General features: G+C 30.4%; 62 protein-coding genes (1 of these 62 running past the window's edge). 36 read left to right on the top strand and 26 right to left on the bottom strand.

Annotation, left to right across the window (positions count from 1 at the left end; genetic code table 11):
• From F7018_RS17180 to F7018_RS17140, 9 genes are all read left to right on the top strand, one after another.
• Window positions 1-1,295 carry the 3' portion of a BspA family leucine-rich repeat surface protein gene (locus F7018_RS17180; protein WP_150901337.1) on the top strand. 850 nt of this gene lie to the left of the window's left edge, so the window shows 1,295 of its 2,145 coding nt (coding positions 851-2,145); the start codon falls outside the window, past its left edge; its stop codon occupies window positions 1,293-1,295.
• A gap of 236 nt (window positions 1,296-1,531) precedes the next feature.
• Window positions 1,532-1,828, top strand: coding sequence for a hypothetical protein (locus tag F7018_RS17175; protein WP_150901336.1), 297 nt, complete (start codon window positions 1,532-1,534; stop codon window positions 1,826-1,828).
• Window positions 1,829-1,967: 139 nt separating this feature from the next.
• Complete coding sequence (locus tag F7018_RS17170; RefSeq protein WP_150901335.1) at window positions 1,968-2,417, top strand: hypothetical protein; 450 nt, start codon at window positions 1,968-1,970, stop codon at window positions 2,415-2,417.
• 233 nt (window positions 2,418-2,650) lie between these two features.
• Window positions 2,651-3,283 (top strand): hypothetical protein, encoded by a 633-nt coding sequence (locus F7018_RS17165; RefSeq protein WP_150901334.1) that lies wholly within the window; start codon window positions 2,651-2,653, stop codon window positions 3,281-3,283.
• Window positions 3,284-3,766: 483 nt separating this feature from the next.
• Window positions 3,767-4,324 (top strand): REP-associated tyrosine transposase, encoded by a 558-nt coding sequence (locus F7018_RS17160; protein ID WP_150901342.1) that lies wholly within the window; start codon window positions 3,767-3,769, stop codon window positions 4,322-4,324.
• 72 nt (window positions 4,325-4,396) lie between these two features.
• On the top strand, window positions 4,397-4,843 hold the full coding sequence (locus F7018_RS17155) for a DUF4265 domain-containing protein (RefSeq protein WP_150901333.1): 447 nt from the start codon (window positions 4,397-4,399) through the stop codon (window positions 4,841-4,843).
• Between the two features lie 81 nt (window positions 4,844-4,924).
• Window positions 4,925-5,266 carry a cytochrome c oxidase assembly factor Coa1 family protein gene (locus tag F7018_RS17150; RefSeq protein WP_150901332.1) on the top strand — a complete coding sequence of 114 codons (342 nt, stop codon included), beginning with the start codon at window positions 4,925-4,927 and terminating at the stop codon, window positions 5,264-5,266.
• 474 nt (window positions 5,267-5,740) lie between these two features.
• Window positions 5,741-6,070, top strand: coding sequence for a YegP family protein (locus F7018_RS17145; protein WP_150901331.1), 330 nt, complete (start codon window positions 5,741-5,743; stop codon window positions 6,068-6,070).
• Window positions 6,071-6,292: 222 nt separating this feature from the next.
• Complete coding sequence (locus F7018_RS17140) at window positions 6,293-8,506, top strand: TonB-dependent receptor (RefSeq protein ID WP_150901330.1); 2,214 nt, start codon at window positions 6,293-6,295, stop codon at window positions 8,504-8,506.
• 55 nt (window positions 8,507-8,561) lie between these two features.
• Here the strand turns inward: F7018_RS17140 and F7018_RS17135 are convergent, their stop codons facing one another.
• Window positions 8,562-8,867 (bottom strand): hypothetical protein, encoded by a 306-nt coding sequence (locus F7018_RS17135; RefSeq protein WP_150901329.1) that lies wholly within the window; start codon window positions 8,865-8,867, stop codon window positions 8,562-8,564.
• 355 nt (window positions 8,868-9,222) lie between these two features.
• Here F7018_RS17135 and ruvB point away from each other — a divergent pair, with 355 nt between their 5' ends.
• The 6 genes from ruvB to F7018_RS17105 are packed head-to-tail and all read left to right on the top strand — an operon-like array spanning window position 9,223 to window position 15,368.
• On the top strand, window positions 9,223-10,245 hold the full coding sequence (ruvB, locus tag F7018_RS17130) for a Holliday junction branch migration DNA helicase RuvB (protein ID WP_150901328.1): 1,023 nt from the start codon (window positions 9,223-9,225) through the stop codon (window positions 10,243-10,245).
• 15 nt (window positions 10,246-10,260) lie between these two features.
• A complete protein-coding gene (locus F7018_RS17125) occupies window positions 10,261-11,562 on the top strand; it encodes a hypothetical protein (RefSeq protein ID WP_150901327.1) in 1,302 nt (433 codons plus the stop codon).
• Entirely contained in the window at window positions 11,563-13,293 is a 1,731-nt protein-coding gene (locus F7018_RS17120; RefSeq protein ID WP_150901326.1) for a SulP family inorganic anion transporter, read from the top strand. It abuts the gene before it with no gap.
• Window positions 13,294-13,302: 9 nt separating this feature from the next.
• Complete coding sequence (locus tag F7018_RS17115; RefSeq protein ID WP_150901325.1) at window positions 13,303-14,712, top strand: MBL fold metallo-hydrolase; 1,410 nt, start codon at window positions 13,303-13,305, stop codon at window positions 14,710-14,712.
• A gap of 6 nt (window positions 14,713-14,718) precedes the next feature.
• Window positions 14,719-15,096, top strand: a complete 378-nt coding sequence (locus F7018_RS17110; protein WP_150901324.1) for a rhodanese-like domain-containing protein — start codon at window positions 14,719-14,721, stop codon at window positions 15,094-15,096.
• Window positions 15,097-15,098: 2 nt separating this feature from the next.
• Window positions 15,099-15,368 (top strand): heavy-metal-associated domain-containing protein, encoded by a 270-nt coding sequence (locus F7018_RS17105; RefSeq protein ID WP_150901323.1) that lies wholly within the window; start codon window positions 15,099-15,101, stop codon window positions 15,366-15,368.
• Window positions 15,369-15,386: 18 nt separating this feature from the next.
• Here the strand turns inward: F7018_RS17105 and F7018_RS17100 are convergent, their stop codons facing one another.
• From F7018_RS17100 to F7018_RS17075, 6 genes are read right to left on the bottom strand one after another with little or no spacing between them, the layout of a single operon-like run.
• Complete coding sequence (locus F7018_RS17100) at window positions 15,387-16,010, bottom strand: hypothetical protein (RefSeq protein WP_150901322.1); 624 nt, start codon at window positions 16,008-16,010, stop codon at window positions 15,387-15,389.
• Window positions 15,994-16,341, bottom strand: coding sequence for a hypothetical protein (locus F7018_RS17095; protein ID WP_150901321.1), 348 nt, complete (start codon window positions 16,339-16,341; stop codon window positions 15,994-15,996). Before F7018_RS17095 ends, F7018_RS17100 begins: the two co-directional genes overlap by 17 nt.
• Entirely contained in the window at window positions 16,338-16,832 is a 495-nt protein-coding gene (locus tag F7018_RS17090; RefSeq protein ID WP_150901320.1) for a hypothetical protein, read from the bottom strand. The genes F7018_RS17095 and F7018_RS17090 overlap by 4 nt, the downstream gene beginning before the upstream one ends.
• A gap of 5 nt (window positions 16,833-16,837) precedes the next feature.
• The gene (locus F7018_RS17085; RefSeq protein WP_150901319.1) at window positions 16,838-17,632 is read right to left on the bottom strand and encodes a class I SAM-dependent methyltransferase; all 795 of its coding nucleotides are present in this window, start codon (window positions 17,630-17,632) and stop codon (window positions 16,838-16,840) included.
• 55 nt (window positions 17,633-17,687) lie between these two features.
• A complete protein-coding gene (locus tag F7018_RS17080; RefSeq protein WP_150901318.1) occupies window positions 17,688-18,956 on the bottom strand; it encodes a glycosyltransferase in 1,269 nt (422 codons plus the stop codon).
• Window positions 18,957-18,998: 42 nt separating this feature from the next.
• On the bottom strand, window positions 18,999-20,042 hold the full coding sequence (locus F7018_RS17075) for a DUF6624 domain-containing protein (RefSeq protein WP_150901317.1): 1,044 nt from the start codon (window positions 20,040-20,042) through the stop codon (window positions 18,999-19,001).
• A gap of 344 nt (window positions 20,043-20,386) precedes the next feature.
• Here F7018_RS17075 and F7018_RS17070 point away from each other — a divergent pair, with 344 nt between their 5' ends.
• The 3 genes from F7018_RS17070 (at window position 20,387) to F7018_RS17060 (ending at window position 22,860) form a co-directional block, all read left to right on the top strand.
• Entirely contained in the window at window positions 20,387-21,211 is an 825-nt protein-coding gene (locus tag F7018_RS17070) for an MBL fold metallo-hydrolase (RefSeq protein WP_217701396.1), read from the top strand.
• A 247-nt stretch (window positions 21,212-21,458) separates the two neighbouring features.
• A complete protein-coding gene (locus F7018_RS17065) occupies window positions 21,459-22,331 on the top strand; it encodes a helix-turn-helix domain-containing protein (protein WP_150901316.1) in 873 nt (290 codons plus the stop codon).
• A 73-nt stretch (window positions 22,332-22,404) separates the two neighbouring features.
• A complete protein-coding gene (locus F7018_RS17060; RefSeq protein WP_217701395.1) occupies window positions 22,405-22,860 on the top strand; it encodes a nuclear transport factor 2 family protein in 456 nt (151 codons plus the stop codon).
• A 234-nt stretch (window positions 22,861-23,094) separates the two neighbouring features.
• Here the strand turns inward: F7018_RS17060 and F7018_RS17055 are convergent, their stop codons facing one another.
• The 4 genes from F7018_RS17055 to F7018_RS17040 form a co-directional block, all read right to left on the bottom strand.
• Entirely contained in the window at window positions 23,095-23,796 is a 702-nt protein-coding gene (locus F7018_RS17055; protein WP_150901315.1) for an HU family DNA-binding protein, read from the bottom strand.
• Window positions 23,797-24,008: 212 nt separating this feature from the next.
• Window positions 24,009-24,191 carry a hypothetical protein gene (locus F7018_RS17050; protein ID WP_150901314.1) on the bottom strand — a complete coding sequence of 61 codons (183 nt, stop codon included), beginning with the start codon at window positions 24,189-24,191 and terminating at the stop codon, window positions 24,009-24,011.
• Between the two features lie 61 nt (window positions 24,192-24,252).
• Window positions 24,253-25,176 carry a hypothetical protein gene (locus tag F7018_RS17045; protein WP_150901313.1) on the bottom strand — a complete coding sequence of 308 codons (924 nt, stop codon included), beginning with the start codon at window positions 25,174-25,176 and terminating at the stop codon, window positions 24,253-24,255.
• 20 nt (window positions 25,177-25,196) lie between these two features.
• Window positions 25,197-25,691 (bottom strand): hypothetical protein, encoded by a 495-nt coding sequence (locus tag F7018_RS17040; RefSeq protein ID WP_150901312.1) that lies wholly within the window; start codon window positions 25,689-25,691, stop codon window positions 25,197-25,199.
• Window positions 25,692-25,773: 82 nt separating this feature from the next.
• On the opposite strand from F7018_RS17040, the gene F7018_RS17035 reads away from it, so the two are divergent.
• Entirely contained in the window at window positions 25,774-26,520 is a 747-nt protein-coding gene (locus tag F7018_RS17035; RefSeq protein ID WP_150901311.1) for a hypothetical protein, read from the top strand.
• A gap of 33 nt (window positions 26,521-26,553) precedes the next feature.
• Here the strand turns inward: F7018_RS17035 and F7018_RS17030 are convergent, their stop codons facing one another.
• Both F7018_RS17030 and F7018_RS17025 read right to left on the bottom strand, forming a co-directional pair.
• A complete protein-coding gene (locus F7018_RS17030; protein ID WP_150901310.1) occupies window positions 26,554-27,129 on the bottom strand; it encodes an outer membrane beta-barrel protein in 576 nt (191 codons plus the stop codon).
• A 78-nt stretch (window positions 27,130-27,207) separates the two neighbouring features.
• Window positions 27,208-28,137, bottom strand: a complete 930-nt coding sequence (locus F7018_RS17025) for an MBL fold metallo-hydrolase (RefSeq protein ID WP_150901309.1) — start codon at window positions 28,135-28,137, stop codon at window positions 27,208-27,210.
• A gap of 236 nt (window positions 28,138-28,373) precedes the next feature.
• Here F7018_RS17025 and F7018_RS17020 point away from each other — a divergent pair, with 236 nt between their 5' ends.
• The 10 genes from F7018_RS17020 (at window position 28,374) to F7018_RS16975 (ending at window position 35,799) form a co-directional block, all read left to right on the top strand.
• Entirely contained in the window at window positions 28,374-29,183 is an 810-nt protein-coding gene (locus tag F7018_RS17020) for an SDR family oxidoreductase (protein WP_150901308.1), read from the top strand.
• Window positions 29,184-29,286: 103 nt separating this feature from the next.
• On the top strand, window positions 29,287-30,198 hold the full coding sequence (locus tag F7018_RS17015) for a helix-turn-helix domain-containing protein (protein WP_150901307.1): 912 nt from the start codon (window positions 29,287-29,289) through the stop codon (window positions 30,196-30,198).
• Between the two features lie 71 nt (window positions 30,199-30,269).
• On the top strand, window positions 30,270-31,013 hold the full coding sequence (locus F7018_RS17010; protein WP_175578771.1) for a leucine-rich repeat domain-containing protein: 744 nt from the start codon (window positions 30,270-30,272) through the stop codon (window positions 31,011-31,013).
• A gap of 522 nt (window positions 31,014-31,535) precedes the next feature.
• Window positions 31,536-31,943 carry a hypothetical protein gene (locus tag F7018_RS17005; RefSeq protein WP_150901306.1) on the top strand — a complete coding sequence of 136 codons (408 nt, stop codon included), beginning with the start codon at window positions 31,536-31,538 and terminating at the stop codon, window positions 31,941-31,943.
• Complete coding sequence (locus F7018_RS17000; RefSeq protein ID WP_150901305.1) at window positions 31,915-32,682, top strand: hypothetical protein; 768 nt, start codon at window positions 31,915-31,917, stop codon at window positions 32,680-32,682. Before F7018_RS17005 ends, F7018_RS17000 begins: the two co-directional genes overlap by 29 nt.
• 1 nt (window position 32,683) lies before the next feature.
• Entirely contained in the window at window positions 32,684-33,109 is a 426-nt protein-coding gene (locus tag F7018_RS16995; protein WP_150901304.1) for a hypothetical protein, read from the top strand.
• 47 nt (window positions 33,110-33,156) lie between these two features.
• A complete protein-coding gene (locus tag F7018_RS16990) occupies window positions 33,157-33,663 on the top strand; it encodes a ClbS/DfsB family four-helix bundle protein (RefSeq protein ID WP_150901303.1) in 507 nt (168 codons plus the stop codon).
• A 20-nt stretch (window positions 33,664-33,683) separates the two neighbouring features.
• Window positions 33,684-34,382, top strand: a complete 699-nt coding sequence (locus F7018_RS16985) for an imm11 family protein (RefSeq protein ID WP_150901302.1) — start codon at window positions 33,684-33,686, stop codon at window positions 34,380-34,382.
• 126 nt (window positions 34,383-34,508) lie between these two features.
• Entirely contained in the window at window positions 34,509-35,123 is a 615-nt protein-coding gene (locus F7018_RS16980) for a DUF4261 domain-containing protein (protein ID WP_150901301.1), read from the top strand.
• A 70-nt stretch (window positions 35,124-35,193) separates the two neighbouring features.
• The gene (locus tag F7018_RS16975) at window positions 35,194-35,799 is read left to right on the top strand and encodes a hypothetical protein (RefSeq protein ID WP_150901300.1); all 606 of its coding nucleotides are present in this window, start codon (window positions 35,194-35,196) and stop codon (window positions 35,797-35,799) included.
• Window positions 35,800-36,158: 359 nt separating this feature from the next.
• On the opposite strand, the gene F7018_RS16970 is transcribed toward F7018_RS16975, so the two are convergent.
• On the bottom strand, window positions 36,159-36,863 hold the full coding sequence (locus tag F7018_RS16970; RefSeq protein WP_150901299.1) for a LytR/AlgR family response regulator transcription factor: 705 nt from the start codon (window positions 36,861-36,863) through the stop codon (window positions 36,159-36,161).
• Window positions 36,860-37,666 carry a sensor histidine kinase gene (locus F7018_RS16965; RefSeq protein WP_175578770.1) on the bottom strand — a complete coding sequence of 269 codons (807 nt, stop codon included), beginning with the start codon at window positions 37,664-37,666 and terminating at the stop codon, window positions 36,860-36,862. Before F7018_RS16965 ends, F7018_RS16970 begins: the two co-directional genes overlap by 4 nt.
• 482 nt (window positions 37,667-38,148) lie before the next feature.
• Between F7018_RS16965 and F7018_RS16960 the strand changes: the two genes are divergently transcribed.
• The gene (locus F7018_RS16960; RefSeq protein ID WP_150901297.1) at window positions 38,149-40,323 is read left to right on the top strand and encodes a DUF5916 domain-containing protein; all 2,175 of its coding nucleotides are present in this window, start codon (window positions 38,149-38,151) and stop codon (window positions 40,321-40,323) included.
• 72 nt (window positions 40,324-40,395) lie between these two features.
• Here F7018_RS16960 and F7018_RS16955 read toward each other — a convergent pair whose 3' ends face one another.
• From F7018_RS16955 to F7018_RS16930, 6 genes are all read right to left on the bottom strand, one after another.
• Complete coding sequence (locus F7018_RS16955; protein WP_150901296.1) at window positions 40,396-42,741, bottom strand: TonB-dependent receptor; 2,346 nt, start codon at window positions 42,739-42,741, stop codon at window positions 40,396-40,398.
• Between the two features lie 342 nt (window positions 42,742-43,083).
• Window positions 43,084-43,488, bottom strand: coding sequence for an alternative ribosome rescue aminoacyl-tRNA hydrolase ArfB (gene arfB, locus F7018_RS16950; RefSeq protein WP_150901295.1), 405 nt, complete (start codon window positions 43,486-43,488; stop codon window positions 43,084-43,086).
• 1 nt (window position 43,489) lies between these two features.
• Window positions 43,490-44,143 carry an AAA family ATPase gene (locus F7018_RS16945; RefSeq protein ID WP_150901294.1) on the bottom strand — a complete coding sequence of 218 codons (654 nt, stop codon included), beginning with the start codon at window positions 44,141-44,143 and terminating at the stop codon, window positions 43,490-43,492.
• On the bottom strand, window positions 44,104-44,736 hold the full coding sequence (gene pnuC / locus F7018_RS16940; RefSeq protein WP_150901293.1) for a nicotinamide riboside transporter PnuC: 633 nt from the start codon (window positions 44,734-44,736) through the stop codon (window positions 44,104-44,106). The genes F7018_RS16945 and pnuC overlap by 40 nt, the downstream gene beginning before the upstream one ends.
• Window positions 44,720-44,980: a hypothetical protein gene (locus F7018_RS16935; RefSeq protein ID WP_150901292.1), complete on the bottom strand. Its 261-nt coding sequence runs from the start codon at window positions 44,978-44,980 to the stop codon at window positions 44,720-44,722. Before F7018_RS16935 ends, pnuC begins: the two co-directional genes overlap by 17 nt.
• A gap of 70 nt (window positions 44,981-45,050) precedes the next feature.
• Window positions 45,051-45,677, bottom strand: a complete 627-nt coding sequence (locus tag F7018_RS16930) for a 4'-phosphopantetheinyl transferase family protein (RefSeq protein WP_150901291.1) — start codon at window positions 45,675-45,677, stop codon at window positions 45,051-45,053.
• A 63-nt stretch (window positions 45,678-45,740) separates the two neighbouring features.
• Here F7018_RS16930 and ahcY point away from each other — a divergent pair, with 63 nt between their 5' ends.
• A complete protein-coding gene (ahcY, locus tag F7018_RS16925; RefSeq protein WP_150901290.1) occupies window positions 45,741-47,057 on the top strand; it encodes an adenosylhomocysteinase in 1,317 nt (438 codons plus the stop codon).
• Between the two features lie 53 nt (window positions 47,058-47,110).
• Here ahcY and F7018_RS16920 read toward each other — a convergent pair whose 3' ends face one another.
• From F7018_RS16920 to F7018_RS16900, 5 genes are all read right to left on the bottom strand, one after another.
• Complete coding sequence (locus tag F7018_RS16920) at window positions 47,111-50,476, bottom strand: T9SS type B sorting domain-containing protein (RefSeq protein WP_150901289.1); 3,366 nt, start codon at window positions 50,474-50,476, stop codon at window positions 47,111-47,113.
• Window positions 50,477-50,662: 186 nt separating this feature from the next.
• Window positions 50,663-51,169, bottom strand: coding sequence for a ferritin (locus F7018_RS16915; protein ID WP_150901288.1), 507 nt, complete (start codon window positions 51,167-51,169; stop codon window positions 50,663-50,665).
• 108 nt (window positions 51,170-51,277) lie between these two features.
• Window positions 51,278-51,556: a hypothetical protein gene (locus F7018_RS16910; protein ID WP_150901287.1), complete on the bottom strand. Its 279-nt coding sequence runs from the start codon at window positions 51,554-51,556 to the stop codon at window positions 51,278-51,280.
• Window positions 51,557-51,665: 109 nt separating this feature from the next.
• On the bottom strand, window positions 51,666-52,673 hold the full coding sequence (locus tag F7018_RS16905; protein WP_150901286.1) for a TlpA family protein disulfide reductase: 1,008 nt from the start codon (window positions 52,671-52,673) through the stop codon (window positions 51,666-51,668).
• Between the two features lie 75 nt (window positions 52,674-52,748).
• Entirely contained in the window at window positions 52,749-54,287 is a 1,539-nt protein-coding gene (locus tag F7018_RS16900) for a YifB family Mg chelatase-like AAA ATPase (RefSeq protein WP_150901285.1), read from the bottom strand.
• Window positions 54,288-54,461: 174 nt separating this feature from the next.
• Between F7018_RS16900 and F7018_RS16895 the strand changes: the two genes are divergently transcribed.
• The 5 genes from F7018_RS16895 (at window position 54,462) to F7018_RS18580 (ending at window position 57,571) form a co-directional block, all read left to right on the top strand.
• Window positions 54,462-55,142 carry a response regulator transcription factor gene (locus F7018_RS16895; protein WP_150901284.1) on the top strand — a complete coding sequence of 227 codons (681 nt, stop codon included), beginning with the start codon at window positions 54,462-54,464 and terminating at the stop codon, window positions 55,140-55,142.
• A gap of 114 nt (window positions 55,143-55,256) precedes the next feature.
• On the top strand, window positions 55,257-56,855 hold the full coding sequence (locus tag F7018_RS16890; protein WP_150901283.1) for a vitamin K epoxide reductase family protein: 1,599 nt from the start codon (window positions 55,257-55,259) through the stop codon (window positions 56,853-56,855).
• 131 nt (window positions 56,856-56,986) lie between these two features.
• Window positions 56,987-57,145 carry a hypothetical protein gene (locus F7018_RS18585; RefSeq protein WP_175578769.1) on the top strand — a complete coding sequence of 53 codons (159 nt, stop codon included), beginning with the start codon at window positions 56,987-56,989 and terminating at the stop codon, window positions 57,143-57,145.
• Between the two features lie 2 nt (window positions 57,146-57,147).
• Window positions 57,148-57,366, top strand: a complete 219-nt coding sequence (locus F7018_RS16885; RefSeq protein WP_150901282.1) for a hypothetical protein — start codon at window positions 57,148-57,150, stop codon at window positions 57,364-57,366.
• Window positions 57,367-57,397: 31 nt separating this feature from the next.
• Window positions 57,398-57,571, top strand: coding sequence for a BRCT domain-containing protein (locus F7018_RS18580; RefSeq protein ID WP_175578768.1), 174 nt, complete (start codon window positions 57,398-57,400; stop codon window positions 57,569-57,571).
• Window positions 57,572-57,671: the final 100 nt, after the last annotated feature.

Raw genomic sequence — 57,671 nt, 5'->3', positions numbered from 1 at the left:
TGTCTGATCAAAATGTAACAGGTGATATTACGCATACATATGCTACTGCAGGTACATATAAAGTGGTTATTAAAGGTATATTTCCTGCAATAAATTTATCGGAAGTACCAAGTTATATAAGAGAAAGTTTACAGTCTATTGACCAATGGGGTTCAATTAAATGGAAGACGATGAAACAAGCTTTCAAAGGATGTACATATGTAAAGGAATTAGCTAGTGATGCTCCAGATTTGTCTAATGTAACAGATATGTCTGGGATGTTTCACTCAGCTAGTAACCTTAACCAAGATATAAGTAATTGGGATGTGAGTAATATTACCAATATGAATGCTTTATTTTCTCATGCTACTACTTTTAATCAAGATATAGGTAATTGGAATGTAGAAAATGTTATTACAATGTCTGCAATGTTTCAGTCAGCTTTTAACTTTAACCAAGATATAGGTAGTTGGAAAGTAGGGAAAGTACTTAATATGTTTTTAATGTTCGAGTCAGCTTTTAGTTTTAATCAAGATATTGGTGGTTGGAATGTAAGTAAGGTTACCAATATGCATTCTATGTTTAATAATGCTAAAGCTTTTAACCAAAACATAGGAGGTTGGAGTGTAGGTAACGTGTCTACTATGACTCAAATGTTTAAAAATGCTGAAAGTTTTAATCAAAACATTAATACTTGGAACGTAAGTAATGTTCTTTTAATGATTGAAATGTTTAGTGGAGCAAAAGCATTCAATCAAGATTTACATAAATGGGATGTAAGTAGGGTTTTTTCTATGAGAGGGATGTTTCATGGTGCCAGCTCTTTTAATGGAAAAATTAATACTTGGACTGTAACCAAAGTAAATTCTATGCTTAGAATGTTTACTGATGCAAAAAAGTTTAATCAAGATATTAGTGGTTGGGATGTTAGTAACGTAAAAGATATGGCATGGATGTTTCAAGGTGCATCTTCGTTTAATCAAAATATTAATAAATGGGAGGTAACAACAGTATCAAACATGGCAAATATGTTTGCAGGTGCTGTAGCATTTAATCAAGATTTAAGTAGCTGGAATGTTAGTAATGTAGAGAATATGTTTCGTATGTTTTTTGGGGCATCGGTATTCAATCAAAATATAGGAGGTTGGAACGTAAGTAAAGTAACAGACATGCGTACTATGTTTTATAATGCAACTGTTTTCAATCAGGATTTAACAGGATGGGATGTTACCAAAGTAACAGGATGTCTTAGTTTTGATGTTGGTTCAGCACTTATCACCAATAACCGTCCAAATTTTACAAATTGTTCGCCATAATAATTGTTATATATACTTCCGAACAATAGTATAGTTGAATAAGACTAAGTAATAATATACTATTATACTAAAACTACCTTAATATAAATTAGGGTAGTTTTTTTATTTTAGACAAAAAATTGTAAAATGTTATGAGTTTCACAGAGTTTTATTAAGTAAAAACTAATTGTGTTTACCACTAGTCAGAGACTAGCGGTAGCGTGAGATAAGTACTTATCAATAAATTTAGATAAGAAATGAAAAGATTAGAGATTTTAGGAATAGTAGTTTTACTTGGTTTATACTTTTATTGGAATCACAGGTATGTTCAATTTTTTCCTGTTGAGTTTAATAGTAAAGAATATGTAACAGTAGAAAATTCACCAACTATAGATTTTTACAATAATTTAAAAATTGTTTTAAGTTATTATGAGGTAGAATTTAAGGAAGAAAAGAATACTGTTTGGGTAAAGTATTCTACTTTTAAAGATAAGGAAGTGTGCTACAATTATACTAAAAAAGCAAAAGATTCTATTTGGCTTTCTTCAAGATAATATCCCTCGTTCTTGGAGGATTGTTTATATTAGATAATGTAGTTGTATTTAAGTATTATAAAATAAAATTCCACACGATATAATTTTGGGGTAGCAGTGATACCCGCTAATAAAATACAAATTAAGAAAATAATCAATTATGAAAATCTATAAACTTTTTTTACTCTTATTTTTTTTAATTTCTTGTAAAAATAAAGTTGATGATACGATATTTTTAGAAATAAAAAGCCCTCAAAACTGTATACATCAGATTTATGTTATAAATAAGACTAATGTTAAGATAGATGTAGGAATAGATTTAAGTGTAAATGATACAATTTATAAAAAAGAAACGTTAAAAATTATAGAAACAATTAGGTTTAATATTAATAAAAAAGATGGAGATTCTATTAACTCTTTAGCACAGAAAATTAAGAATTCTAATTTAACTAAGGGTAGTTATTCGTGGGATGCCTTTAAATATAGTTTAAAAATTAATGGTGTATTAATAAAAGAGATCTATAATCATGACAATAATTTATATGAAATAATTGGAATTATCAATGAAAATCTAGATTCAGAATTAGATTACTTTTGTCATAAATATTAGCCCTGCTCCCGCACAATTGCATCGTGTGGTAAAAGGAAATAAGAATTTATATAATAAACTATTTTAAGAAAGTAAAACTACCTTAATATAAATTAGGGTAGTTTTTTTAATTTAGACGAAAATTGTAAAATGCTATGAGTTTCTCAGAGTTTAATTAAATAAAAATTAAATGTGTTTATCACTAGTCAGAGACTAGTGGTAGCGAGAAGAACAAAAACCTGAACAATAAAATAATGACAAACACAGAAATAAAAAGAATATATAAGAATCACTTAAAAGATGTTCTTCCTAGTGGTTTTATATTAAAGGGAGGGATACTTTATAATAAAGATATAAATGAATTATTAGTAGGGTTTTGTTTTGAGAAATCAGGTTTTCACAAAGATGGAGTTTATGTGTGGTCTTTTGTAATGCCTCTGTATGTTGAAAAAGAGGATTTAAGTTTGACTTTTGGAAAAAGGATGGAGATTAAAAAAAATGGAGGAGTGTGGCGCTTGAAAAATAATTCTGATATAGATAAAACAATTTCGGAATTAAAGTCTTTGATGAAAAAAGAATTAAAAGCCTTTTTGTCAAAAATAAAAACTTCAGAAGATTTTTATGATTATTTTAAAAATAAGAAAGTAAAAAATATAAGAATCAAAGAAGCTTTAGTTTATTCAGCAATTCATTCCGATAATAAAAAAGGAAAGAAGCTTATATCAGAATTTATTAAAGAACTTCAAAAAGAAGATTTGGAAATAGGTTGGATTAAAAGTATTTTAGAAGCTATGGTGTATTTAGAGAAAGAATATGAAAATAAGAATGATTTAAATGTTTTTTTTAACAAAAATATAGAACAAACAAAACTTAATTTGAAATTATAAAGGCTTAAATTATTTGGTTCTTGCTCGCTCATGAATCCTTTCTAGTGGCGTGAAAGAATAGATAATTTATTATATATATATTAAAACTACCTTAATATAAATTAGGGTAGTTTTTTTATTTTAGACAAAAAATTGTAAAATGTTATGAGTTTCACAGAGTTTTATTAACACCCGATAGCGCGGATATAGGTACACAAACGTGATAGCGCGGAAATGTTTTCCGTGCCGAGTATGAGTAAGTAAATAGAAATTAAATTTCAAAAATAAATAAAACCCACCACATATGATAGAGCAGATTTGCAATCTGTGTTAATAAAGTAAGTAAGAGTATTAAAAAGTTATGGTTTTTAATAGCAATGGAGCTAAAAATATTTTCGTACTAACTACTGGCTTGTAGTATTATATAAAACGGTTTAATAATATATAAAGACGTTTTTAATTTTATAATGCTTTTTGGTAGATTTAAGAAGAAATATAATGAGTATGTCAACAAAATACAAAGCTTTAGATAATCAGTGCTATTTTATTACAATTACAGTTGTAGGATGGGTAGATGTGTTTACAAGGCTTTCTCAGAAATATGTTATTACAGATGCTTTAAAATATTGCATGAAGAATAAAGGATTAGAGCTATATGGATATTGTTTAATGCATAGCCATATACATTTGCTATGTAGAGCAACAGAAGTTAAGGTTTTATCTGATATTATTCGAGACTTTAAAAAATACACCTCAAAAAAGATTATAACAACAATAAAAGAAGAAGCAGAGAGTAGAAGAGAATGGATGTTGTCTTATTTTAAAGAAGCTTGTAGTCATTTAAAACGTAAACAAGATTACAAAGTTTGGCAAGATGGGTATCATGCCGAGCTTGTTTATTCAAATAGTTTTATAAAACAAAAATTAAATTATATTCATAATAATCCAGTAACTGATAAAATTGTAACGAGTCCAGAAGAATATATTTTTAGTTCAGCCAGAAATTATGCAGATTTAGAAAGTGTAATTGATGTAATAGTTCTAAGAGAGGTGTTACTTTAGTTATAATTAGTATACTATTTTAAAGTTTTTCACGGATTACAAATCCGCGAGATCGGATTAATAAATAAAAATATGAAGAAAATACTTTTTGAATATGAAATATTGGATGAGTTTGGAGTAGAAAGTATTTGGACTACAAGCTTAGGGAATGATGTTTATAGAATAGAAAATATTCCTTTTTATGCTAAAGAATATGCTTACAAAGACCTAGTAAAGGTGAAAAAAATAAATGATAGTCTTTATGTTGATGTCTTATACGAAGAATCAGGAAATAGTGTTATAAGAATATTATTTAATGAGGAAGATTTAGATTTGAAACAAGAAGTAACATCTGAATTAGAAAGATTAGGTTGCGGCTGGGAAGGAAGTAATATAGATAGATTGATATCAATTAATGTTCCTAAAAATATAGATTATTCTGAAGTTGAAGATTTTTTAATTAAAGGAGAATTATTAGAAACTTTTGAATATGAAGAAGCTTGTATTTCAGAAAAGCATCAAGAGGATAATAATGAATAAAGTATATAAGGTTGGTATTACTCCGTTCTCGCACGATTGCACCGTGTGGTAAAAGGAAAATAAAAAAAGAACTAGATTAAAATGAATAAAAAAATAGTAAAAAAACTTATACTTATTATTACTATTATCATTAGTTTGATGATTATAGTTACAGTCGGCAGTGCTATCAAAATAAAAAATTCAGAAGCATATCCTTTTGCTAAGGAGTACATAATTAATGATAAAGAAGTACATGAAAAAACAGGAGACATATTAGCATTTGGTAGCTTTCCTTCTGGTTTAATAAGAGAGGATTATAGAAAGATTAAAGCACAAATAGAAATTGATGTAGAAGGTACAAAGTGGAGCGGAAAAATTATAGTTATAATGGAAAGAAGTAAAGATTCTATTAAATGGAAATATAAAAAAGTACATTATTTATAAAAATAAAATATAGTATAATTATTGTTTCTTTCTATTAATACTGCTCCCGCCAGTTTACAACTAGTGGTATGCAAGAGTAAGTGATTCGTTAATAGATTTTACTAAAAAAACGAATAAAGCTTTTTTTAAAAAATATCATTTAAACAAAATATTAATAATAACTATCATAGGAATTGGTTTCCAATTGTATTTTAAAAGAAGTATCTATCAAGTTATCATGGGAATGATTTCTATTTTAGCTTTTTCAACATTTATTTGCTTTTTGTATTCACAGTTTATGAAACTTAATCAAAAAGATATTTCATTTAAAAATAATTGGTGGAAGTTTTATCTAGCATTAACCATTATACCTATGTTAAACTATTTTCTTAATGGTTAAAAAGAGAGTATAGTTAATTTTAAAACAGTTTTTTCAACAATACGCATGAGAATACACATATTTGTGTATTTTTATTGGTACAAAAATTACATAACATGGGAAAATTCGAAATTAAAACAGATAAATCTGGGCAATTCAGATTTAACTTAAAAGCGGGAAATGGACAAGTAATTCTTTCAAGTGAAGCTTATACTACTAAAGCAGCTTGTAATAACGGAATTGACTCTGTAAAAACGAATTCGCAAAATGATGCTAGATTCGATAGACTAGAAGCAAAAAACGGAAGTCCATACTTTAACTTAAAGGCAGCTAACGGTCAAGTAATTGGAAATAGCGAAATGTATTCAAGTAAAGATGCAATGGAAAACGGAATAGCTTCTGTAAAAAAGAATGCACCAGACGCAACAGTAGAAGATAATTCTTAAATAGAATATATACGTACAATAAGAAAAGATGAACCTAGGTTCATCTTTTTTGTTTTATAAAAGTACCAACGGTTAAACCCAAAAGGAATCGTTAATAACACGTTAAAGTTTCATTAAAAGAAAGAAGCAACACGAATAAAATTTACTTTTGCAACAGAGTTGCTTTAATGCGACTCGGTTGCAAAACAAATTCAAATATTTAAGTAAACACTAGCCGTGAGAATGAAACAACTAATCACAATTTGTTGTGCTTTGCTGGCACAGCAAATTTTTGCACAAACGCTAAAAGGAAAGATCGTTTCACAAGAAAACATTCCAATAACAGAAGCACATATATTAAACCTTAGCGAAAACGAGAAGCATCATACGCATAGTAATGAGCGAGGAGTATTTATATTGCATCATGTAACAGTTGGAGATACCTTAGAAATAAGTCATATAAACTACAAAAGAAAAAAAATAGTAGTCAATGATTTAAAGCCTATCACAATTACTTTAGAAGAGAATTTTGTTTCTCTTGAAGAAGTAACCATAGGTAAAAAGCTAAATGCATTGAATGTACTTACTGCGGTCGATATACAAACCAATCCGGTAAATTCATCGCAAGAAATATTACAAAAGGTACCAGGACTGTTTATAGGACAGCATGCAGGAGGAGGAAAAGCAGAGCAAATCTTTTTAAGAGGATTTGATATTGATCACGGTACTGATATTACCATTACTGCCGATGGAATGCCAGTAAACATGGTGTCGCATGCACACGGACAAGGATATGCCGATTTGCACTTTGTAATTCCAGAAACAGTAGATAAAATAGACTTTGGAAAAGGAGCTTATTATGCAGATAAAGGAAACTTTAATACAGCGGGATATGTAAACTTTAAAACAAAAAACCGATTAGCTTCAAATATCATAAAGTTAGAAGTAGGACAATACAATTCGCAACGATTGTTAGGAATGTTTAGTTTGTTAAACAACAACAAGGAAAGTGCCTACATCGCTTCAGAATATATATTAACAGATGGGTATTTCGACAGCCCACAAAACTTTCACAGGTTAAATGTTTTTGGAAAGTATACCAACAATGTAACCGATACAGATAAGGTAGGATTCACAGTGTCGCACTTTACAAGTAAATGGGATGCATCTGGACAAGTTCCTCAAAGAGCTATTAATAGTGGATTAATTACACGTTTCGGAGCCATAGACGATACCGAAGGAGGAACAACAAGTCGTACCAATCTTTTAGTAACCTATGATAAGGTAATCTCAGAAACATCATCAATTAAAAACAAGTTATTTTACAATAAGTATAATTTTGAACTGTTTTCAAACTTTACCTTTTTCTTAGACGATCCAGTAAACGGAGATCAAATCAAGCAAAAAGAAACACGTAATATCTTTGGTTTTACAAGTGATTATACCCAAGACTTTAATAATATAGATGGTAATTTTACAGCAGGAATTAGCTTGCGAAACGATAGAAGTTTTAACAACGAATTATCGCATACCGCTAACAGAAGTCAAACATTGAATCAAATTCAGTTAGGAGACATTAACGAAACTAATATGGGAGTTTACGCAGGAGCAAACTTTAACTTCGGTAAGTTTACAATTAATCCAGCTTTGCGTTTAGACTATTTCAACTTCGAATACAACGATGCTTTACAAACCAACTACAAAACGCAGTCGGAAACACAAAGTATACTAAGTCCAAAACTTAATATCTTTTATAACTATAATTCAGATTTACAGTTATACTTAAAAACAGGAAAAGGATTCCATTCAAACGATACACGAGTAGTGGTAGCACAAAAAGGAAATACTATTTTACCAGCTTCTTACGGTTTCGATGCAGGATTTATTTGGAAACCAACACCTAAGTTGTTAATCAACATGGCTTATTGGTATTTATTCTTAGAGCAAGAATTTGTTTATGTTGGAGATGCAGGAATAGTAGAGCCTAGTGGAAAAACACAACGACAAGGAGTAGATCTAAGTTTAAGATACGAACCAGTAAACCAGTTGTACTTCAATTTAGATGCAAACTATTCGCATGCAAGAGCAACAGAAGAAGCAAGCGGACAAGATTACATACCGTTAGCACCAGACTTTACATTAACTAGTGGACTAACCTATAAAAGCAAGTCAGGAATATATGGGGGAGTACAACTAAAACATATAAATGACAGACCGGCTAATGAAGATAATTCAATAGTAGCAGAAGGATATACGGTAACCGATTTGAATGTAGGATACCAGTTTAAAAATGTAACCTTAGGATTACAGGTACAAAACTTATTTGATGTTGCTTGGAATGAAGCACAGTTTGCAACAGAATCACGTTTGCAAAATGAGGCGAACCCAGTAGAGGAAATTCACTTTACACCAGGAACACCGTTTTTCTTAAGAGGATCGATAACCGTGAATTTTTAAAAAGAACAATAAAAAAACAAAGCAAAAAGATGAACTTAGGTTCATCTTTTTTGTTTTAGATACCTCTGCCACTGCAAAATGCTTCAATCTCAAAACCGTCTAATGATTGAATGATTATGTTTTTGATATTCTTGACGATAGTCATATCATTAGCTTGTATATCTACCATCCAAGATTTTTCTGACTTTTGAGTAAAATCTAGTTTCCAATCATCTTCATATAATTCATTTAATTTTGTAATTAACTTAGATCTGAAAAACTCATCCCAGTCATAAATTCTGTTTTTGGTTTCATTGTCAAATACATGATTGTTAAAGAAATATTCTACATTAAAGTCGCTTATTGATGTTCTAATCTTCATAGTTATAAAATTATATAAACAAAAATAAGTATAAGTTAAATGCACTCGTTTTTAGGGAAATGAAGTAAGACTTTGAAATCTAAATCAAAAGCTTATGTTGTTTTCAAAACAAGAAAGCGGAGACACTTTTGTTTTTTATTAGAAAAAGATACACTCCTAACGATAAAACAAAACTTTTTTAACCTTCCCAAAAGAATAAATTCAATAGCCTAAGCAACTTAGAAAAAAGCATAGGTTTCAGAGGCTTTTTAGGGCTAAAACATTAAGTACTAATATGTATCTTAGCAGCCATAAAGTGATCAAAGTAACTTTTATTACAAACCTAAAATAATATTTCAAGTATATTTGTGCGTGTATGAATGAAAATCTAAATCCTGAAAATACAAACTTTTCAAATGAAGAATTAGACGTAGAAAAGAAGTTACGTCCGTTGTCATTTGACGATTTTACAGGTCAAGATCAAGCGATTGAGAATTTAAAAATATTTGTAGAGGCAGCCAATCAAAGAGACGAGGCATTAGACCATGCATTGTTCCATGGACCTCCAGGTTTAGGAAAAACAACCCTAGCCAATATTTTAGCAAATGAGTTGGGAGTAGGCATCAAAATAACTTCAGGTCCAGTATTAGATAAGCCAGGAGACTTAGCAGGATTGTTAACCAACTTGGACGAGCGTGATGTATTATTTATAGATGAGATTCACCGATTAAGCCCAATAGTTGAGGAGTACTTATACTCGGCAATGGAAGATTATAAAATAGATATTATGATCGAATCAGGGCCTAATGCACGTACGGTACAAATAAACTTAGAGCCTTTTACATTAGTAGGAGCCACAACGCGTTCGGGATTACTTACTGCTCCAATGAGAGCACGTTTCGGAATCAGCAGTCGCTTACATTATTATTCAACAGAATTACTAACTACCATTATACAGCGTAGTGCGCATATATTAAAAGTACCAATTTCAATGGAAGCAGCTATAGAAATAGCGGGCAGAAGTAGAGGTACACCACGTATAGCCAATGCATTGTTGCGAAGAGTACGAGACTTTGCACAAATAAAAGGCGATGGAACCATAACCATTGAAATAGCAGTATATGCATTAAAAGCATTGAATGTAGATGCCCATGGATTGGACGAAATGGATAATAAAATATTAACAACTATTATCGATAAGTTCAAGGGAGGACCAGTAGGAATTACCACATTGGCAACAGCAGTAGCAGAAAATGCAGAAACCATAGAAGAGGTGTATGAACCATTTTTAATTCAGCAAGGATTTATAATGCGAACACCTCGAGGAAGAGAAGTAACCGATTTAGCCTATAAACATTTAGGCAGAATAAAAGGATCAAGTCAAGGGGAATTGTTTTAAAAAGAAAAGGTACGTATGGGAGAAAATAAGGGAAATAGTAATAATACGTGGTTGCAACGTTTAAAAGACGAAAGTTGGGAGGCAGAACTATTGGTATCGGCCATCGCAATATTTGGTACATTTAAATTGTTCGATATCATATCGTGGGTTACCAATTTCTTTATAGATACCTTACATCCCAGTCAGTACTTTGTAGCATATTTTATAGTCACTTTTGGATTGTTAGCAGTAAGTATACTAGCGGCAATGTTTGTAATCCATTTTGTATTACGAGCTTATTGGATAGGATTGGTCGGATTAAACTCCGTGTTTCCCGATTATAGTATAGAAGACAGTGCCTATTCTAAGATATATACAGAAAAGATACTATCTATATTACCAAAGTTAAAAGACTCCATAAAAAAGGTAGACGAACTGTGTAGTGTAATTTTTTCAGTAGCCTTTACATTTCTACTAATCTATGCTTACTCAGCAATTTTTTCGAGTTTGTATTTGTTGTTGTTCAATTTGTTAGTGCCATATGTAGATGCATTTATATTATTAATTCCAGCAGGAATCATCATCATAGGAGCCATTACGCAAACCATTCTAACATTTTTCTCCAACCTTAAAATGAATAAGGAAAAAGAAGGCTTACAAATTCTAAACTTTAAACTCGTAAAGTTTGTATCCATGATTATGTTTGGACCTTTGTATAAAAACATACTTCAGGTTTCCATGATATTTGGATCTAACTTTAAGAAGAAAAAGAGTATAGTGTATTTAATATTGGTTTTCGCTGTAGCAGGAATATTCATGTTTGCAGTGCAGCTAAAAGATACAAATACGCTTCATTTAATTTCAAAAAATAAAAGATACGATAGTACTAGAACTTATGCTGATTTTTACAAATCGGACAATGAGAAAAACGATTTCTTACTAACACCAGAAATAGAATCGCGCAAGGTAACTTCCAATACATTAGAGCTGTTTATACCCGTGTATGAGTACGAACTAAAAATACGAAAGGAAAATTGTGGAGATTATCAGGAAGACGATAAGAAATCAGACATAGAACAAAAAGAAGCAAGAATACAGCATTTATTAGATTGTTATAAATCATACAACATCGTTTCATTAGATGGAAAGAAACTAGACGTAGAATTTCTACGTTATAATAATCACCCAAGAACCAATCAGTTTGGTTTGGTATGCTATTTAGATTTAAATGAGATATCTAAAGGAATACATAAAATAAAGGTTGAAAAGAAAAGTTATGATAAGAATTATTTAGAATGGACCATTCCGTTTTATTATAATTTTAATGAAAAGAGATAAATGAAGTTATTAAAAAAGCTCATACCAATACTAGAGTGGTTACCCAACTATAGGAAGTCGCAATTAAGAGGCGATGTAGTAGCGGGTATTACGGTGGCTATAGTATTAATTCCGCAAGGAATAGCCTATGCATTAATTGCGGGCTTACCACCTATATACGGATTATACGCAGCTTTGGTACCACAGTTAATGTATGCAGTTTTCGGATCGTCGCGCCAAGTGGCAATAGGACCAGTGGCAATGGACTCGTTAATAGTAGCCACAGGAGTTTCTACTTTAGCCTTAATCGGTTCCGAAAGTTATATAGCCATTGCCATATTACTAGCATTGCTGGTAGGAGGAATACAGTTTTTAATGGGGATTTTCCGTTTAGGGTTTATTGTAAACTTTTTATCAAGACCAGTAATTATCGGGTTTACCTCAGCAGTAGCATTGATAATCGGACTAAATCAGTTTAGAAACTTATTAGGCGTAGAGTTTTTACAAAGCGATCAAATTCACATTTTATTAGAAGATATTATTGCTAGATTCATGTATTTCAATACACCAACAACCATAATTGGTATTATAGCGTGTATCATTATCATGATTTTTAGAAAAATTAATAAAAAAATACCCAATGCCTTAATCGTAGTGGTCTTAGGAATTGTAGCTGTTCGATATTTCGGGAATCACTTTTCAGAAGTAGCCATTGTAAAAGACATTCCTTCAGGATTACCAAAGTTTGTAATGCCCGTAATAGATATTGCTTTAATTAGAGAACTAATGCCTATTGCTGGAACCTTAGTAATGGTAGGATATTTAGAAACAATTTCTATAGGAAAAACCTTAGAAGTAAAGCAAGACGAATATAGAGTACGACCAAATCAGGAATTGGTAGCTTTAGGGTTGAGTAATATTGTAGGATCGTTGTTTCAATCCTATCCATCAACATCAAGTTTTTCGCGTTCGGCAATCAATGAAGAAGCGGGAGGAACAACAGGAGTATCGGCAATAGTATCGGCTATCATTGTAGTGCTTACTTTATTGTTTTTAACACCGGTGTTTTATCACTTACCAAAAACAATCTTAGCTGCTATCATTATTGTAGCGGTATTTAACTTAATTAATGTAAAAGAAGCCAAAAGGTTATGGAAAGCCAACAATTTAGATTTCTGGCTGTTGGTAGCTACGTTCTTTTCAACATTAATCTTTGGTATAGAATATGGTATTGTAATGGGAGTAGGATTGTCATTGATAGTCTTAATATTTAGAACATCAAGACCCTATGTTACTGAATTAGGGAAAGTACCGAACTCAGATTTTTACCGAAACAAAAACAGATTTAACGAAGTAGAAATAGACAAAGAAGTATTGGTATTCCGTTTCGATGCCCAATTGTTTTATGCCAACGCTAGTTACTTTAGAGATACCTTGGAGGAAATGACTGAAGAAAAGGGAGAAGCTTTAAAGTTAATCGTGTTAGATGCAGAAAGCATTAACCGCGTAGATAGTACAGGAATAGAAATGCTTAAAGAACGAATTAAGTATTATAATAAAAGAGGAGTAGAGTTTTATTTAGCAGGAGTTAAAGGACCTGTTAGAGATGCATTCTTTAGAGGAGGTTTATTAGACATTATTAGTATAAACCATCTTTTTATGAGAGTAAATGGAGCTGTAAACTTCTTTAAAACAGGAGATAATCAAAATCAAAAGAAATACGCTCAGTATATCCACCAAGCGTATGAATAATTTAATATTATGAAGATAGAGCAAATTTATACAGGTTGTTTAGCACAAGGAGCATACTACATTGAAAGCAATGGAGAGGCTGCTATTATTGATCCCTTAAGAGAGGTACAACCTTATATAAACAGAGCTGAAAAAGATGAAGCGAAGATTAAGTACATTTTTGAAACTCATTTTCATGCCGATTTCGTGAGTGGTCACGTAACCTTGGCAGAGAAAACAGGAGCTTCCATTGTATTTGGACCTACGGCAAACCCAAAGTTCAACACGCATATTGCAACAGACAACGAGGAGTTTACCATAGGAAATGTAACTATAAAAGCATTGCACACTCCAGGACATACCATGGAGAGTACTACTTATTTATTAATAGATGAGGAAGGAAAAGAGCATGCAATATTTAGTGGAGATACCTTATTCTTAGGAGATGTAGGACGTCCAGACTTAGCACAAAAAGCAGCAAGCTTAACGCAAGAAGAGTTAGCGGGAATGTTGTACGATAGCTTACGAACTAAAGTAATGACTTTAGGAGATGATGTAATAGTATACCCAGGACACGGAGCAGGATCGGCATGTGGAAAGAACCTAAGTAAAGAAACAGTAGGATCGATAGGAGAGCAAAAGAAAACCAACTATGCTTTACGTGAAAACATGACACGTGAAGAGTTTATTGCTGAGGTAACAGATGGATTGTTACCACCGCCAGCATACTTCCCATTGAATGTAAAAATGAACAAGGAAGGGTACCAATCGATAGATGAGGTAATTAAAAGTGGAGCCAAAGCATTATCGGTAGATGAGTTTGAAAAAGCAGCTAACGATACAGAGGCAATTGTATTAGATGTGCGTCACCAATTCGATTTTGTCAAAGGATTCATTCCACAATCAATATTTATAGGATTAGGAGGAACCTTTGCACCATGGGTAGGAGCTTTAATAAAAGACGTAGCACAACCAATTTTATTAGTAACACCAAAAGGTGAGGAAGAAACAACCATTACACGTTTATCGAGAGTAGGATTTGATAATGTAGTAGGATATTTAGATGGAAGTTTTGAGGCTTGGGCAGCATCTGGTAAAGAAGTAGATACAATGCGTTCGGTATCGGCAATAGCATTAGAAGAAGCAATGAAAAACGATGCGAAAGTATTTGATGCACGTAAACCAGGAGAGTATGCCAATGAGCATATCGTAGACGTACCAAGTACACCGTTAGATTTCTTAAACGATCATATAGCGGAGTTCCCAACAAAAGAAGATTTTTATATCCACTGTGCTGGAGGATACCGTTCGGTAATCGCGGCATCAATCTTAAAAGCGAGAGGATATCATAATGTAATAGATGTAGCAGGAGGATACAAGGCAATTAAAGAAACTAATATTGAGAGAACAGCCCAAGTTTGTCCTTCAACATTAAAATAATTTAAGATGAAAAAGTACGTTTTAATACTAGTAAGTATACTAGCCATTGCAATGTCGTGTAAATCGAAAAACGAAGGCGTAAAAGATATTACGGTAGAAGATTTACAAGTGGTTTTAAAAAACGAAGCCGACATTCAGTTGTTAGATGTACGTACACCACCAGAATGGGCACATGGTATTATTAAAAATGCGACAGAAATAAATGTAACATCAGATGGTTTTAAAGAGGAAGCTTTAAAAAAGTTAGACAAAACAAAACCAGTATATATTTATTGCCGATCGGGTGGAAGAAGTAAAATAGCTTCGGAAATGTTATCGAAAGAAGGCTTTGAAACTTATAATATTTTAGGAGGCTATTTAGAATGGCAAGAGAAAAATAAGTAATCATGAAACAAGAAGTATATATAGAAAACCTAAAATGCGGTGGTTGTGCAAACACCATTGTAAATGGAGTAAGTAGTATTAAAGGAGTAGACAACGTTGCTGTAAGCGTAGAAGACTCATTAGTTACCTTTGTAAGTAACGAGGCTACATTAGGATTGGTAAAAGAAAAATTATCAAAACTAGGTTATCCAGAAGTAGGAGCAGACAATACGGTACTGCACAAAGCAAAATCCTTTGTAAGCTGTGCTGTAGGAAGAGTACAAAAATCATAAACAAAAATCCCGAGTTCATTACTCGGGATTTTTTTGTTTCACTTTATATAAGCCTATAACTAGGCCAATGGTTCCAATTAGCATACAACCTAATGTCCAAAATATGATTTCATATGCATTTACAAATAATCGATAACAAAATGTAAACAAGAACATGATTAAACCGGTTATTTGCCATGATACTTCTTTTTCCAAAAGAGGACTATTACTTATCGACACAGGTTTATTAAATAAAACCTTTATGGTATCCCAATCCCAAAAAATCAAAAACAAATTCGCAAATAACATTAACCCAGTAATTACAGGAGTAAAAGCAAAGTAGTAGGATATTGTGATAATGAAAATGTTTAAAATAATTGGCAAGTTAACCAAAGCACCAAGCTTGGCATACTTTTGAGTCATTAATAAAAAGCCAGCAACAAGTTGCCCGATTCCAATAAATTTCCAATACAATCCAGATTCGTATAAAGTTTCAAAAAAGTGCCAAGCAGAGTTTATTGGTTGGTCTAAACCACTCTTACTTGTAAATCTAAGTCCTTTAATTTTTATAAGACTAGCAAAAACAAAAGCGCTTCCTAGTAGATACCTTGTATAAATTACCAATAACTGAAGCCAAGTTTTATTTTTATACTTCTCTATCATATTGACTTAACTTTTTAGTATCTGTAACCCAAGTCCATTCAGATTTACCGAAATTACCAGAATCTTCAATAACTTTTAAATGTGTGCTATTAATAATTTCTACTGTAATTTTTCCTTCTAATTCATCTTTTCCTATTGGAATATCTGACCAAACCAACTCAATAAAGTTATCGGTAATAGTACCATGAGCTGTATGACACCAATCGTCTCCCATATTTGTTTGACTTGATTTTTTATTCATACCTAGCCAGAATACTTTGTTGTTTTGAGTTTTAATCCAAAAAGGGTTTCCTTGTGAAGACAACCAAAAACCTGATTTTATTTGTGTCATTTCTTATTAATTAATTTAAAAGTGGTTCTTATAAATTTTACATACCAATTCCATTGAGTATGTACTTTAGTTTGAGTGAAATTATTTTCAATTTTATCTAAACAATCTTTTAATAATGCGTTATGTAAAGAACGTATAGCCAATAGCCAAATTAAGGTTCCAATACCTTTTGTGTTCATTTCTATTGTATGCATAACTTGGGTTTGGTTATTTTGAACTTCCTTGATTTCGAATCTGTGAGTTCCTATAAACCCCAAAGGTTTTGCAAACCGAAATTGAATTAATTTTTCAGGACTATACTTTTCTACTTTATAACGAATAGGACCATGACCACCGGAAGCTCCTAATTTAATACCACCTTTAAAAGTCATTCGAGGCCATTTTTCAGTTGGCCAAACCTTATCGTTAGTACTTGAAAGTGTATAAAATAAATCTGTTATGTTATCTAAAGAAGCATTGTAGGTTCTATGATGAATGTTTACTACCTTCATTGCAATTATTGTTTTTTAGCAATTACGTATAAATAGTCTCCTAATTTATTCTCATACGAATGCATTATTTCCTTTATTTTTCCTGAAGTAATATCTTCCTTTAATTTAGATAGTCCTAAAATAACTTCTTCTTTATTTGCTAAAGAGGAAAAAGAAGAAATACCATGTCTTATCTGTTTGTCAAAATATAGCTCAGGTTTATGTTTACCACAGTATAGAAATTTATCTTTAAGAGTATTTTCAATATAATAATCTTCAGTGTTAATAGAAGTAAAACCAGCATTAGTTATTGCACTTTTTATACTTTTTAAAGTTGGCATTTGTGCTATAGAATCTGCTAACATTGTTGGGAAATAATAATTTAACCAATAGCCTTTCATTTGTTTAGGAGTAGAGGTAAAAATAACAATTTTCCCTTTCTTTCTTAAAACAGAGTACAGCTCTTGAAAGGCTAAATTTAAATTATTCCAATGATGAATAGTTAGTGACCCTATGATTCCATCGACATAGTTTTTAGGTAAATTTGTTTTTTCAGCTGTACCTACTTTCCAAATAATATTTTCATTTTTCTTTTTGGCTTCTTTGAGCATAATTTCGGAAGGATCTATTCCTATAAAATGAAACCCTCTTTTTTGCATCTCATGGGTATAATTACCAGTTCCACAGCCAATATCAAGATAAACTCCTGAATTTATAGGCTTTAAAAGACGAATTATATTTTCTGTAAGTGTAATATCTGCTTTTCTTGTGATATTATAACCTTTACCTATTTTGTTGTATTTTGTATAATCTGTAGGCATCTATAATCTTAAGTATTTTTACTATTTAATGTTGTAGTAACCGTTTCTTTTGTAGTTAATTAATGTTTGTAAAAGATACTGATTTAGATTCCTTTTTCAACTTATTAGAAAACGTCATTGCGTTCTTTTTATATTCAGTATTTTTTAATAGATCCAACAAGAGTTTTTCAAAAACAGTTGCATTAAGTTTCTTTATTGATACACCTTTGGGACCAAGTTTTTTTTCTGCTACGACTTTGTTCCAATAAAATTGGTCTATAAAATGAGGAATAATTAAGCTTGAACAACCATACTTAATTGCAGAATGAGTTGTACCAGCACCACCATGATGAATAACACTATGAACTTTTGGGAAAACCCAATCATAAGGAATGTTTTCAGTAAAATAAATATTCTCCGAACAATTTTCTAGTTTTACTAAGCCTCCCCAAGAAGTATTAATTATAGCAGGAATGTTGTGTTTAGAGATAGTATCAATTATAAACTGTGTTATTTTTTTAGGGTTAGGATTTGATATACTACCAAAAGTTATAAATACTATTTTCTGTTTAGAATTATATTTTAAAAACCTTAATAATTCTTCTTGAGGTTCCCAATTTGTACGTTTATTCCTTTCTGTAAAACCTATTATTTTGGCATTTTGATTCCAATATTTTGGTTTTTCAAAAAGACTAGAAGAAACCGTATACATAGAAAGTGTTTTGGTAATTAGGTGTTTTCTGATTTGCTTAGGTGTTATTTTCTTAAACTCGTTTTTACTAATTGATCGTGTAGAATAATAAATTGCTAATGAGAAAATAAATAATTGAAGTTTATAACTAAACAAGTTCAAATACTTTCCATAATTACCACCTCCTGAAAAACTTATAAAAGAATGGTGTTTTACAGGGTGAAGAAAGCATGGGAAAGGGTGTATAAAAATGCTTCTATTCTGATTACGAATCCCCCAAATTATAGGGTATACACATTTTTGATTAAAGAAAACATAGTTTGGTTTTTCCTTATCTATTATTTCTTTTTGTGTTAAAGTAACCTCTTTGTTAATTCTAATAGACTTTTTTGCTAAAACAAATAGTGATTTAATTCGTTTAATTAAAGTTCCTTTTCTGCTAGTAATGGTTTTAGAGTTTTCACTCTCCAATAAAACTTCTATAAATTCCGAGGTAAAACCATAAAAGGTACTATTCGTTAATTCTACCATTTCTCTAAACTGTTCAGGGAAAACATAAACAACATCATGTTCTTTTTCTTTTAAAGTTTCTCCAATAGAGAAAAGAGGTTCTATATCTCCTCGACTACCTAAACCAAAAAGTAGTATTTTCATAAGTATTAGATTTAGAATTGCTATGCTTTAAGTAAGTAATTCTTAGTTTTTTGACTCTATCTCCTTAACTCTAGCTATAATTTGTGGTAATCTTTTAATATAAATTTCTGGGTTCCACTTTAAATTCCACCTATTTAAGTTTTCCTGCATGGTATTTAGTCCTACTTCTAATCTTCTTTTGTCAGCATTTTTAGGGTCAGCTAATGGTAATACATATGGAGCTTTACTTTTATGATCAATAGCCAATTGGGTTCCATAAATTTGTAATTCACCTCTTCTTAAAAGTAATCTATCATAGAACATAGCAAATTGTCTCTTAGGTAAATTATCTTCCTCAACAGCTTGTTTAATCATTGGTAAGTATTTTTCTTGAGTTTCTTTATTGGCATGTTGAATAACAAGAAAGATGGTAGAAGCACCTCTTTTACCTATTTCACTTTTATTAGGCCAACCTTGTGTATCTAAAATTTTAGAAACTGTAATAAGGTTTAAGGAATCCTTTTTTAAAATAGTTTTCCATAGAGCATCCATTTCTTTAGACTTTCTACCATAAATAGCTTCGGTACTCCTTATTTTATTTCGGTATTTCTGGTCATTTAGATAAATAGTATCTAGGCTTGCTATTAAGGCTTGGTTATAATTAGCTTCTTTTTCTTGTTTGTTTTTTAGGATTGTGGATTTGAGTTTATTCCATTGTTCATCTTTATGTAAAACATTTAAATCCGAATCATTTATCAAATGAAAATAATCAGCCCACTTTAACTCATTTGCTATGATAAACAAATGTTTAAATGATTGTCTTTTATTTCCTAATAAAGCGTACATACAAGACAAGTTATAGCGATCTTTTAAAGGAACTTCATCAATAATATTAGTTGATTGTAGCTTGTAGTAGTCAGAAGGTTTGCGTTCTTCCAATAAATTAAAAGCTATTTTATACAGTTCAATTGCTTTTTCTCTTTCACTGTTTATCCAATAAGACCAACCTGTTTTAATTAACTTGGAATATTCTTGTTTTTTATTTTGAGCGTAACAAAAAGTAAGAACATTTAAAACTAATAACAGTGTTAATAGCGCTTTTTTCATCCTAAGAATTATTTTATTTACCTCAAAGCTATATAGGATGATTAAGTGTTTTTGTTTTTATCGATTAGTACATTATACATACGATTAGAAAGAAAGGGAGTAAAGCTAAACACGTTTTAGCTTCTATAAATACCTATTTGCAGACACTTATTACTGATTTGACTTTGGTTATTCTAATAGCTTAAGTTAGAAATAGAAAAATTAAGTTTTAATAAAATCAATCTCTTAGGCAAGATTGTATTAGGTGAAAACCACTCACTTATCAAAATGGTAGGTATTCGTAAATAATTGGTAGCCTAATAACAGGAGAAAGGGAGGATCTTTGCAGAAATAAAATTTTAAAAATGAGAAGATTACCTATAGCGCTCATAGCTATTATGCTATTAACAGCCTGTCAGCAATTAAAAACAACGAATATGGAACCGGTAAGCATTCAATTAATCAGAAACGCAACCTTAAAACTAAACTACAACGGAAAAACCTTTTTGGTAGATCCATCATTATCACCAAAACACAGTTTTATGTCGTTTGTAGTGCCTAACAAAAATCTAAACCCAACTGTAGATTTACCTTTACCAGTTAGCGATATTACCAAAGGGTTAGACGCTGTTTTAGTAACGCATACACACTTAGATCACTTTGATGAAGGAGCAAAAAAAGCTTTAGATAAAAGTTTGCCATTGTTTGGACAGCCTTTTGATAAAAAAGTTTTAGAAGAAAGTCCGTTTAGCAATGTACAATTGGTGGAAGAAAAAGTAGCTTTTGAAGGAACAACAATTATCCGTACCAAAGGAAAACATGGACCAGATCAGTTATTAAAAGCACTGGGAGAAGTATCGGGCTTTGTATTGCAAGCTAATGGATACCCAACTGTATATATTGTGGGCGATTGTCTTTTAGATGAAGAGATTAAGAGTACCATTCAAAAATACAATCCAGCAATAATTGTTGTAAATTCGGGAGGTGCAGAATACGGAGGAGCACAAATATTGATGGATGAAAAAAGAGCGGTAGAAGTAGCTAAGTTAGCACCCAAAGCAAAAGTGATAGCAGTACACATGGAATCTTTAGACCATTGTAAAACTACTAGAGATATGGTACGCCAAGAAGCACAAAAAGAAAAGGTAAGTATCTTAGTGCCTAACGATGGAGAAACCATAGTACTATAAAAGTGTAGTTATCCTTCAATTATCTTAACTATTAAAATTATGAAGCCAGAGAACATTAGACCTACCCCAAGTAACAAAAAGAAGGAAGAAAAGGGTAAGTAGTTTATCCATGCAATAGCGTTAAATACAAATCCTAAAAGAATTAGGATAAGCCATAAGAGTTCTTTAGCAATTTTTTTCATAATGAAGCAAAAGTAAGAAATATAAAACAGTAGATTATTTTATATCTTATTCTAAAAATAGAAAAATGGAATATTTAGAGTTTAACAAAACCATATGTGGGGTTAATTTACACCTCAACGCGATAGATTTTCAGTCCGAATGTCCGTTTGAATTAACCAATGCAACGGTGTCGGCAGATTTCTTTCAGATTTTCTTCCTAAAAAAGGCGGAAGGTTTTCTACAACTCAATGACGAAAAGATAGCCCTAAAACCCAACAGTATTATATTTATATCAAAACATCAGCACCATTCGTGGCATGCTGATGTTGCTACATTTGAAGGGCAACTGTTATTGTTCCAAGACAATTTTTTAAACGACTTCTTTTCCGATCAGTATTTTATTTTCCGATTGCTATATTTTTACCAAACAGAGTTTCCTTTGGCAATAGAAGTAGCCCCGTCTTATATGGACGATAACTTATTAAAGTTACGAGAGATAAAACACGAGTTGGTACACCCTAAAAGCGATAGTGTACACATTATACGATCGTTATTGTATTATATCTTAATATCGTTAAATAGAAATTATTTTGAAATCAATAAGTTCAACGAGGCAATATCATTAGACAATACCGCTTATCAATTTAGAAAGTTGGTAGAAAAACACATCTATACTCACCAACGAGTGGAAGACTATGTGGGAATGATGAAAATAAGTCGAATATCGCTAAACAAAGCAGTAAAAGCACAGTTCAATGTAACGGTTACCGACTTTATTAAATCGAGACTTCTATTTGAAGTAAAAATGAAACTCATACATACTTCAAAAACGATCTCGGAAATAGCGGACGAGTTGCATTTTTCAGAATCCAATCACTTATCGAGGTTTTTTAAATTAAAAACAGGGCAGTCGCCCAAAGAGTACCGAATCGATTATCAAAATGGTATCTATTCGTAAGAAAACGGTAGCTTGTAACCAGGGAAAGCGGAGCATCTTTGTACTAAGAAAAGAATTGATAAAACAAGCATCAATGAAACACTTAACACAAATATGTTTAACCATCTTAACCGTTTTTACCATGGTAGCAAACGCACAAAATAAAACCCATACCAAAGAAGCAATTCGTAAGGCAATGGATCATTTAATAGACAGAGCCACAAATTACGATATTGAAGCTTTAGAAACCATTTATCACAAAGACTTTCATACCACATTGGTATTGCCAGATGGCGAAGTAAAAACCTATAACAAGCAAGAGTTTAAAGCGCATTTTGCTAAGCAAGCAGCTGAAGGTAAAACCCAGTTAAATACTTGGGCAGACTGGCATGATTTTCATATTCTTGGAGACACAGCTGTTTGTGTACTTACGAGAAAACACAGCGGAATGAATGGAAAAGAAATGCAATTATTATGTAATATAGAATTGCATTTTGAAGACAATAGATGGCAAGTATTGCGTGAAGCCATTTTTTTAAGGCCTTTGTAAAAAAGAAGCAGGCTAAGTGGAGTAAAATTTAACCGCTAAGTGTTTAAAAAGGAGAAGCCTAAGCAAAGTATTAGAAGACCGCTAAGCGGAGTAAATCAAACACGGTAATGAGAGAGTTGCTATAAGCATAGTGATAATAACAGCATAACGGTCGTTATAGATAAACTATAGCGACCGTTATAATATGAAAAGAATTAGAATTTAAATAGTACTTGTTGCTAAGCTAAAAGAAACTTAAACAACAACTAGTTTAAAAGAAGTATCGCTAATACGAACTCCTTTTAAAAAGGCTTGTGGATTTGAGGTAAACTGCGATTTAATTCGAAGATGATACTTCCCAGGTAATAGTTGAGGTGCTTGTGCAATAATGTTTTTAAAGGTATTGCGAGAAAAACGAGTTACTTTAATTTCCGTTTGATCTTCTCCAACAAAGTACAATCCCACACTAGGGTGTGATCCCGCTATTTTTAATCGACTTCCCAACAATTCGAAAAGACCTTCTGAAGTAATTTGCTGATTGGTAGTTCCAGAACCAATGTCTACTACCTGTGTAATTTGCGTATAGGTATTAGGCGCTGCAACCTTACTAATAGGTACTTCATGAAGTACACTTTTAATTAATTTTCCCGTTTTAAGCTTTAAATGAAGTTTGTGTTTTTTCTCGGAAAAGACCTCTTCATCATTATCAAAAACACCTGTTATAGAATAACTAATATTAAACAGCGGTAAGTTTACAGTATCTCCATCTTTAATGCATTGTACAATGGTCTCGTAAAAAGAGTTGAGTACGGCAACAATATCTGTTTTGCCTACAGCACTTCGTTTTTCTAGCATCTTTTTAATTAGAGCAGCCTGACTTATACTGCGTGTAGCCAACACACGAGCGATGTAATTATCTTCTTCGTTTAAATGATTTTTGGTCAAATAGTACTTCATAAGTTCAACTTTAATAACATTATTTTTAGTTCATAACTAAACCTATTAGCTATGGGATGTAAGGTTATTTAAAATTGAATGTATAAAGGGAAGTTGTGGAGAAAGTGAAGGACATACAATTTCTACGTCTGCTCTAAGATACGAAATTTTTAGGAATTAATAATTTTATGACTAAAGATAGGCTTCATTTGTTTTGAGGTAAGAGAATTTTGTTAGTTACTTTTCTTTGGTTTTATAATTAAGAAACCAACTATAATTAGGGTAGCGCTAATAGCTATGTTTTCATAGGATTTATCAACATATCCTCCAAAACCAGAAAAACCAGCATTTTTATAAAAAAGTACTAAACCACCAATTAAGATGCATAAAAGACCTATAAGTTTTTTGATATTCATTATCAGTAATTTTTTTGATTTATTGTTTAATGATTGAATAACCTAATTCGTATAAAACAAGTTAGTATCTTTTTAGTTGTTCTTCTTTAGTCATATTGATGATTCCAACTCCATCTACAAGCCAACGATTTTTAACTAGTTTCATTTTAATTTTTAGCTTATAGTCTGGTAACTCTTTCCCTTTTACCATAATAAAATTTGGTTTTTCAACAGACTTCGCTAATTCAAAACCATTATCAGGATAATCTTGTGCATCAAATATAGGATCAAAGCCTAAACCTAATTCGGGATCTTCTTTTTCAGCTTCGGTAATTATTGTTTTATATGTTTGTTTGAATTGTTGAGTAACTTTTTGCTGGTCAATCCATTCAAAAACAGAAAGCTCAGAATTAAAGTCATCACAATATTTAGCATAAGCATTTATAAAGTTTAAAGCTATAGTACTTGCAACATTTTGCTTTTCTATAGAAATGTTTTCTTTTGCTTTTTTGTTTTTCCACCAAGCTACTATTTCATCTACTTTATGTTGAGAATAACTTTTACAAATACAAACATCGTTTGGATAAGGTTCATTATTTCGATAAGATTCAATTATCGAAATAATTTGGTGTCCGAGAGTTATGTTTTTTGAATTAGGAATAATAGATGAAATTCTTCTATTAATACAGTTAGCTTTTTCTTTAGAGTTAATTTTAGAAATTAGAAAATCTAAATCATTATTACTAATCCAACTGCTATTTGTTTGTCCAACTGTTATAATAAAATCAAGCGTATCTTTATCTGTTGTATTGGCTTTTAGTATGTTTACAAAGTCTTTAACGTTTGTATCAGACATATAGACTTTCTTTTTTAAAGAAGCCTGTTTGATATATTCTTTCTCTAGTTTTTCATAATTATTAATCATCAATTTATTCTTTTCTTGGGTATGTTGATTTTTACAAGAGTAACTAATGATTAAGAAGAGTAGTATAAGTATATTTTTCATAGCATTATAAATATGTTTAACTAGATATTATATAGAGGTACTATTCTTTTTAATTCTTGTTCAAAAACATAAAAATCCGATTTTACATTTATTCTTCCCAATACATACATAAATCCTAGGAATAAGAAGCAAGAAATACCAGTCCATAAATTACTAAATATGAGGATTAGTAAATAAATTGGACTAGAACCAACAATTAAGGTAATAATGGTTTCACTTAATTCTGCATTCAATAGTATAACTCTTTCAGTACCTTTATCTACTATTTCTCCAGTTACTTGGGTAAAAAAGAAATACAATACATTATCTGGATGATTATGGTCGTTGAGTTTAATTTTAAATTGATGCTCCTTAATTGTTCCTTCATAAGTTGAATACTCTTTTTGAAAAAATGTTTTTAAACTTCTTTTAGTATTCAAATTGAATTCATGAATAAGCTTTTCTTCTATGGTTGTTAATTCTAAGTTAGAGGTAAAAGATTTGCTTTCAAATCTATATAAGTCTACAATTTTCATTTAATTAATATCGCACTAATATATTTAAAAGTAAAAACAAAAGCTCATGAAAAGAAGTTATTTTATCTTTACCTAAAAAAAGATGAAAAGTAACCTTCTACTCTTATGCTCATTTCTATTATTTGTTAATTGCAATACAAACGGAGTAGAGTATATTCCTCAAAAAGATGAAAAAAATCATATAATAGACTTTGAGTTGTTCAGTATTATTCTACCAAAAGAGTTTAAATATAAAAAGATAGATGGAATTGATTCTTTTGTTGGGAAAATTGAAAATGGTACTTCTAGTTTTCTTTTTGACTATGGTCGGTATTCACCAAGATCACCAAAGGATAAAGCTTCTTTTATAAAAGAGAGTCAAAAGAGCATGGACTTTATGACGCTTCAAAAGTTTTTAAACAAAATAAATATGAAGCCATATGAAGATGAAAAAGGAAATGTAAACTTAGATGAGATAACTAAGAAAATAAAAAACTTAAAACTACATGAGAACAACAAAACTGTAGTTTTTCAAAATGACAAGGAAAACAATTGTGAGTTTTATTATTCATTAGAGTTTGAAGGAAAAGAATATTTTGTGGCGTTTTGTATTCCCGAAGAAAATAAAAAAGAATTTAAGTATTACAAATTATATATAGATACTATTGGGAACTATAAACGAACAATTGCACTGTGGACAGATAAAGAAACGGTAAGTACTTCAAGTGTAAACTTTGAATCATTAAATGAAAAGAAAACCAATGGAGAGTTGTTTATAGGAATTAGATCGAATACAGAATTTAACAAAGAAGAGTTAAAAGCTATTTTTGAAACTGTAGTAATGAGGTAGTAAATTTATTTTTAACGTTAAAAGTTAAAAGTATTATATTCGGTAACCCAATCCAAACTTTAAGATGTTGATGTTTGTGTTGTATCCTATATTAAGAGCATTGTTATCTGCTCCAATTTTAATAAAATCATATTGAGCGTGTACATACACTTTTTGAGTAATGTCGTATAACAATCCTAAATTTAAGTTGATTCCTTTATTCGTTCTGTCAGTATTATTAATTAAAGAAGGACTTATGTTTGATTCAACATTATAAAATAGAAAGGAATACCCAATACCAACTTGAGGGTGTAGTTTTTCTATAGACTTAATATTAAATTGACCAATAACCTTTGGTTTAAGCATAAATACAGTAACATTTGATAAAGGGGCATTGTTAGCATCACTTTTATAGAGGAAGTTGGCATCTACAGAAAATCCAATATTAACTATATTTAAATTATAAGCTTGATAATTTAATCCTACCTCAATAATTCCATCATAATTTTGACTTATAAAGTTATCACCAAAAGGTAATGGGTAACCGGCTTCAATGCTAAGCTTTGAATTTTGTGAAAATGAGTTAATAGTAAAAACTAGTAGTAGTGCTAATAAAATTCTTTTATTCATGATTAATTATGCAATTTTAATGCAAATCTAATAAATAAAAAATAAGTATTTAGAACTACTATAGCTAAAGCAACTAATCTACAGAGTTTTATACAATACCTCAACATAACGTTTTATCTCCGTGGTAAAGTTAGTGTACAGACTTTTGTAAGTAGGAGCAAGCTTGCTTTCAATACTTGTAAGAACTTCGCTTTCTGTTTTTCCTTTTCCTTTAGCATTTTTAACCAGCTTCCAAACCTTAGATAACAGATTAGCATCGCGTATTACAGCACTTCCTTTGGTAACATTTCCATGACCAGTTAGTACGTGTATAGGCTGCAACTCAGCTATGGTGTTAAGCGTTTGAATTAGGTTGGGAACTTTTTTAGGATTGATAATAATAGGCATCCAGTTAGAGCTTAATACATCGCCTCCAAAGATTATTTTTTGTTGAGGTAACCATACCAACACATCACCGTGTGAGTGACCGTTATTAGAAAAAAGGAATTCGACTTCTATACCTCCAAAATTCATCTTTTGATGTTCGGAAATTAGTTTGTTAGGATATAGCAAACGGGTTTTACCAATGGTTCCTTTGGTAGCTCTATTAAAAAAAGCAACATCTTCTTCTCCGTACTTTTTCATGGTTTCTAAAGCAGCTTTGCTAGCAAAAATCTCAGCTTTGGAAAAGGCAGCATTCCCTAACCAATGATCGGCATGACTGTGAGAGTTAATCACCCAACGAACGGGTTTGTTCGTCACTTTTTTAATAGCATTTTTAATCCCATTTCCAATGGTTTCCGAAGAACCTGTGTCAAATAACAACACTCCATCTTTAGTAACTACAAAATGACTGTTTGAGTTCCAACCTTTGTTTTCGGGAGTAGGTAATCCAAATGAAGGAGAAACGATACTATATACATTTTCTGCAACGGGGTTAGCTACAAAATCGAAAGATTTGGTTTGAGCATTAAAACTATGAGATAATAAACTGATGAGAAAGAAGTAATGTATCGTTTCTTTTAACATTTGAAATCGCTATTATTAATTAATAGATCTGTTGGTAAAATTAATTTTTAAAAGAGGGTGTTGTCAATTATTAGCTTAAACCGCTACTTTGAATGACAGATAGGTTCTTTTGATAGACGAAACATTTCTTTTTTACCACGAATCAGTAATATGACTTCGTATTCCAGTAAAATGGCTTCGAGTAAAAATACGTTCCCATCTACTTTTGTACCCACACTATTTAAATAAAAAAGAAGATGAAAAAAACAGTATTAATAACAGGAGCAAGTCAAGGATTTGGGAAGTTAATCGCAAAAAAATTCCAGAAAGAAGGATGGAATGTTATTGCAACCATGCGAACTCCTGAAAAAGAAACCGAATTAACTCAATTAGAAAATGTATTGGTAAACCGTCTTGATGTTACAAACCAAGAATCGATTACCAAAGCAGTAGCGGAAGGAATCGAGCATTTTGGAAAAATTGATGTGTTGGTAAACAATGCAGGATTTGGATTGCAAGGTCCTTTTATGGATAGTTCGGAAGCAATGATTCGTAAACAAATGGATGTAAATGTTTACGGGGTATTGAATGTAACCAAAGCAGTATTGCCTAATTTAGAGAAAGAAGGCGGAACCATTATCAACTTTTCTTCCATAGCTGGATTGGTTGGATTGCCTCATACTTCGGTATACAATGCTACAAAATATGCAGTTGAAGGATTTACTGAGGGATTACAATACGAGTTAAATCCATTAGGGATTAAGTTAAAGTTAATTCAGCCAGGTGCATTTAATACAGGTTTTGTTGCAGCAATGGACAGACCCGATGTTTCTGAAGAAAGCGCATATAAATCAGGATGGGAAGCTACCGTTGCTCAGATAGAATCAATGTTAAGTGCTGGACAAGATCCACAGGAAGTTGCAGATATTACATTTTTAGCTGCTACCGATGGTGAAGAACGATTAAGATATTTGGTAGGTAATGATGCTAAACAAATGATGGAAGGAAGAAAGCAAATGAACGATGTAGAGTTCAAGTCAATGCTTATGGAATCATTTAATTTATAGAAGCCCCCTAAAATCAACACGACCTATATAGAAGTACTGACTATGTAGGTTGTGATTTTTTTAATAAAAAAAGTAGTAGCTTTAATGTTTTAAGAAAGAATATATGGCAGAAACTGTTAAGATAAATTCTATTAGTAAGCTTCATGAGTTTTTCGATTATCCTTACAAACCAACACACCCTTTAATTACGTTAATCGACTTTTCTAAAATAAATTTAAATGCCATGAAAAGTGGTACACGTAAAATCTTTGGGTTTTATTCTATTGTATTAAAAAAGCTCAAAGGAGCGGGTGTTATTTATGGACGTAACGATTATGACTTTTCTGAAGCTGCTCTTTTATGTATGGCACCAGAACAGTTAAGTATTATAACCGATATTGAAAAGAATGCATTTTCCGCTGGTTGGGGATTGTATTTTCATCCAGATTTAATTCGCTCTAGTTCCTTAAATGATAAGATTAAGGAATATTCTTTCTTTTCGTACAAAATAAATGAAGCACTTCATTTATCCGATAAAGAAAAAAAGACTTTGTATTCGGTTACACAAACAATTCAAGAAGAGTTTAGTAATAAACTCGATAATTACAGTCACGATTTAATTGCCTCTAACATTGAAGTATTACTAAACTATTGCAATCGTTTTTATGGTAGACAGTTTATGACGCGTAGTCATCATAATAAAGGAATTGCAGCACAATTTGAAACGATAGTATCGGATTATTTCGAGTCAGATCAGGCAAAACTCAAAGGAGTACCGTCTGTTAAATATTGTGCTAACCAATTGCATTTGTCACCCAATTATCTAGGAGACTTATTAAAACAAGAAACGGGCAAAAGTGCTATAGATCATATTCATTATTACCTAATTGAAAAAGCAAAAGGATTGTTGTTAAACTCTTCAGCATCGATAAGCGAAATTGCTTATGACTTAGGCTTTGAACAACGTCAAAGCTTTAGCAAGCTCTTTAAAAGAAAAACAGGAATGAGCCCAAAAGAATACGCCGATTCTGTTTAGTGATATTCTATATTAAGATGTACTTTTTGAGTATATTCGTTGGATATAAATGTTATGAAAGAGTAAAAAAAATGAAGGTTACCAAAATACATAATGATGTACAAGACAGAAATTCAGAAGCTTGGAAAAAGTTATGTGAGTATGTCGACTTAATCGCTAAAAAAGGGAAAAAGGAGTTTTCTCCAAGAGAATATTTAGGAGATGAGTTGTTTTCTCAAATTTATACATTACCTGAATCTATAAGTAAACTTAAAAAAGTTAAGAAAGTTTGGTTGTACGGAAGTAAACTACAAAGGATTCCACCAGAAATTGGAGAAATGGAATCTCTCGAGTTTTTTGATCCTTATACTTCTTATGATTTAAAATGGTTTCCTTATGAATTAACTAAATGCAAAAAGCTAAGAGATAGCAGAATTAGTACTCGAGCATTATTAGGGAATTTTAAAAATAGAAAACCTTTTCCTAAACTTGAGCACAACCCTGTAAGGTATTATGGAGATACAGTTAAGTGTAGTATATGTGAAAAGGAAATGACTTATAAGGAAACTAACCAATTGTGGATTACTCTAAGAGTAGGAACGGATGATGTTCCATTATTAGCAAATTTATGCTCGAAAGAATGTGAAAATGCGCTTCCTCAACCTCGAAAAGGTTATGTACAAAAACCTCATAAAGGTGGAGCGGATTTAAAACAACCATCTTATGATGAATGGGTAAATGCTAATATGATTAGTATTAAAAGTAGCGATTTAGAGAAGCAAAAAAACAAGAAACCCAAACTTTTAAAGTTAATTAGAAAGATTTGGGATAAATAGTGGTTGAATTAGAAGATAGATTAAATAATGATTTATAAACGTATTGAAATTACCTTTTTAGGAATCATCTCTTTGATTAGTCTGATTTTGTCAAAATCTGTAGTTATTTATAAGCTTGAATATGTTGGTTTATTAGGGGGAATTCAAAATACTCCTTTTCTCTCGATTGTCACATTTGTGGGAATATGTTTTATACTATTTAATCATTTTGTTTTAAAAATTTCCATTTTTAAGAATATCATTTATTCTTTAATTGGAATAGTATTAGCATATATACTTGCTAGAATAATTTTTGGAATTATAATAGGTATTTTTATTCGATTAGATAATGGCAAAACACCAATAGGTTGGGAGTTTCAATATATATGGAGTGTAATACCTATTATGACTATACTTTTAATTGCATTGACGAAATTGTATACGAAAAGATTATAAAAAACAGTAAAGAATAATATGTAACTGCTGTTGTATTAGAATATGATAATATTTTTTATTTAATATGTGGAAAAAGAAAAAGACTAGATGACAAAAAGAAAAGTGAGAGTTATTGAATGTTTTGAAATACCAGGGCTGGGACTTTTAACCGAACTACAACATATTGAAAATGGAATTCCACCTAATTCTCAAATAATTGATTTAGAGACAAACGAGTCATGGATAGTTAAAAAAAGAGTTTATCATGGTATATTAATTTTGAATGAATTAGAGAAATATTTCGAATGTGAAACAGCTTCAATTCATATAGATAGTGTTTTTCAAAAACAATTAGATAGAGAAATTGCAATAGAGAAAGAATTAGCTAAGAGAGAAAAAGGAATTTATTATTACCTGTTAGCTCCAGAAAATAAAAGACAAAGAAAAAAGCCAAAAACAGGAATCGAATTAAAAATAAATTGTACTAATGAGAATAAGAACAGAAAAAGATCTTGAAAAACTAGATAATAAAATAAAGGAAGAACTAGGAATTGATATACATAAATATAGAAACGAAGAAGTTGTAGAAAACTTTGTAGAATTATTAGTTTTTCCAAAATATGTTATCAATTGGGTAATTAGACCAGTTTTGATTTCAATTTTGGCTTTTATTATAGGTTTCTATGTGTTGGATTTAGTCCATGTTGAATATGTTTTATATAGTATTATTGGACTTATACTCTTTTTGTTAGCTGGATTCTTTATGGGGTTACTTTTTCTAATTTGGAAAATGAAATCTGATATGTGGGGGATTATTAATTATTCTTTGGATATTATGAAATCTGCTGTAGCTGATATAAATGAAGTTAGTAATCAGACTACTAAAGAAAATAGAAAAGATGTTTTAAGTTTACTTTTTAAAGGAGTTATACATATTATAACCATTCCTATGGTTTCAAAAGTGGTATCGGATAAAGTCCCATTCGTAGGCGGAATTGTTAATAGAATAGTCAAAAAGATTTTGACATTAGTTTCTGATAAAGTTAAGTTTGATGAAGAGAAATTAAAGAACGAATTGAGTAAAAATGAAGACGAATCAAATGCTTTAAAAGTGTACTTAAAATCAATCTCATTTGCTTCTAATGGAATTAAAAAAGTTATGAACTTTACATTTGGCGTTGCACAGTTTCCTTTAAAAGTACTATTTGGAATTATATTGTTACTTCTAATATTGTTTCTTTATTTGATTAATTAAATTGAAAAAACTAAAATTAAAATATTCAGAATCTCATCCGTTGAAGTCTTACATAGTTAATGAACAATTTTTGACAAAAGAAGAGTTTATTGATAAGTTTGAGAGCTTTCAATGGTTGGAGTTATTGAAATTGCAACTAAGTGCAAACGAGAATCAGGTACATAGTTCTCCTTCACTTACCATTGAGGATGAAAAAGAAAATGCAGTGTTTGCATCTATAGTAGGACACTTAGAGGAATATGAGTTTTATGTTTGTTATAAAAGACCTATAACTAGAAAAAAGAAAAAATGGTTTGGGTTAGTTGAATACGATTATTACGATGAAAACTTTTGTAGTGTTATTCCAGAGCAAACCAAACAAGATGCACTAGATGCTTTTCTCTTGTTTTATGATAAGAACTATGAGGAATTAGAAAAAAGATGGTGATGATTGTTTGATAGTAATTATAAATATAAAAAGTGAAATAAACTTCAATGGCAGTTCCTAAAAATAAAGAAGAATTAATTTTTGAAATAGAAAATAATTATTCCAAACTAAAAAAAGATTTGGAAACAGTTCCGTTTGAATTGACTAAAAAGAAAGAACTAGAAGGGCATGCTAAAGGAACTCAAATGAGTGTTTCAGATTTGGTAGCTTATCTTATTGGTTGGGGAGTGCTAGTATTGAAGTGGCACGAGAAAAAAGAAAAAGGAGAAAAGGTAGATTTCCCAGAAACAGGTTATAAATGGAACGAATTAGGAAAACTTGCTCAAAAGTTTTATTCGGATTATGAACCCCTCGATTATCAAACATTGTTAAGTGAATTAGATACTATTGTTAATGAAATTTTGTCTTTGGTAAAAAACACTGAAAACACAGATTTATATGAAAAGCCTTGGTATGACAAATGGACTCAAGGTAAAATGATACAATTAAATACTTCGTCACCTTATAAAAACGCTAGAAGTAGAGTAAGGAAGTGGAAGAGAACAAAATTATAATTGATAAAATATTTTCCAAAATGAAATTTTATGAACTTAGGTTAAACCTGTCAGGAAAGGGACAAAAAAGCTCTTACATTGCAGGTCCTAGTCCTGGATATTTTCCAAACGGAAACCAAGGAGACATTCCATTAGATGAATTTGTTAATGAAGTTGATATTGTTTTTGATAAATTAATTTTTTCAGGAGGAAAAAGAGTTCATGTAACCGATTTTATTTCACATGATGGAGTTAATGGCCTTGGATATGTAATATCTGAAAGAATTAAAAATTTGCTCCAAGATTTTAACTTACCAGAACATCGGTTTTATAAGTTGCCAGTTTATCAGGATTCTAGAGGGAAACAACATCAATATTATAAACTACATATGTTACAGTATTATTTTGATTACTCATTAATAGATTTTGAAAAGTCATCTTTTTATATTGGCGATTTCTTTAAGAAGAACAAGAAGATTGTAAAATACCAAAACGAAAAAGAACTAATAATAAAATTAAAAAGTTTAGATGATTTAGAAGAGAGAATATGGGGGAACAAAATCGTGTTAAATCATAATTATGAGAAACAAGAATTAGATTGTTTTCATATCCATCATTTTTCAAATGATTTCATTATTTCCGAAAGACTAAGAGAGTCACTGGAAAAGATTGAAGCAACAGGAATTAATTATGAAGAGTGTAGTTTTGAGTGTAAAGGTATAGTTAGTTTTAGAAATTAATTAGTGTAAAGAATGTATTCAGATACCGTAATATGTATACCCGTAAAATGGGAATCTAGGACAGAAATTGTTGAGATGATATTAAAATCAAGCAAACAACAATATTTATTTGCAGGCCAAATTTTAATGAACACAATCTCTGGAGAAAACTTTGAATTAGAAATTAGTGAAAAGGATGAGAGAATGCCTATTGCGTTTGCATTTGCTGGAAAGGTAAATGGTATTAAAAAGGATGAAATCAATGAAATAAAAAGACATAATTCAGTAATTTATTTAACAAAAAGAGTTGAATCATTAAAAGCTATAGAAGAGCTTGCGAATATTACATCTTTAATTGTTGAGTCTGGAGGTTATGGTGTTAAAATAGAATCAGCAGGTTTAGCTTTCTCAAAAGATCAATGGCTTATGTTGCAAAAGAATAAGGAGATAGAAAGATTTTATGGCATGTTTGTTTGTAACGCAGTTAGTTCTATTTTATCAGGTTTGTATTCATGTGGAATGCATAATCTGCTTCTAAAGGACACAATAGTTAGCGGACTTGATTATGAAAAAGGGCAAGAGTTAATAAGAGCGTTTAATTTATATCAATTACTTGAGAATCCTAAAATAATAGAGGGTCAAACTTTTAGTATTGATGGAGGTGCTTCAATATATGTTATATCTGAAGAGCTAAATCAACCTAACAAAGGAGAAGAATTATTTGAAAATCCATATGGTATGTGGAGACTTACAGCTAAGTAAAATTTTAGAAAAGTAAAACAAGTAAAATTTAACTTTTCAAAAGATAAATTACAGAACAGATATAAACACAATGACAAGTTTTAAAGCAACAAAAAATAATTCTGATAGACTAAAATGGTTGGTATATATTCTACTTGGGTTAGGAGTATTAACCTATATTATTAAATATTCAGATTGGCATATTATATCAAAAATATTGTTTTCTATTCCTTTAATAATTAACCTATTATTTGATGTGTTTTATTTTAAAAAGGCTGGGTATGTAATTGATAAGATACATTTTGATGAATCAGGAGTTGAAATAGAGGATACCAAAAAAGGTAAAAAGAGAATTCCGTATTCAAACTTAAAATATACTATTAGAAAAAGAAAGTTCGATAAGTATAAAACCGAAATTGAATTAAAAACTAAGAAAAGTTTAAGGTTTAAAACTTTTGGAAGACTGCATATTAAGAACTGGGAAACCATTTTTGATATTGAAAAAGAACTAGAGAAAAGAGAAGTTTCTAGAGTAGAATGGAAGCCAATGACTTTATGGGGGAAATACTGGGGCTTTTTTATTGATTTATTCTTTATAACAGCAGGTGGTGAATATGCAGGGATGAATGAATATCAACAAAAGTCAATAAAAGAAGCTACTCAAAATCCAATCAAAGAAGAAAACGACTCTGAATAAAATCTAGTACAGATAACTATAGAATTGTATCTCACTTATTTTTATAGATAGTAGAGATAAGTTGAAATAAAAAATAGATAAAAACATAGGTTAAACTTAACTCTTCTATAGCCGAGATAATGTTTTTATTAAAATTGTTCCAATCAATTAGAAAGCAAGAAACGATACTTAAGATAATAGAAATTAAAATTAATAAGAGTAATAGCTTTTTAGGCGGTTCCCACATATATTAGTTGCTGATTTAATACAGAGGTAGAGGCAACTAAATGTAGGGTTTAAAAAAGCTTTTATATAGAGAGAATTCATAAACGGAAGCTTTTTTGTAATAAACGGTAGTAATATTGTTTTTAAAGGTAAACTTAATTTAAAAAGGCATCAATGTCTTTTCTATAATTATCGCCAATAGGAATTTCCATACGTCCAATTTCAATATCATTTTTAGTATAAGCAGTAATCTTATTTTTATTAATAATATAAGAACGGTGTATTCGAATAAAACGATGATCTAGCTTTTGTAAAAAAGCTGAAATACTAGTTTTGGTAATATGATGTTCATTAACTAAATGAATTTTGATATAATCTTTTAAACTTTCAATATATAAGATGTCTTCAAAATTAACTTTAACCTGCTTTCTATCTTTCCTTATGTAAATAAAAGAAGTGTTGTTTTCAGGTAAACTAGCAATTATAGGAGTTGAGGTATTTACTATTTGTAGTGCTCTAAACTTTTCAATTGCATTAAAAAAACGTTGAAAAGTTATAGGCTTTAAAATATAATCAACAGCATTTAGTTCAAAACCGTCAATAGCATAATCTCTATAAGCGGTAGTAAATATTACTTTGGGTTTATGGAGTAGATTTTTATAAAAATCAATTCCCTTTAAAACTGGCATTTCAATGTCTAAAAACAAAAGGTCGATAGTGTTTTCTTGTAAAAACTTACTTGCTTCAATTGCACTGGCACAAGAAGCCACTAATTCAAAATCATCTAATTGCATTAAATGATTTTTAAGTAACCTTCTTGCTAGTTCTTCATCATCAATAATTAGACATTTGTAGGTCATTTAATCGGAATTTTTAAATCAACATTAAAATTATCGTTTTCCTCTAGAATAGTTAAAGAGTAAGTGTCTGCATACAATAATTCTAATTGCTTTTTAACATTACTAATACCAATACTTTCTTTTCGAGATGGTATTTTATTTTTAGCAATAGAGTTTTCTATTTTAAAATAAATCATAGTTTCCTCTAATTCAATATTGATATGAATAAAAGCTTTGTTCAACTCTTGTGAAACCCCATGTTTAAAAGCATTTTCAATAAAGGTTAGTAAAATTAAAGGCGCAATCTTAGCGCTAGAATTTTCAGGAGTATTCAATTGAATTGTAACACGATTACCATAGCGTACTTTTTCTAAAGCTAAGTAGTTTTTTATCAGATCAATTTCCTTTTGTAATGGCACAAACTTCTCATTACATCCATATAACATATAGTCTAACATTTCTGAAAGCTTTTCAATAACTTCAGGAGCTTCGTCCGATTTTTCTATAGTTAATGCATATAAGTTATTTAACGTGTTAAATAAAAAGTGTGGATTTAATTGATGCTTTAATGTAGTTAATTCTGTAGCTTTTTTTTGCTCGTTTATTTTAAGGAAACGTTGTTGCTCGTTATAAAACTTAATGATTAATAATATGATTGTTGGTGTTAAAAACTTTACCGATTTACTTACTATAATCTGAATTTTAAAAATATGATCCAAAAAGCCTTTCATAGAATCGTAATCCGTATTGTTTTGTGTTTTGTCAAAATACCTTGGTAGATGCCAAAACTCTTGAAGACTAACAAAAAGAGCATAATTGAACATAAGTAGTATGAGTAAGAAAAAGCTAAATTGGATGTATTTCTTAGGGGTTAAAAAATAAGGGATGAGTATGTAAAGTACACAATAGGCAATTATAATTTGTATTGATAACAGAATTAATCGCGACTCAAGACCTTGATAGTAACTCCTAAAATAAGAAGCTTCTAGTGTAATTAAGAAATAGGAGAAAATCCCTAACCAAAATAACAAATGACGTATTAGGGGGATTTTAATTAAAGAAGCTATTTTTTTTGTTTTACCCATTAAGCGACTAAAATACAATATATATAATATTGAAAACTAAAAGTAGCTTAAATATGAATTTAAGTAGCTTAATAGATAAATATCATAGACTAAAACAAAGTTTGATACTTCCTGAGTTTCAAGAGGCAAAAACAGTCATTTAGTCTACTTTTTTTTAAGCGATTCTTTCTCACAATACTTTAGCGGGCCAAGCAATATGTTTAATTATTGAAATTTAAAAAATGAAAAGAATTGTTTTATTCGTGCTCCTGCTATTAGGAGTTTTTAAGACACAGGCTCAAAAGCAAAATAGAATTGTATTTAACAATACCACCATTAAACTAGATGGGAAATTAAATGAACCTATTTGGGAGCAATTAGATATACACGGAAATTTTATTGATTATATGCCTAAGAATGGAAGTGTAGCAGCAAAACAAATGGAAGTGAAAATATTCCACAACGGTAAAAAGTTATACATAAGTGCTGTATATTATGATGTAACAGATAAGATACAAGTTGGATCTTTAAAAAGAGATGATTTAGGGAATTCAGGAGGAAATAGCGATTGTTTTGCTGTTCTTATTGATACTTATAACCAACAACAATCGGGGTACTTTTTTATTGTAAATATGGGAGGTGCTTTAATTGATGCATTGGTATCTAGAAAAGGAAGTGGTTACTGGATTAGTAGGAGCTGGAATACAATTTGGAATGCTAAAACTTCAGTAAAAGGAAATCAAAAAATATACGAAATTGAAATTCCATTAAAAGCTTTAGGGTATAAAGAAGACAGTCCTAATTGGGGAATTATGTTTCATGCTAGAGATATTAAAACGAATGAATGGATTACGAGTACTAAAATTGACCGTAATTTTTCACAATATGATTTACGTTTTTCAGAACCTTTTGAAGTTGAAAACTTATCGAATAATAAGCCTACTAAGTTTACATTAACGCCATCTTTAACCATGGATTATCAGGAGAGTTTGGTAAATAAAACAGAAGATTCTAATATAAAGCCTAGTTTAGATTTTCAATACAATGTAAGTTCTTCTTTAAAATTAGATGCCACCCTTAATCCAGATTTTTCCCAAATAGATGTAGATACACAAGTTACTAACTTAAGTCGTTTTGCAGTATTCTTTCCTGAGCGACGTAATTTCTTTATAGAAAATAGCGATTTATTTACCTCATTAGGTGTAAGTGGTGTAAATCCGTTTTACTCCAGAAGAATAGGAGCAGAAACCGATATCTTATTTGGTTTAAAACTATCGGGAAATGTAGCTAAGAAAACACGATTAGGTGTATTGAATGTAGCCACAAAGAAAGAAGATACGAAGCCAGCTCAAAATTATGGAGCATTAGTAGTAGAACAACAGTTATCAAATGTTTTTAGAACAACAGGATTTATAATTAATAGACAAGAAACCGATGGTTTTTCATTTTTGAATGATTACAATAGGGTAGCAGGATTGAATGTAAACTACAATTCAAAGAATAATAAATGGACGGGATTGGCAAATTATGCCCAGAGTTTTACGAGTAATGTGTCTGGCGATAATAAGTTTTATAGTTTAAGTCTTTGGTATAATAGCTTAAAAACATCTTGGAAAACTTCCGTGAGAAAAGTAGGAAGAAATTATATTACCGATGTTGGATTTGTTCCAAGATTAGATAATTATGATGCAATTAATCAAACAATAGTCAGAGAAGGATATACACAAGCTATTGGACGATTGAGTTTGACGCATTTTCCAAAAGATTCTAAAAAGATTAACTTTTATAAATACTTAGGATTTTCAAACAATACCTATTTTGATGAGGAAGGAGTAGTTTCTCAATCTTCAACCAATATTAATAACGATTTATTATTTAATGATAGCTCCCTAATTTATGGAGGAGTTGAGCATAATTACGTTAACCTAAAGTATGCTTTTGATCCTCTAAGAAATGGAAATTATATACAACCAGGTATTTATAATTATTATCGATTTTCTGCTGGGTATAGAACTACAAGAAATAGAAAGTTAGAATTTGATGGAAGTTATGAATTGGGGAGCTATTATGGAGGTTCTAGAGATCGTTTAATAGCAAGGGTAGATTATAAATTAATGCCTTTGGCCAGATTGTATGTAAGATACGAACGTAATGATATTGATTTAAATGAGTTGGGAAGCGATACTTTCCACTTAGCTAGATTCTCAGGTGAAGTATTCTTTTCTAACCGATTAAATTGGACAACTTATGTGCAATACAACACGCAGTTTGACAATTTTAATATAAACTCAAGATTACAATGGGAGTACAAACCATTGTCTTATATTTATTTGGTGATTTCAGATAATTTTAATCAAGAAATATCAAGGCAAAATTTGGGAGTAGCTTTTAAAATGAATTATAGATTCGATTTTTAGTACTAAACAAAAAAGAGCCATACAATTGTATGGCTCTTAGGTTTCATAGTTTATTCAAAGCAATTTTCCCATTTAAAATTTTAAGGTAGCACCTATTAAAAAGTTTCTAGTTGCTTGAGGATAGTATCCAGAACCATCCACAGTTTTAGTAGTACCAGGGTTAGTCCAAGTATCGTCATACGTAAAGTAATAACCCCTGTCTACATATTCTTTGTTGAAAATATTGTTTACTAAAGCAGTAAATACAATCGATTTAAATATTTTGTTTGTTTGAATTTCGTAAACAAGATTTAAATCACTTGTAAAGAATCCTTCTAACACATCTAAATCAGAAACTCTACTATCTAAATTACTCATAAACTGTTTTCCAACATATTTAGATAAGAAAGCTAATTGTAAGTTTTTTACTGGTTTATATACAAGTGCATTTCCGAAAACAATATCTGGTGAAAAAGTAATTGTAGTGTTTCCTAAGTTTTGTAAAACCCCGTCAATTTTAGCGTGATAATCTCTATTGATGTTTTTACTAAAAGCAATATTTGGACGCATAGAAACTTGCTCAGATAATTTAAGATCAGCATCTATTTCTATACCTAATCTATAACTGCTACCACTAGAAGCTCTTAAAGGTTCTCCTGTGTTAGGGTCAATAGCTCCTGTTAAAATTAATTGGTTTTGGTAATCCATATAATATATATTGGTATTTATCTTAGCTACAGGAGTAGATAAACGCCAACCTAATTCGTAATCGTCTAAACTTTCATGTTTAGAATTTCCTCCTTCAAAGTCATTTCTATTAGGTTCTCTATTTGCTTTTGCATATGAAACGTATAAACTATGCTCATCATTCACTTTATATGTTAAACCAGCTTTAGGATTAAAGAAGTTATAATCTTTGTCTACATTAATAGGGTCTCTATCAGAAGTTAAACCAGAAGTTTTATAATTAACAAACCTTCCTTGAATATCTACAAAAGCTTTTAAGTTATCGGTAACATTAAAAGTAGCTTTAGAAAAAATACTTAAATCTGTTTTTTTCGAAGCACTATCATAGTAGTGATCTCTAATGTTTGCATTTGGAGCTAAATCGCTTCCCCAAATTACTTCTCCGTAATGATCGTTGTCATATTTACTATAAGAACCACCAGTAATAATTTCTAAGTTATCTTTTTTATATGTTACGTTTCCGTTTGCAACATAGAAATGGTTATCTAACCATCTTCTTACAATAACATCACTTCCGTCAACAATTAAATTGTTATAATCAGCAGCATCTCTACCCGCTTTGTATTGTTCAAAATAACCTTTACCACGTGTATAGTTTAAACCAATATTAGTAGACCAGTTTTCACTAATCTTTTCATTCCAGTGTAATTGGTAGTGGTCTTGTTGGTAGTTATCAGTTTCGTTATCGTAGGTATAAGGATTGAATCTTCTGTTTGTTTGTAATTGTTTAAGATCAATTCCTGCCCAAGCTTGGAAAGTTTTTTCTTTACCTCCAAAAACTAAAGCTTTAATTAAAGTATTATCATCTGTATAACTCCCTTGTAAGAAGTACGATTTTAAATCGGTAAAAGCTTTATCAATATATCCATCAGAATAGATGTTAGATAAACGTCCAGCAAATTCGAAATGCTCGTTTACTTTACCAGTAGTAAATTTTACTGTGTGTTTTCTAGTTCCATAAGAACCAAAAGAGTTAGAAATTTCCCCACCAGCTTCTTCAGCAACAGCATCAGTTAATATATTTAAACTAGCCCCAAATGCACCAGAACCGTTTGTTGAGGTACCCACACCACGTTGTAATTGTAAACTTTGAGTAGAAGAAGCAAAGTCTCCCATATTTACCCAAAAGGTACCTTGACTTTCAGCATCGTTATAAGGAATACCATTTACAGTAACATTTACACGAGAAGCATCAGAACCACGAACTCGAATGTAGGTATAACCAATACCAGCACCTGCATCAGAAGAAGAAACAACGTTTGGTAAATAATTCATTAAAATAGGAATGTCTTGTCCTAAGTTACGTTTTGCAATTTCTTTCTTAGTTAAATTAGAATGTGTTACAGGGGCGTCAGCTTTTACACGTACTGCTGATACTAATACTTCATCTAAAACATTTGCATCAGATGTTAATTGAAAGTTTACTGTTTGATTAGCTGTGATATCAACTTTTTGAGTTATGGTTTTAAAACCAACATATGAAACGGTAACATTATAAGTTCCTTTGGCAAGGCTTAATTTAAAGCCTCCTTCAAAATCGGAAGAAGTTCCTTTTTTTAAGCTTTTTACAGCAACAGTTGCCCCTACAAGAGGTTCTTGTTGGCTATTCACTACTTTACCAGATAGGATAAAGTTTTGAGAATTTGCAGTAAACGCTGCAAATAATAGCATTAGAGAAGATAAAATCTTCATTTTTTTAATAAAAGACATCGGTCTCATTTTTTATAAAATAAAATTGAATAAAAAGAGGTAATTATTCGTTGTTTTGGTTTGAATAATTGTTTTGTTATCACAAGATGTTTACAATGAAGATTTTACTTCATTAGTATTAATTACAAGGTAAATTTACCTCTCTTTGTAATAACAATTAAATCCCTAAACAGCATTACCTGTTCTAGGTTCATTGGGTATGATCTCAGCCTATATTGGGCACCCCTTTACGAGAACAGTGCAAAGGTAAAGCTGTTTTTTATAATAGCATACAAACAATTGAGAATTTTTCTAAATAACCAGTTGTTTTATAGAAGTGAAATGCTAATCGAGCTTTGGTTTCTTTCGAAGTGCTTTTTTTAAAGAATGTTGCTTTTTGTTTTCTGCCTTTTTTAAGATTGAACTTCTACTAGGTTTGGTAGCTTTCCTAGCCTTAGGTTTCTTTAAGCCTTGTTTTATGATTTCAAGAAAACGTTTTATAGCAAGTTCTTTATTGGTGTGTTGACTTCTAGTTTCATCACAAAAAAGAACAAGGGTATGTTCTTTCGTTAAACGATTAGAGATATTCTTAATCAATAATTGTTTTTCTTCAGAAGATAAAAATTTAGAGTTCTCTAAATCAAAAGTTAATTCAATTTTAGAAGAGACTTTATTTACATGCTGACCACCAGCACCAGAACTACGAATAGCTTTAAAGTTTAATTCTTTTAGTAGTTCTGGGATATACATATTATAAAGAATAATCGGTAGTATCTATGTTCTGATGCATAAAATGCATGTCTAAATCTGTTAAAGTATCAGAAAAAGAATATAGGTTTTCTTTCTTAGAAAGAATTTCGTCAATAATTTGAACTGCCTTTTTAAAACGTGTTTCTTTATCTCCTTTCAATAAAACATAAGGACGATTGTATTTCTTTAAAGTGTTTTCAAAAGCAGTAAACATTTCTAAACGTTGCTCAGGTCTGTCGCGTAAATCATCGGCTTCCCAAGGAGTATCAATATAAGTTAAGAAATAAATATCGTAGGTGTTTTCAATAGCGGCTTCATCAAGAATTGGGTCTACAAAACCTCCATAATATTCTTCAGAATATACTTTAGTTTCTAATAAGTCGGTATCGCAAATTAAAATTTTATCGGCTTTTTTAGCTAAATCGTTTTCTAATTTTATTTGACCTTCAGCAATAGGAATAATATCTTTTTGTTCACAAACTTTACGTTCGTTGTTCCATTTGTCTTGTAAATAATCACGAGCAAATTCAGGAGCCCAAACGGTATTATAATGACGCGCTAATTGTCCTGAAAGTGTAGTTTTTCCAGTACTTTCTGGTCCGAATAAAACAACCTTTACAAGGTTGATGTTTTGTTGTCTAAGTGCTTTTTCCATGATAAATAACCTGAAACGGCAATAAAGGTGAAAATTAAATATTGAAAACTAGTAAAAGTGAATCCTTTGTATAGATATAGTGGTATAGAAATTAAATCTCCAATAATCCAATAGATCCAGTTTTCTATTTTTCTTCTTGCCATTAACCACATTCCAACAAAAAATACGGCAGTGGTAACGGTGTCTACATATGCTGTCCAATTATTCCATTTGTCGAAATAAGTATACACACCATACACAAAAACTAGTGTTGCTAAAAAAATAATAATACTTGTTTTCTTTTCTTTAGTAGTGGTTCTTGAAATAGGAGTAACATGAGTTTCATCAACCCTACGAGTCCAAATATACCAACCATAAACGCTCATGATAAAATAGTATCCATTAATCATCATATCACCCAGTAGTTGCCATTTGAGGAGCAAATAAACAAATATAGAGGTGCTAATCATTCCAGTTGGAAAAACCCAAATTTTATTCTGTTTAGAATACCAAACAGATAAAAAACCGAAAATTACAGCAATAATTTCTAGCCAAATATCTAAAGGATCATAAGTTGCATATTGGCCAAAAAGGAAATCAAAAATTTGGTTCATAATCGCTGCGGTCAGATTTTACAATTTTCATTAATAAGATTCCGTTATCTATCAATTCAAATGAATTTTTTAATTCGGAAGTAATCAATTGCATTACTTTATCATAGTCACCATACACTTGAGTGCTTAAAGGATTTTCAAGAATGATTAATCCAGATGCTCTTAGTTTTTTTATAAAGTCGATAATAGGCTGTTCAAACTCATTTTGAAGAGGAGTCAAAGTCAATTCAACAGATATTTTCATTGTAAAAATAAATTAGGAGAACAAATATAGTGTAGTATGCTATAATATAGGGTTTTAAAAATCCTAAATTTTAACTAGCATACACACAAGTAAACCCTTCCGTTTCTAAAAAGTGAATATTATATTCGGAAGTTACACCTTCATATAAAATTTTACCGGTAGTTTGATTGGTGTCAAAAGAGAAGTCTTCTATATAAATGTTTTCTAAGAAGAGTAATTTTTTCTTACCATAAATTTTGTACAAACTTTCTTTAGCACCCCAAACAATAGTTAGCTTACTCACCAAAGCATCGTGGTTGGCTATCGATTTATATTCTTCAATAGGAGTAAATTTATGCGCAATTTTTACAATTTTGTCGCGTTGCTTCTCAATATCTATTCCTACAGGTTTTTTACTTGAAATAATAATACCTGAAAAAGTAAAAGAATGTGTAATAGAAATAAAATTTCCATCCTTTAAATGTGGCTTACCATACTCATCATACACTAAATCGGCATCAGTGTAACCTACTTCTTTTAGCAATTGACGAACACTTAAAAAGCCTCTTCTGTGTAAATCAGACTTCATATTATTAACACGTTCGCTACTACTTTTCGTAAGTTCAATGTCTTTAGATAAATCTTCAAAAGACTCTTCAATCTTCCAAATCAATACTTTAGAAGTTTCGTTTACCGTTAATGTTTTGTGAATAGGCATATTTTAGAAAGTTATTTCGTAATTTTGCAACTCAAAATTTTAGATACATAAATATACAAAAATATGAGCACAAAAACCGCTACATACGTTCCTTACAAAGTTAAAGATATTTCTTTAGCTGATTGGGGAAGAAAAGAAATTGAATTGGCAGAGGCTGAAATGCCTGGGTTAATGAGTTTACGTGAAGAGTATAAAGATGAGCAACCTTTAAAGGGAGCAAGAATTGCAGGATGTTTACACATGACGATTCAAACTGCGGTTTTAATTGAAACTCTACAAGCTTTAGGAGCTGAGGTTACTTGGAGTTCTTGTAACATCTTTTCTACACAAGATCAAGCTGCTGCTGCTATTGCTGCTGCTGGTACTCCAGTGTATGCTTGGAAAGGTATGAACGAAGAAGAGTTTGACTGGTGTATAGAACAAACGTTATTCTTTGGTGAAGATCGTAAGCCATTAAACATGATTTTAGATGATGGTGGAGATTTAACTAACATGGTATTAGATAAATATCCTGAGTTAGCAGAAGGAATCAACGGATTATCTGAAGAAACTACTACAGGAGTTCACCGTTTATACGAAAGAGTAAAAAATGGAACTTTACCAATGCCAGCAATTAACGTTAACGATTCTGTTACTAAATCTAAATTTGATAACAAATACGGATGTAAAGAATCTGCTGTTGATGCTATTCGTAGAGCAACAGATGTAATGTTAGCAGGTAAAAGAGTTGTAGTTTGTGGATATGGAGATGTAGGTAAAGGTACTGCTGCTTCTTTCCGTGGAGCTGGTTCTATTGTTACTGTTACTGAAATTGATCCAATTTGTGCTTTACAAGCTGCTATGGACGGTTTTGAAGTTAAGAAATTAGAAACTGTTGTTGGAAATGCAGATATCGTAATTACTACTACAGGAAACAAAGATATCGTTAGAGGAGAGCACTTCGAAGCAATGAAAGATAAGACGATTGTTTGTAACATTGGTCACTTTGATAATGAAATCGATATGGCTTGGTTAAATGGAACTTATGGTGATTCTAAAGTTGAAATTAAGCCTCAAGTTGATAAGTATACAGTAAAAGGAAATGATATTATCATTTTAGCAGAAGGACGTTTAGTAAACTTAGGATGTGCTACAGGTCACCCAAGTTTTGTAATGTCTAACTCATTTACAAACCAAACATTAGCTCAAATCGAGTTATGGAACAATGCTGATGCATATAAGAATGAAGTATATATGTTACCAAAGCACTTAGATGAGAAAGTAGCAAAATTACACTTAGCTAAGATTGGTGTTGAGTTAACTGAATTACGTGAAGATCAAGCATCTTATATTGGAGTAACTGTTGAAGGTCCATATAAACCAGAACACTACAGATACTAAAATATATAGTATAGAAATAAAAAAGGTTCGTATGAAAATACGAACCTTTTTATTTACTTTCTAATTAAACTAAAGCTACCTTTTTTTGTAATGACAGTACCTTTTGGGTCAGTAAGTTCAGCATAAAACCAATAGTCATTAGAAGGTAGTTTTACTCCTTCAGAAGTACCATCCCAGCCAGAACTATCAATAAATAAAGTTTTTAATAGCTTACCAAAACGATTATAAATTTTTACATCTCCTTTTTTGTAAAAGCTTTTTCCTATACCCAAAATATGCCAAGTATCATTAACACCATCTTGATTTGGAGTAAAAAACTTAGGGTAACTAATTATAGAAATTACAAAGGACTGTACACCACACTTATTAATGTCTTTTATAAGTATAGTATAAATACCACCTTTTAAATTATCAAAAAAAGGAATTTTTTGATAATCATATATTGTATTTGAATTAGAATCTAATAAACTGAATTCATAATTTCCAAAACCAATATTTGAGGTGTTTATTTTAATACTATTATTCTCTGAATCATCAGTAATTTCTATATCATTAATGGTAATTGAAGATACACTAGATTCTATTACTTTAATGATTTTTGTATCGGATTCACAACCAAAATTAGAAATAGCTGTTACAAAATAGTTTCCTCCTTTGGATGCTTTTGCTTTTATATTATTACTAATAATGTTACCATTTTCATCTTTCCATGTATAATAATAATTTCCTTTAGGATTTAGTACTGTTATGTCTATTGATGAACTAATATTAGTACAAATGATGGTTTGAGTATCTAATTCGAAATAAGGCTTTTCGTTAACAACAAAATCAATAGTTGTTTCATTAAAACATAATGAATATTTAGGGTTTTCAACCCTAACTCTTATAGTTTGTGTTGAAGATGTAAAAGGGTTTGGCAATGGACTAGGTAAAGGGTTATTATTTTCATCAAAATATTTTACTACCATGCCTGTCTGATTTCCTAGTAAAGTATTTTCTATTGTTGAAGTATCAAAACTTTCAATGCCATCAAAATCACTATCACATTTTTTTTGTGCAGGAACTCTACTTAAAGTAGGTGTTGTATTAACTACAAAGTTAATTAATGTTTCATCATAACACTGACCATTAGGGACTTTTGATGTTATATTTAAAACTCTAGCTGTAACTTTTTGTGTAGGGGTAGAAAAAGGATTAGGTAGTGGACTGGGTAAAGGATTATTATCCTTGTCAAAATATTGTACAGTTACATTAGTTTGATTACCAATAATTGTTTTATGAATAGTAGATGTATCAAAATTGAATACTCCATCTTTGTCGTTATCACATTCAGGATTTAATGAAATAGGATTTGCAATAGGTTTTTTTTCAACGTTTAATGTAATATGATGCCCTATTCCCATACAGTTATTATTTAGTTTATTATCTATTCTTATGTAAATATTTTGGCTGTTAGGGGATTCTGTATTTTGATAATTGTTGATGTTTTTTATTTCATTAGATTTTGATAAAGCATCATTCTCATTTTTATAATATTTGATAATAAGTTCTTGATTACTTGGAAATAAATTCATTACATTTTGAGTAACAGAACTAAAATCGAATGTTGCAATTCCGTCTTTAGTATTAAGACCATCATCACATTTATAAAATATTTTTGAAAAAGAGCTAGGAATTTGAGTTGTTGAAATAATTAAGTTAATCTCACTTACTTGAAAGCATCCATAACTATTTTCTACTCTTGCCCATACAATATCATTACTGGCTTTTTGATTTGTATATGAACTAGGGTTAGATATTTTGTTAATATTACTTTCAGCATGAATTTTTTCTTTATGAAAAGTAATTGTGTAATTTTCTTGGTTAGAAATTATTTTAGCTTTTGCCTCATTTAAATTAAAGTATGTGAATCCATCAAAATCAATATTGTCGCATTGTTTTAATGAAACGGATGAACTAATAATAGGTGTTTCATAAACTTGAATTTTTTTAGAAATAGTATATGTTTTACCATTTTTATGACATACAATTGCCTTAACATTATAAACTCCGGGAGAAGAAAATTGATGAGAAGTTTTAATACTTTTTGATGAATTATTAATAGATAAAGGGTCATCAAAATCCCAAGTCACAGACTTTATTTCATTATTATTAGATAGGTTAAAGTTACTTATAGTTTTATAGCAGTTAGAATAGTCATTAATAACTTCAAAAGGAAGGATTGTTTTAACTTCTCCATTGACAGTAATGTAAAAGTTAATATTGTCCCATTCAGGTATATTTCCCCATAAATCCTTTGTTGTTTTATATTTACCAGAAACATCTCCGTTACAACCTCTATACCATGAGTTATCATTATCTTTTTCTGTTCCAGCTATAAAAGCTTCTCCATCACCATACGATATACCTTTATGGACTTCAATTAGTATAGTTTTAACATCAGAAGGTATAGTAATAGGGGTTTTAAAATCTACTAAAAATATTTTTGCTCTATCTCCCAAATAACTATACCCAAAATAGGGTACTTCTTCTATTTGACTGCTCCCTATTAGATCGGATTCTGAAAAAGAAGAAGGAAAATTATCGTCTATTTTATAAATATTAAATTGGACTGTAGATAACCACTCAGCACCGCTTAAACCTATAAAGCCTTTTTTTATTATAAATTCTTCATTTTGACTAACTCCAAAATCTTTAAGTTTAAATTTTCTAGCCCAATATTGATAGCTTGATGTACAAGAAAACATACTTGTTTGTATAGGGTAATCTCCTATATTATGAGATAAGTTTAAATTGGAGTTGGAATTTATGGTACTTAGTTTTTCTCCTGTGACATTTAAAAAGTAATTAGCGTTAGTAGTTATTGGGTTTGTTAATTTGTCTGTAGAATTGTATATATGATTTCCACAACCTTTAAACCAAGATTTATCCTTATCTTTATCTGTACCAGCAATAAGAACTTTTTTATAATTAGGGTTATAAATGTCGTCTAATTGAGTAGCAACAACCATTATTTTTTTGATATTAGAAGGGATAACAATAGGAGAATTGAATTGAATTTTAACAATTTCAGGAATGTTGCCTATTTCAGGTGCTTTTACATAACCTCCATAACCTAATTGCTTTATTTCAGAATTAGGGAAATTATCATCTATGGAGAATATTGTGAAATAAATTTGAGCCCCTTTGTATGAATTACTGATTGCTATTTGACCAGATCTGATAATAAACTGATCTGTAGTTAAAATACCGAAATCTGAAAGTGTAAATGTTCTAGCCCAAAATTCATTTCCGTCGCACCTTGAAGGGTTTATTTTTGTAAGCTCATTTCCAATGTTTTGAGATAGAGTGATTTGAGCAGTCATTTTAATAGTTATTAATAAGTATAATAAGACTATTAGTGATGATGTCTTTTTCATTTAAAGCAGTGTTTAAAACAAAAGTACTGCTTTTTTATTCATCAATGAAAATGAAGTATAAAATTAAAATTAGTTAAATTTTTGTGTTTGATTAATTCAATTGACTAGCTAGGTGTGAGATAATAAAAAGGTTCGTATGAAAATACGAACCTTTTTTATTTTTGTTTTCTTTAATTAATATGCTTTTTAAGCAGTTGGAATACGTTCATCAACCATTTTTAAAGGCATATCGTCCATTAGGTCTATCATGTCTAAAATATCTCTTACTTTTTCTTCCTCTTCAGCTTGTTCAGTAACAAACCATTGTAAAAAGATTTCAGAAGTAAAATCGCCTACTTTTCTTGCAGTTTTAAATGCATGGTGAATAGATTTTGTAACTTCAATTTCGGCATCTAAAGAAGCTTCAAAAACAGCTCGTAAGCTCTCATATTCGTGAGTAATAGTATCTACTGTTGGAGATAAAGCACTACCACCGTTATCATTAACAAACTTGAATATTTTCATCATATGTGCTCTTTCTTCTTCTGCTTGATTATAGAAGTAAGTAGCACTATTTCTAAGTTCTCTTTGATCGCACCATGATGCCATAGCTAAATATTTAGAAGAGGCTTTTTGCTCCATCATTATTTGATGGTTTAGCAAATCCACTACTTCTACATCTAAAATCATATCTCTTCTTATTGCTGTTTCCATATTATCTTATTTTTAGTGTTGCTGGTAACTAGGATAAAGATACAGAATAAATAGCCTTAAAAAAGGAGAGGAGGTTAATTTAAAAATAGTCTTAGTAAAGGTCTGTATTTATCTAAAAGCAGATAATACAGTTTCTCTTAGCTCTAAAATTTGAGGTACATCTAGTAATAAAAGATGCTTATTATCGGCAGCAAAAAGAAGTATATAATTATCTCCTTCAATAATGTTTTCTATAGACTCATATGAAGAATAGTGAAGTATCTTTTTTCGAAAAGCTAATAATTGACAAAAAGTAAAATCAATTACTTTATAACCTAAATCTAATTGGTAGCAGTTGCGATTTTCACAAGAGATTTTATATAAGGTTTCTTTTACTGAAAAATTCATGCAGCAAAGATAATTATTTTTAATGAATCTAAAGAAGAATAATTAAAGGTTATGAAATAAAAAACTCGTCAATTGACGAGTTTTTTATTTTTTAATATTTCTTGATTTATTAAATCTTTAAAGAATTGAATAATTCAATTAATTTTGGATTTGATGGTCTAGGAGCATTTGCAGTCACAATCTTTCCTTGAGGGTCAATTAAAATAAAACGAGGAATACTGTTTACTCTATAAGCATCAGCAAAAGTTTTATCTCTTTTAGAGTATAGTTGAATTCCTGATAAGTTTTTATCAGAAACCATTTTCTTCCAAGTTTCATAATCTCTTTCACTATCAACAGAAATACTTACAAATTCAATGTTTTTACCGTGAAACTGTTTTTCAACTTTTTGTAAGAAAGGGATTTCTTGCTTACATGGATTACACCATGTAGCCCACATATCTATATAAACATATTTACCTTTTAAATCATCTAAAGAAGTGGTACCACCTTTATAATTTTCATAATCTACAAATTTAGGAGATTCAGCACCTTGAGCTAATTTAGTGGTAACATATAAATTATTAGCATGAGTTTTGTTTACATATTGAGTTAAACCTTTAATGTTTTTCTCTTGAGCTGCGACAAAAGTAGAATCTAATTTAGTTTCTTTGATTCTTTTATTAAAGGCATCAACAAAAGCATTTATTTTAGTATCAAACTCTTTTTGAGGTAAATTAAAAAGCGATTGATTTTTAAAAAGCTCTTGTTCTAGTAAAGTAGATTTAGCTAAAAAATTACTTTCTGAAGCTCCTTCACCTGTATAAGCTATACTTTCATAAAACTCATTTCCATTTAAGGACATGTTAATTATAGCACCATTTTTCAAATATAAAGCAGTGGCTTTTTTTCCGTCAAAAAGACGATAAAATCCATCTTTGACATTCATTGTATCTTTAAACATTCCTTGATCATCAACTTTAATTGCACGACTAAATTTTAATTGAGGATTGGAAATTAATATGGAATCAGAGTTTTTATTGGTAATTTTTCCAGAAAATGTAACGAAGTTATTTGGTTCTTTTTTACAAGAAACAATAGTCATGGCTATAGCCATTAAATAAACTATTTTTTTCATTAGATGTTAAGTTTAATTTAAGGATTTAGCATGCTAAATTACTAATTTTTAAATTAGAGCAAACCTTTTTGTAAATTACCCTAACCAACCTTCTCTATCTAAGCTTCTATACTGAATAGCTTCTGTAATATGATGCGATTGAATATCATTAGATAAAGCCAAATCGGCAATAGTACGAGAAACTTTTAAAATTCTATCGTAAGCTCTTGCAGAAAGATTTAGTTTTTCCATAGCTTTTTTTAGTAATTCATTACTTTCATCTGATAATTTACAAAATTTACGAATTTGCTTTACATTCATTTGAGCATTGTAATGAATAGTATTGAAAGAAGAAAATCGTTTAGTTTGGATTTCCCTAGCTCTTACAACTCTTTTTCTAATTTCAACGCTTGTCTCACTTTTTATATCTTCTGATAGTTTTTTAAAAGGTACAGGTGTTACTTCAATATGAATATCAATTCGATCTAATAGGGGACCAGAGATTTTATTTAAATAACGTTGCATTTCGGCAGGAGATGAGTTTGCATGAGAGTTACCATCGTTGAAATATCCTGAAGGACTTGGGTTCATACTAGCAACAAGCATAAAACTACTTGGGTAATTTACAGTAAATCGAGCTCTAGATATGGTTACTTCTCTATCTTCTAACGGTTGTCTCATTACCTCTAGAACCCCACGTTTAAATTCAGGTAATTCATCTAGAAACAGCACACCATTATGTGCTAATGATATTTCCCCTGGTTGTGGTAAATTATTTCCGCCACCAATAAGAGCAATGTCGGAACAACTATGATGAGGCGATCTAAAAGGACGATTATATTGAAGTCCAGAATTTTTTGTTTTACCTACAACAGAATGAATTTTTGTTGTTTCTAATGCTTCCTGTAAAGTCATGGGAGGTAATATGGATGGAAGTCTTTTAGCTAACATTGTTTTTCCTGCCCCTGGAGGTCCAATTAAAATAATATTATGTCCGCCAGCTGCTGCAATTTCCATACATCTTTTAATACTTTCCTGTCCCTTTACATCAGAAAAATCAAATTCAGAAGTATCTGTTCTATTATCAAACTCGACTTGGGTGTTAATTGAAGTAGTTTTTAATTGTTCAATACCATTAAAGTGATTAATTACTTCCATGATATTATGTACACCAAAGATTTCAATGCCATCTACAATTGCAGCTTCTTTTGCATTTTCTTGAGGTAAAATAAAATATTTAAAGCCTTCTTCTCGAGCTTTAATTGCTATTGGTAAAGCTCCTTTTATAGGTTGTAAACTTCCATCTAAGGAAAGTTCCCCCATAATAACATACTCATTTATATTATCAAATTGTATTTGATTTGAAGCAGCTAGTATCCCTATGGCTAAAGTTAAATCGTAAGAAGCTCCTTCTTTTCTAATATCAGCAGGAGCCATGTTAATTATAATTTTTTTGCCAGGAAATTTATAACCATTATTGTGTAATGCTGCAGAAATTCGATAAGAACTTTCTCGTACAGCATTATCAGGTAAACCAACGAGGTGATAACCAATACCTTTGTCAATATTTACTTCAACAATTATTATGGTGGCATCAATGCCAAAAACAGCACTTCCATAGACTTTTACTAACATAGCTTTTTCTTTTTTTGTTAAAGATAAAGAATTTTTTTGAAGGATTATTTTGTGCTTTTTTGTATAAGTGAAATTCTTTCTATAACTTTCAAGTCGTAAAATTAAAAGTTATGAGTTAGTTAATAGAACATTATTAGTCTATTATGAAATTAGATCCCCCGAAACTATATTATTATGGAAAAAGAGAAAAAATCTACATTGATTGTAGATAGTTGCCCACTTATATGTGAAAAGTACAAAGAAATATTAACCCCTTTTAAAGATACCGAGATTTATTTGTTCAATATCGATGTAGCCTATAATTATGAAGGAGCATTTGATGTTGTTAAAAGGATAATAGAGACAGAATCATATTTAGACTTTATTATCTTGGAATTAAAGCTTCCACCTACGGAAGATAAAAGGATATTATCAGGTTTAGATTTTGGAATCTTAGTTAGAAAACTATTACCAACAACTAAATTGATTGTATCAACTTCATGCAACGATAATTATATGGTGCATAGTATTTTTAAAAATTTAAATCCTGAAGGCTTTTTAATAAAAAAGGACTTAACTTCTGATAGTTTTCAAGAGGCCATAGCCTCTGTGGTAAGAGAAACACCTTATTACAGTAGGACTGTTTTAAAGTTGTTGAGAAAAAAGATTTCAAATGAATATTTATTAGATTCTATGGACAGAAAAATATTGTACGAATTGTCAATAGGTTCAAGAATGAAAGACTTACCAAACTATATACCTCTTTCTGTAGCAAGTATTGAAAAGAGAAAACGTCAATTACGTAAGGTGTTTGGAGTTAAGAATAAAGGAGATAGAGAGTTGATACTTAAGGCCAGAGAGATAGGCGTGATATAAAAAAATAAAAGTAAGGTAAAACCTTACTTTTTTTACGGGTTTTTAAACTTTTTTTTAAAGGTTTAAAAATAGATTTGAAGAGAACTAAAAATAGCTACATAAAAAATACAACTTTTGAAAGACACATTAATCAATTTAGTACAAAGATTATTACAAAAAAATAGAATATCATTTGATAAAGAGGAATTATCATTTCAAATTCAAAGTCATCCTTCTTATCCAAGTTTACATGCAATAACAGGAGTTTTAGATCATTTTAATATAGAAAACGTTGCTGCTGATGTGCCTGTGAATACAGAAACTTTATTACAATTACCTGATTGTTTTATAGCGCAAGTAAATACAGAAAAAGGTAAAGACTTAATTGTTGTTGAAAGAAAGAAACTAGATTATACTTTGTATGATTCAGATAATAAAAAAGAAAAACTTTCAGAAAATGATTTCCTTCAAAAGTTTACAGGAATTATTGTTGCTGTTGAAAAAACAGAAGAAAGTACTTCTGTAAAAACATCTTCAAATGTAACAAGTGTCCTTGCTCTAGGAGCCTTATCATTATTAGCACTGTTCATGATTTATCAAAGTACTCCTTCTTTATACACAGTAGCCTACTTATTACTTTCTGTTGTGGGATTAGTAACAAGTATTGCTATTGTAAAACAAGAACTAGGTTTAAAAACATCCATTGGAGATGCTTTTTGTTCTGGAGCAGATGATAAAAAAGATTGTGATGCAGTATTAACTTCCAAAGGAGCTGAAATTATAAAAGGATATAAATTAAGTGATTTTAGTATTCTATATTTCATGGGGTTAACAGCCTTGACTTTTATCCAAGCAGCAAACCCTGTTATTTCATATACTATAAGTTTAGTAGCAATTCCAATTACCTTATATTCTATTTACTATCAATATGCAGTAGTAAAGAAATGGTGTTTGTTATGTTTAAGTATTGTAGGAGTATTATGGTTACAAGCTTTAATACCTGTACTAACGAGTACTTATATCAATAGCTTTATACTTACTGATGTTGTTTTGTTTGGCTTTGTAGCTGTAGCTACTTGGTTAACTTGGTTCTATATAAAACCTTTAATTACTGATGTGAATCAATTAAAAAAGGAGAAGATAGAGAATGTGAAATTTAAAAGAAACTACACTTTATTTGAAAGCTTATTGCACAAAGCACCGCAATTAAACACTCAACTAAACGATAGCAAAGAAATTGTATTCGGAAATCTAAATTCAAGATTAGAAATAGTAATTGTAACCAATCCTTTTTGTGGACATTGTAAACCAGTTCATCAACATATAGATGCTATTTTAAATAGATATCAAAACAATGTAAAAATAAAGGTACGCTTTAACATTAGTACTAAGGACACGAACAGTGATGTTGTTAAAATTACAAGCCGATTACTTGAAATTTATAATACTCAAGGAGCACCTCAATGTTTACAAGCAATGGATGAAATTTATGAAGGAGAGAAACCTTCAGTATGGTTGCAAAAATGGAATGCATGTTCAGACTCTACTGTATATATTGGTGAATTAGAAAAAGAAAATGTTTGGTGTAAAGAGAATGGAATCAATTTTACCCCAGAAATTTTAATAAACGGGAAATCATTTCCAAAAGAATACAACCGAACAGATTTAATTTTCTTTATAGAAGACTTAGAAGAAAATAGTCAACCTATTATATCAATGAAAACAGTATCATAAAAATACACTAAAAAGGCAAAGCCCTAATAAAGGGCTTTGAATTAGAACAAAATTCTCTCGCGAAGAATAGACACAAAGGTGAGTGTCTTTAAAATGTTCACCGCAAAAATAATTTTTTTTAAATATTAATTATGAAAAAATCAATTTTAAATTTAGGAAAAGCTTTAAATAAAGCGGAGTTACAAACTATTAACGGAGGTAGAAAACAGTGTGATAGGAATCATGATGGTATATGTGAAGATTCAGGTAGACATTGTTCAGAGTTTTATTGTCAATTAATACCTTTTTAATAATGAAAGATTCAATTTTAAATATAGGAAAAGCTTTAAATAGAGAAAGTCAAAAAGAAATTTTTGGAGGTAATCCAATTCTTTCTCCAATCAAATTTAAATGCTTAGTAAGTTCTGGAGATAAAAGATGTTGTACACCAAGTGAGTGTGGTGACACAGGAGGTATATGGAGACCTAATGCTTGGGGTTATGGAACTTCTGCTAATTGTATTTGTTTTTAAACAAAAATATTAATCTAAAAATCATTTAGTTATGAAAAAATCAATTTTAAATTTAGGAAAAGCTTTAAAAAAAGCAGAACAACAAATTATTAAAGGAGGTGATGGAACACTAGTGGAACCTTGTAATAGTGCTTCAGATTGTAACCTTTTTTCGGGTCCATCAGCGTGCGCAAATGGAGTATGTATTTATGCTTGGAACCAATAATGTAAAGAAGAGATAAGAGCGAACTATTCTTATCTCTTTTTAATTAAAATATTTTTGCTTGAAAAAATTCCCAAATTACCAACAAACCGAGGCCAAGGAT

Origin of the sequence: Tenacibaculum aiptasiae, from assembly GCF_008806755.1 — a bacterium.
GTDB lineage: Bacteria > Bacteroidota > Bacteroidia > Flavobacteriales > Flavobacteriaceae > Polaribacter > Polaribacter aiptasiae.
This window is presented reverse-complemented; position numbering and strand designations above follow the sequence as displayed.

Excerpts from the sequence above, each read along its gene's own strand:
- F7018_RS17175 (WP_150901336.1), top strand. The coding sequence starts at position 1,532 with ATGAAAAGATTAGAGATTTTAGGAATAGTAGTTTTACTTGGTTTATAC.
- F7018_RS17170 (WP_150901335.1), top strand. The coding sequence starts at position 1,968 with ATGAAAATCTATAAACTTTTTTTACTCTTATTTTTTTTAATTTCTTGT.
- F7018_RS17165 (WP_150901334.1), top strand. The coding sequence starts at position 2,651 with ATGACAAACACAGAAATAAAAAGAATATATAAGAATCACTTAAAAGAT.
- F7018_RS17160 (WP_150901342.1), top strand. The coding sequence starts at position 3,767 with ATGTCAACAAAATACAAAGCTTTAGATAATCAGTGCTATTTTATTACA.
- F7018_RS17155 (WP_150901333.1), top strand. The coding sequence starts at position 4,397 with ATGAAGAAAATACTTTTTGAATATGAAATATTGGATGAGTTTGGAGTA.
- F7018_RS17150 (WP_150901332.1), top strand. The coding sequence starts at position 4,925 with ATGAATAAAAAAATAGTAAAAAAACTTATACTTATTATTACTATTATC.
- F7018_RS17145 (WP_150901331.1), top strand. The coding sequence starts at position 5,741 with ATGGGAAAATTCGAAATTAAAACAGATAAATCTGGGCAATTCAGATTT.
- F7018_RS17140 (WP_150901330.1), top strand. The coding sequence starts at position 6,293 with ATGAAACAACTAATCACAATTTGTTGTGCTTTGCTGGCACAGCAAATT.
- F7018_RS17135 (WP_150901329.1), bottom strand. The coding sequence starts at position 8,867 with ATGAAGATTAGAACATCAATAAGCGACTTTAATGTAGAATATTTCTTT.
- ruvB (WP_150901328.1), top strand. The coding sequence starts at position 9,223 with ATGAATGAAAATCTAAATCCTGAAAATACAAACTTTTCAAATGAAGAA.
- F7018_RS17125 (WP_150901327.1), top strand. The coding sequence starts at position 10,261 with ATGGGAGAAAATAAGGGAAATAGTAATAATACGTGGTTGCAACGTTTA.
- F7018_RS17120 (WP_150901326.1), top strand. The coding sequence starts at position 11,563 with ATGAAGTTATTAAAAAAGCTCATACCAATACTAGAGTGGTTACCCAAC.
- F7018_RS17115 (WP_150901325.1), top strand. The coding sequence starts at position 13,303 with ATGAAGATAGAGCAAATTTATACAGGTTGTTTAGCACAAGGAGCATAC.
- F7018_RS17110 (WP_150901324.1), top strand. The coding sequence starts at position 14,719 with ATGAAAAAGTACGTTTTAATACTAGTAAGTATACTAGCCATTGCAATG.
- F7018_RS17105 (WP_150901323.1), top strand. The coding sequence starts at position 15,099 with ATGAAACAAGAAGTATATATAGAAAACCTAAAATGCGGTGGTTGTGCA.
- F7018_RS17100 (WP_150901322.1), bottom strand. The coding sequence starts at position 16,010 with ATGATAGAGAAGTATAAAAATAAAACTTGGCTTCAGTTATTGGTAATT.
- F7018_RS17095 (WP_150901321.1), bottom strand. The coding sequence starts at position 16,341 with ATGACACAAATAAAATCAGGTTTTTGGTTGTCTTCACAAGGAAACCCT.
- F7018_RS17090 (WP_150901320.1), bottom strand. The coding sequence starts at position 16,832 with ATGAAGGTAGTAAACATTCATCATAGAACCTACAATGCTTCTTTAGAT.
- F7018_RS17085 (WP_150901319.1), bottom strand. The coding sequence starts at position 17,632 with ATGCCTACAGATTATACAAAATACAACAAAATAGGTAAAGGTTATAAT.
- F7018_RS17080 (WP_150901318.1), bottom strand. The coding sequence starts at position 18,956 with ATGAAAATACTACTTTTTGGTTTAGGTAGTCGAGGAGATATAGAACCT.
- F7018_RS17075 (WP_150901317.1), bottom strand. The coding sequence starts at position 20,042 with ATGAAAAAAGCGCTATTAACACTGTTATTAGTTTTAAATGTTCTTACT.
- F7018_RS17070 (WP_217701396.1), top strand. The coding sequence starts at position 20,387 with ATGAGAAGATTACCTATAGCGCTCATAGCTATTATGCTATTAACAGCC.
- F7018_RS17065 (WP_150901316.1), top strand. The coding sequence starts at position 21,459 with ATGGAATATTTAGAGTTTAACAAAACCATATGTGGGGTTAATTTACAC.
- F7018_RS17060 (WP_217701395.1), top strand. The coding sequence starts at position 22,405 with ATGAAACACTTAACACAAATATGTTTAACCATCTTAACCGTTTTTACC.
- F7018_RS17055 (WP_150901315.1), bottom strand. The coding sequence starts at position 23,796 with ATGAAGTACTATTTGACCAAAAATCATTTAAACGAAGAAGATAATTAC.
- F7018_RS17050 (WP_150901314.1), bottom strand. The coding sequence starts at position 24,191 with ATGAATATCAAAAAACTTATAGGTCTTTTATGCATCTTAATTGGTGGT.
- F7018_RS17045 (WP_150901313.1), bottom strand. The coding sequence starts at position 25,176 with ATGAAAAATATACTTATACTACTCTTCTTAATCATTAGTTACTCTTGT.
- F7018_RS17040 (WP_150901312.1), bottom strand. The coding sequence starts at position 25,691 with ATGAAAATTGTAGACTTATATAGATTTGAAAGCAAATCTTTTACCTCT.
- F7018_RS17035 (WP_150901311.1), top strand. The coding sequence starts at position 25,774 with ATGAAAAGTAACCTTCTACTCTTATGCTCATTTCTATTATTTGTTAAT.
- F7018_RS17030 (WP_150901310.1), bottom strand. The coding sequence starts at position 27,129 with ATGAATAAAAGAATTTTATTAGCACTACTACTAGTTTTTACTATTAAC.
- F7018_RS17025 (WP_150901309.1), bottom strand. The coding sequence starts at position 28,137 with ATGTTAAAAGAAACGATACATTACTTCTTTCTCATCAGTTTATTATCT.
- F7018_RS17020 (WP_150901308.1), top strand. The coding sequence starts at position 28,374 with ATGAAAAAAACAGTATTAATAACAGGAGCAAGTCAAGGATTTGGGAAG.
- F7018_RS17015 (WP_150901307.1), top strand. The coding sequence starts at position 29,287 with ATGGCAGAAACTGTTAAGATAAATTCTATTAGTAAGCTTCATGAGTTT.
- F7018_RS17010 (WP_175578771.1), top strand. The coding sequence starts at position 30,270 with ATGAAGGTTACCAAAATACATAATGATGTACAAGACAGAAATTCAGAA.
- F7018_RS17005 (WP_150901306.1), top strand. The coding sequence starts at position 31,536 with ATGACAAAAAGAAAAGTGAGAGTTATTGAATGTTTTGAAATACCAGGG.
- F7018_RS17000 (WP_150901305.1), top strand. The coding sequence starts at position 31,915 with ATGAGAATAAGAACAGAAAAAGATCTTGAAAAACTAGATAATAAAATA.
- F7018_RS16990 (WP_150901303.1), top strand. The coding sequence starts at position 33,157 with ATGGCAGTTCCTAAAAATAAAGAAGAATTAATTTTTGAAATAGAAAAT.
- F7018_RS16985 (WP_150901302.1), top strand. The coding sequence starts at position 33,684 with ATGAAATTTTATGAACTTAGGTTAAACCTGTCAGGAAAGGGACAAAAA.
- F7018_RS16980 (WP_150901301.1), top strand. The coding sequence starts at position 34,509 with ATGAACACAATCTCTGGAGAAAACTTTGAATTAGAAATTAGTGAAAAG.
- F7018_RS16975 (WP_150901300.1), top strand. The coding sequence starts at position 35,194 with ATGACAAGTTTTAAAGCAACAAAAAATAATTCTGATAGACTAAAATGG.
- F7018_RS16970 (WP_150901299.1), bottom strand. The coding sequence starts at position 36,863 with ATGACCTACAAATGTCTAATTATTGATGATGAAGAACTAGCAAGAAGG.
- F7018_RS16965 (WP_175578770.1), bottom strand. The coding sequence starts at position 37,666 with ATGTTCAATTATGCTCTTTTTGTTAGTCTTCAAGAGTTTTGGCATCTA.
- F7018_RS16960 (WP_150901297.1), top strand. The coding sequence starts at position 38,149 with ATGAAAAGAATTGTTTTATTCGTGCTCCTGCTATTAGGAGTTTTTAAG.
- F7018_RS16955 (WP_150901296.1), bottom strand. The coding sequence starts at position 42,741 with ATGAAGATTTTATCTTCTCTAATGCTATTATTTGCAGCGTTTACTGCA.
- arfB (WP_150901295.1), bottom strand. The coding sequence starts at position 43,488 with ATGTATATCCCAGAACTACTAAAAGAATTAAACTTTAAAGCTATTCGT.
- F7018_RS16945 (WP_150901294.1), bottom strand. The coding sequence starts at position 44,143 with ATGGAAAAAGCACTTAGACAACAAAACATCAACCTTGTAAAGGTTGTT.
- pnuC (WP_150901293.1), bottom strand. The coding sequence starts at position 44,736 with ATGAACCAAATTTTTGATTTCCTTTTTGGCCAATATGCAACTTATGAT.
- F7018_RS16935 (WP_150901292.1), bottom strand. The coding sequence starts at position 44,980 with ATGAAAATATCTGTTGAATTGACTTTGACTCCTCTTCAAAATGAGTTT.
- F7018_RS16930 (WP_150901291.1), bottom strand. The coding sequence starts at position 45,677 with ATGCCTATTCACAAAACATTAACGGTAAACGAAACTTCTAAAGTATTG.
- ahcY (WP_150901290.1), top strand. The coding sequence starts at position 45,741 with ATGAGCACAAAAACCGCTACATACGTTCCTTACAAAGTTAAAGATATT.
- F7018_RS16920 (WP_150901289.1), bottom strand. The coding sequence starts at position 50,476 with ATGAAAAAGACATCATCACTAATAGTCTTATTATACTTATTAATAACT.
- F7018_RS16915 (WP_150901288.1), bottom strand. The coding sequence starts at position 51,169 with ATGGAAACAGCAATAAGAAGAGATATGATTTTAGATGTAGAAGTAGTG.
- F7018_RS16910 (WP_150901287.1), bottom strand. The coding sequence starts at position 51,556 with ATGAATTTTTCAGTAAAAGAAACCTTATATAAAATCTCTTGTGAAAAT.
- F7018_RS16905 (WP_150901286.1), bottom strand. The coding sequence starts at position 52,673 with ATGAAAAAAATAGTTTATTTAATGGCTATAGCCATGACTATTGTTTCT.
- F7018_RS16900 (WP_150901285.1), bottom strand. The coding sequence starts at position 54,287 with ATGTTAGTAAAAGTCTATGGAAGTGCTGTTTTTGGCATTGATGCCACC.
- F7018_RS16895 (WP_150901284.1), top strand. The coding sequence starts at position 54,462 with ATGGAAAAAGAGAAAAAATCTACATTGATTGTAGATAGTTGCCCACTT.
- F7018_RS18585 (WP_175578769.1), top strand. The coding sequence starts at position 56,987 with ATGAAAAAATCAATTTTAAATTTAGGAAAAGCTTTAAATAAAGCGGAG.
- F7018_RS16885 (WP_150901282.1), top strand. The coding sequence starts at position 57,148 with ATGAAAGATTCAATTTTAAATATAGGAAAAGCTTTAAATAGAGAAAGT.
- F7018_RS18580 (WP_175578768.1), top strand. The coding sequence starts at position 57,398 with ATGAAAAAATCAATTTTAAATTTAGGAAAAGCTTTAAAAAAAGCAGAA.